The organism is Ruegeria sp. B11, assembly GCF_056539785.1.
In genome coordinates, this window is the sequence record NZ_JBQFVO010000004.1 from 167,988 (window position 1) to 223,583 (window position 55,596).

The following is a 55,596-nucleotide window of genomic DNA, read 5'->3' on the forward strand; positions in this document are numbered from 1 at the left end:
CGGGCCGGAGCAACGGCTTCAGCTTCGTCCGATGTCAAGTCGCTGCGCAGACCCGAGTTGATCGCCTCAACATCCGGCAGCTCATCTTTCTGACCTGCGTCAGCGGCGGTTTCAGTGGCCGAGGGCCGTTTCGGTTTGACCTTGGGCTCTTCAGGCGGATCCAATGCCAGATCAGGTTGGCTTTCCAGATTGCTGCCTTCACGCTCGCGCAGCTCTGCCTCGCGTGCAGCCTCTTCCTTGAGGATGCTGGATACCGCCGGGTCTACGTTTCCAACACTCAATTCCTCGGGCGCATCGGGTTCTGGTGTGTCTTCTGCCTTAACCTTTTCTGGCTCGGCCTTGGCCGTATCGGGTTCTGGCGCATCCTCTGACTTAACATCTTCCGGTTCGGCAAAGGCTGCCTGGATTGCAGTCGCAGATTTCGCTTCCGGCTCTGCTTTGCTGGCGACTGGATACTTTTCCTGAAACCAGGTCTCTTCGCAAGCCGAGCATTGAACTTCGCGCCCGTCCTCGGGGATCACTTCGTCCGGGACTTCGTACTGGGCGCTGCAATTCGGACACGTTAAACGCATTCTGCCTCCTGGCCTTCAAGGCTGGCCTGATAATAGTTTTTTTAGGGATGATATTCCGTTAAGACCCAACAGCAAAGCGTGTTTTCGGTTTCGCGGGCCAAGTGTCGCCAATTGGCCCCGCCCAAGGCATTGAATCCACCGCTGCGCTCGGGCAAGAGGTGAGCAGAATAAAGGGGGCAGGCGTGATCGAGCTGGAGAATATCAGCTATACCTACGGCGGTGGTGAGTTGCTAAGCGATGTTTCGCTGCAATTACAGCCCGGATCGTTCCACTTTCTGACCGGGCCTTCGGGTGCGGGCAAGACCACATTGCTGAAACTCTGTTATGGCGCGTTGTTGCCAACCTCGGGCAGGTTGATGGCCTTTGGCGAGGATATCGCCCGCATGGACCGTGATCAGATGGCGCTGCTGCGCCGCCGAATTGGCGTGGTGCATCAGGATTGCCGATTTTTGGATCACATGACGCTGGCCGAGAATGTCGCGTTGCCGCTGATGGTCTCGGGGCGCTCTGAAAATGGGCAGCAGGACGATCTGACCGAACTGCTGGGCTGGGTCGGGCTTGGCAGCAGGCTTGAGGCGCACCCGCCTGAACTATCGGGGGGCGAACGCCAGCGTGCCGCATTGGCCCGCGCAGTCATCCTATCGCCCGATGTGGTGCTTGCGGATGAACCCACCGGCAATGTGGACTGGGAGATGTCGCAACGACTTCTGCGCCTGTTGGTCGAATTGAACAGGATGGGAAAAACCGTGCTGATCGCCACCCATGACCTAAGCCTGATCCGCGCCGCCAAAAGCCAAGTTCAGGCTCGCGTTCTGCGTATCGCGCAGCGCCGGGTGCAGCTTGCGGGGGCGGATCTATGAGCAAGGGCACGATCCGCAATTTGCTGCGCCGTGACAGCCGCGCCGACCGGGTGGTGCCACCCACGGGCTTTACCGCGCAATTGACCCTGTTCGTGTCTGGTGCAATGGCCTTTCTGGCGGTTTTTGCGCTGGCTCTTTCGTTAGCCTCGGGCCGTGTGGCGGATCGTTGGGCTTCAGAGTTGGCGGGGGCAGCGACCTTGCGGATCAATGCCCCTGCAGATCAACGTGCGGCGCAAACCGAGGCTGCTTTGAATGTCCTCCAGCAAACGCCGGGTGTGGCTTCGGCTCGCGCGTTGACGAGCGAAGAGCAGGCCACACTGCTGTCACCCTGGTTCGGACCGGACTTGCCTCTGGACACTTTACCAATCCCGCAGCTGATAGAGATTATCGAAGGTGAGCCGGGTCTTGATGCGGCTGGCCTGCGGCTGCGGCTAGGGGCGGAGGTGCCGGGCGCAGTGCTGGATGATCACACTCGCTGGCGCGAGCCATTGGTTGATGCGGCCAATTCGCTGCGGCGTCTGGGCTGGATTTCGATCCTGCTGATCGGTGGCGCCACTGCCGCTATGATCACGCTTGCCGCCAACGCCTCGCTTGCCGCCAACGCGCAGATAATCGAGGTTCTGCGTCAGGTCGGCGCGCGGGACCGGTTCATCGCCGGAGCGTTCGTGCGCCGCTTTACGTTCCGGGCGCTGTTTGGGGCAGCGGTTGGCACCTTGCTGGGTATGACGGGTGTATTGTTGCTCCCTGAAGCCTCGGATGCGGGTGGTTTTCTCACTGGCCTTGGGTTTCAGGGTATCGGTTGGATCCTGCCCGTGCTGATCCCGGTATTGGGCGCGGCCGTTGCGTTTCTGGCCACATGGTCAGCCGCGCAGCGCAAGTTGAAGGAGCTTTCGTGATGTTCATGGCTATTCAATGGGTCCGGTCGCTGATCTTTATGATCACCATCTATGCCTGGATGCTGGTGCTGGGGCTTGTCTTTGCCCCCTATGCGCTGTTCGCCAAGCGTGGCGCATTGCGAGCATGCAAAACCTATGCGCGCACAACCAAGTGGTTGGCCCGCTGGATGGTTGGTATTCGCTGCGAAGTGCGCGGGGAAGTCCCACATGGCGAGGTTGTGATCGGCGCCAAGCACCAGTCGTTTCTGGACATCATCATAATCTTCGACGCCATCCCACACGGCAAATTCATCATGAAGCGAGAGCTTCTGTGGACGCCGGTCATCGGAATGTATGCGCGCCGTCTGGGATGTATCCCGGTCAATCGCGGCAAACGCGGGGCGGCGGTTGCGAAGATGGTCAAGGATGTCGCCCGCGAGTTCAGCGAACCCGGTCAGTTGGTGATCTACCCGCAAGGTACGCGCGTCGCGCCTGGGGTGCACAAGCCCTACAAGGTTGGAACGGCGGTTCTGTATGAAGGGCTCGGGTTCCCGTGCGTACCCGTTGCCACAAATGCGGGCGTCTTCTGGCCCAGAACCGGTGTCATGCGCAAGCCCGGCACGGCGATTGTCGATTTCCTTAATCCAATCGAACCCGGCGTTGCGCGGAATGCCTTTCTGGAACGGCTGGAAAACGTGATTGAGACACGGTCCAACGAACTGATGCGAGAAGTGGGGTTTGACCCGGATGGAATTCGTTAAGGATATCACTGCCCTTGAGGCTCTGTATGGCACGCCCGGAGCAGCCTCGATCCGCAAAGTGGCGCGGCGGCTAACACCGCTCTACCGCAAATGGATTATGGCCTCACGCTTGTGTATCCTCAGCACCGTCGGCTCCGAAGGTGTCGATGGCAGCCCGCGTGGAGATGAAGGGCCAGTTGTGTTGGAACTGGACCAAGGCACCCTGGCACTGCCGGATTGGCGGGGAAACAACCGCTTGGATTCCCTGCGAAATATCGTACTCGATCCACGCGTCTCATTGTTGTTCATGGTGCCCGGTTCGAACAATGTGGTTCGGGTAAATGGGAACGCTCAACTGACTGCTGATGAAGCCCTGCGCGCCCGGTTCGAAAAACACGGAAAACGCCCCGCAACCGTAATCGTAATCGAGATATCCGAGATTTACACACAATGCGCGCGCGCCCTGATCCGGGCCAGAACCTGGAGTGGCCACGATGAAAGCGAGGGCCTGCCGACGGCTGGCGAGATATTGTCGGAAATGACGTCAGGAGAGGAAGGCGGCGCGCAATATGATCAGGAATGGGGTGCCCGCGCCGCTAGAACCATGTGGTAGGCAAGGATGGCTCTGATTCAGCCGATCACCTCACCGATCAGCATCTGCGGTTTGACATTGGTGAAGTTTGGCAGATCGGCCAGGACAGGGCCTGCCTTTGACATAGCGTCGTTCATGGCGTCCTGATCTTCAAACATGATCGTTGCGATCGCGTAATGACCTGCTGGCGCTTCAGGGCCTCCCGCAATGCCTTTGGTTACGACCGTACGTTCGATATGTGACCCCATGTGCTCGCCGACAAGCGGAAGATGTGTGTCGACATAATAGCCGAAATCGAAATGTGTTTCTGTACCTATGGGATAGATCACCTGTAAACTGACGCTCATCTGACTTCCTTTCCAAAAGCAATGGAGTCAGTAAACCGCGTCTGATCACCTGCCGCAAATGGTTTTGAGCGACACGGGGTGCCGCTCAAGGAGACTAGGTAGAGGACCTGCTCAGGTTTGGTCAGCTATGAATTGGCCCGTCACCACAGGCGAGCGCCGCCTCGCGCACTGCTTCGGAATAGGTCGGGTGAGCGTGACAGGTCAGGGCCAGATCTTCGGCTGATGCGCCGAATTCCATGGCGACGCAAACCTCGTGGATCAGGTCTCCGGCCGCGGGGCCGATGATATGCGCGCCCAGAATGCGATCGGTTTCTTTGTCTGCCAGAATCTTGACGAACCCGTCGGCTGCGAAATTCGCCTTGGCCCGGCCATTGCCCATGAACATGAACTTGCCGACCTTGTAGGCGCGGCCCTGTTCTTTGAGTGTCGCTTCGGTCTCACCCACATTGGCCACCTCGGGCCAAGTGTAGATGACCCCAGGAATAACACCATAGTTCACATGACCATGCTTGCCTGCAACCTGCTCGGCTGCGGCCATGCCCTCGTCTTCAGCCTTGTGGGCCAGCATCGGGCCTTCGGTCACGTCGCCGATGGCGTAGATGCCCGGCACGTTGGTCTGCCAATCACTGCCGACCTTGATCTGGCCGCGCGGGGTCATCTCGACGCCCAAAGCGTCCAGCCCCAGCCCATCCGAATATGGCTTGCGCCCGGTGGCCACCAGCACAGTATCGGCATCGATGACATGCTCGCTGTCATCCTTGAGCAGCTTGTACGTTACCTTGGCTTTGGTCTTGGTGGCTTCGGTCTTTTGCACCGCAGCGCCCATGACGAACTTCAAACCCTGTTTCTTCAGGATACGCTGGAAAGTCTTCTGAACCTCGGGGTCCATACCCGGCGTGATTTCCTTGAGGAATTCGATCACCGTCACCTCTGCGCCCAAACGGCTGTAGACCGAGCCCAATTCAAGCCCGATCACACCGGCACCGATCACAATCATTTTCTTGGGAACTTTGCCCAGAGACAACGCGCCAGTCGAAGTCACCACGACCTTTTCGTCAACCTCGACGCCAGGCAGTGCCGATGGCTCAGAGCCCGACGCGATAATGATGTTCTTGGTCTCATGGACCTCATCACCAACCTTGACCTTGCCCGCAGCAGGGATTGAGCCCCAACCTTTCAGCCAATCGATCTTGTTCTTCTTGAACAGAAACTCGATGCCCTTGGTGTTGCCATCGATCACCTCGTCCTTGTAGGCCTGCATCTGCTTCCAATCGACCGAAGGTGACTTCCCCTTCAGACCCATCTTTGCAAAGTTGTGTTCGGCTTCGTGCAACTGATGGCTGGCATGCAACAATGCTTTCGAGGGGATGCAGCCCACGTTCAGGCAAGTCCCACCCAGCGTCTCGCGCCCCTCGACAACTGCGGTTTTAAGGCCCAGTTGGGCGCAACGGATGGCGCAGACATAGCCGCCTGGTCCGGCGCCGATTACGATGACGTCATAATTTGCCATTACATTCTCCTAAATCGACCGGCTGATCCGGCAGCGTCCCGATCCGGTATGGCGGGTCGGGTACCTATATTTCAAACGGGTTCCAGCAGCTTGATTGATATATGCGCAATGCCGCCGCGTTCATGGTGCATCGCCAGTTCTTCGGACCCAAAAAAGGCTTTGGCCTTATCCAGATTCATAACCTCGAACATCGCTATCGCATGATCCCGCTGATCTGGATCGCGCCAGACATGCAGGTCGCGGATACCCGCGGCCTTGCGCATCGGTTGATCCTCGCGGAACACCTTCAGCCAGGCATCGAAATCGGCCACATCGGCTTGCCACAGTACATGAGTCGCCATCTTACAGATCCATCAGCAGGCGACGCGGGTCTTCCAGCGCCTCTTTTACGCGGACAAGGAATGTCACAGCACCCTTGCCGTCCACAATACGGTGATCATAGGACAGCGCCAGATACATCATCGGGCGGATTTTGATCTCACCATTGATGACCATGGGACGATCCTGGATCTTGTGCATGCCCAGAATGCCCGATTGCGGCGGGTTCAGGATCGGTGAAGACATCAGCGAGCCGTAGACGCCTCCGTTCGAGATGGTGAAAGTGCCGCCCTGCATTTCCGCCATTGAGAGTTTACCGTCACGGGCGCGCTTGCCCTTTTCGGCGATGGCTTTCTCGATCGCTGCGAAAGACATGGAGTCCGCATCCCGGATGACTGGAACCACCAGCCCTTGCGGCGTACCTGCGGCCACACCCATATGCACGAAGTTCTTGTAGACGATGTCATTGCCGTCGATCTCGGCATTCACTTCGGGCACTTCTTTCAGCGCATGACAGCAGGCCTTGGTGAAAAAGGACATAAACCCCAGACGTACGCCATGCTTCTTCTCGAACTGGTCCTTGTACTGGTTGCGCAAGGCCATCACCTCAGTCATGTCCACCTCGTTATAGGTGGTCAGGATCGCGGCGGTGTTCTGCGCGTCCTTCAGGCGCTTGGCGATGGTCTGGCGCAGACGGGTCATGCGCACGCGCTCTTCGCGGCTCGCATCCTCGGCAGCCACAGGCGCGCGCGGAGCTTGGGCAGCGGGGGCGGGCACAGCCGCCGCAGGCGCTGGGGCCGTAGCTGCTGCAACTGCCTTTGCCACGTCTTCTTTCATGATACGACCATCGCGTCCGGTGCCAGTGACTTGATCCGCAGACAGACCAGCTTCGGCCATCGCTTTCTCAGCCGATGGAGCGTTGGACACGTCTTTACCTGTGCTGGCTGCAGTCGGAGCGGCGACGGCTGCCACCGGAGCCGCTGCCGCACCTGCGGCTGCGCCCGAGATCACCGCCAATTTGGCAGAAGCATCGACCGTGCTGCCTTCAGGCGCAACGATTTCAGCCAGAACGCCTGCCGCCGGGGCAGGGACCTCGACCGAGACCTTGTCGGTTTCCAATTCGCACAGCATTTCATCCTGTGCAACGCTGTCGCCGACCTGTTTGAACCATGTCGAGACTGTAGCCTCGGTGACGGATTCACCCAATGTCGGCACCATCACATCTACACTGCCGCCTGATGCTGCGGGTGCCGCTGCCGCCGGGGCCGGGGCCGGGGCCGGGGCCGCCGCTGCCGGAGCAGGCGCAGCCGCTTCGCCCGCCGCTATCGTGGCAAGCAGGGCATCGACGCCCACGGTCTCACCTTCGGCTGCAACGATCTCACCCATCACGCCAGCAGCGGGTGAGGGCACCTCGACCGTGACCTTGTCGGTCTCAAGTTCACATAGCATCTCATCTACGGCGACTGCATCGCCGGGTTTTTTGAACCAAGTCGCAACGGTGGCTTCGGTGACAGACTCGCCCAGCGTGGGAACACGAACTTCAATCGTCATCGTTTACTTTCCTTCAATGCTCAGCGCTTCGTTCACCAGCGCTTCTTGTTGGGCTTTGTGTTGGCTGGCCAGACCCGTCGCGGGCGAGGCCGAAGTTGCGCGACCGGCATAGACCGGACGGGTGTGTTTTGCGCCAATGCGGGTCAGAACCCATTCGATATTGGGCTCAATAAAGGTCCAGGCCCCCTGGTTCTTGGGTTCTTCCTGACACCAGACCATCTCAGCCCCCTTGAAGCGCTCAAGCTCGTTGATTAGCGAATGCGCAGGGAAAGGATAATACTGTTCGATCCGCATCAGGTAGATGTCGTCGATGCCACGCGCGTCGCGTTCCTCAAGCAGATCAAAATAGACCTTGCCCGAGCACATGACGACCCGCTTGATCTTGTCATCTGCCACCAGTTTAGTGTCCGAGTTGCCCTGTTGAGCATCATCCCACAGCACCCTATGGAAGCTCGAGCCTGTGGTGAATTCCTCGGCCTTGCTGACCGCCAGCTTATGGCGCAGCAGCGACTTCGGCGTCACCAGGATAAGCGGCTTGCGGAAGGTCCGGTGCAATTGACGGCGCAGGATGTGGAAATAGTTCGCAGGCGTTGTGCAGTTCGCCACGATCCAGTTGTCCTGACCGCACATTTGCAGAAACCGCTCAAGCCGTGCAGATGAGTGCTCTGGGCCTTGCCCTTCGAACCCATGCGGCAGCAGCGTGACCAGACCAGACATCCGCAGCCACTTCGATTCACCCGAACTGATGAACTGATCGAACATTATCTGTGCCCCATTGGCGAAATCGCCAAACTGTGCCTCCCAGAGAACAAGCGCGTTGGGCTCGGCCAGTGAATAGCCATATTCGAACCCAAGCACCGCGTATTCGGACAGCATCGAGTCAATCACGTCATAATGTGATTGGCCCTTGCGGATATTGTTCAGCGGGTAATACCGTTCCTCGGTTTCCTGATGGACAAATCCGGAATGGCGTTGGCTGAATGTGCCACGCGTCGCGTCCTGTCCGGCCAAACGTACAGGGTAGCCTTCAGTCAGCAGAGAGCCAAACGCCAGAGCCTCGCCCGTTGCCCAGTCAAAGCCGGTTCCGTTTTCGAACATCTGTTTCTTGTGGTCCAGCAACCGGCCCACGGTTTTGTGCATCGCAAAACCTTCGGGGGCGCTGGTCAGAGCAGTGCCGATCTCGGCCAGCGTCTCTGGTGTAATTGCGGTTTCACCGCGCATGTATTCGTCTTTATGCTTGTCCAGATGCGACCAGCGCCCATCCAGCCAGTCGGCTTTGTTTGGCTTGTAGTCTTTCCCGGCATCGAACTCTTCATTCAGATGTGCCTGAAAGGCCGCCTTCATGTCTTCAATCTCGCCTTCGGGGATAAGCCCGTCCCTGACAAGGCGCTCGGTATACAACGACAACGTGGTCTTATGCGTCTTGATCTTCTTGTACATGATCGGGTTGGTGAACATGGGTTCGTCACCCTCGTTATGACCAAACCGGCGGTAGCAGAAGATATCCAGCACCACGTCCTTGTGGAACTTCTGGCGGAACTCGGTCGCCACCTTGGCGGCATGCACCACCGCCTCGGGGTCGTCGCCATTCACGTGGAAGATGGGAGCTTCAACCATCAGCGCGATATCCGTGGGATAAGGGCTGGAACGGCTGAAATGCGGCGCGGTGGTGAAACCGATCTGGTTGTTCACCACGATATGCATGGTGCCGCCGGTCTTGTGCCCTTTCAGACCCGACAGGCCGAAGCCTTCGGCGACAACACCCTGTCCGGCAAAGGCTGCGTCGCCGTGCAGCAGAATGCCCATCACTTTGGTGCGGTCTTCGTCGTTCAACTGGTCCTGCTTGGCACGTACCTTACCCAGAACCACTGGGTTCACCGCCTCAAGGTGGCTTGGGTTTGCGGTCAGCGACAGGTGCACGCTGTTGCCATCAAACTCGCGGTCGCTGGAGGCGCCGAGGTGATATTTCACGTCGCCTGATCCATCCACGTCCTCAGGCTTGAAGCTGCCGCCCTGAAACTCGTTGAAGATCGCGCGATAGGGCTTGCCCATCACGTTGGCCAGAATGTTCAACCGGCCCCGGTGGGGCATGCCGATCACGATATCGCTGAGGCCCAAGGCGCCGCCGCGCTTGATGATCTGTTCCATCGCAGGGATCAGCGCCTCGCCACCATCCAGACCAAACCGCTTGGTGCCCATGTATTTCACATGCAGGAATTTCTCGAACCCCTCGGCCTCGACCATCTTGTTCAGGATCGCCTTGCGGCCCTCCTTGGTAAAGGCGATTTCCTTGCCAAACCCCTCGATCCGTTCCTTCAGCCACGCGGCCTCTTCCGGGTTCGAGATATGCATGTACTGCAGGGCAAATGTGCCACAATACGTCCGCTTCACGATCTCGACGATTTGGCGCATGCTGGCCATCTGCAGGCCCAGCACGTTGTCGATGAAGATCGGTCGATCCATGTCAGCATCGGTGAACCCGTAAGTCTTCGGGTCCAGCTCGGGATGCGTACTGGCGGCCCGCATGCCCAGAGGGTCCAGATCAGCTGCCAGATGGCCCCGGATACGATAGGCCCTGATCAGCATCAGCGCCCGCAGGCTGTCCAGCACCGCGCGCTTGATCTGGTCATCGCTGACCTCAACACCCTTGGCTTCGGCCTTGCCCTTGATCTTCTTGCCTGCCGCCTTGGCGTCGATCTCGGCCCACTCGCCAGTCAACGCACCGGTCAGATCATCCGCAGGCATCGGAGGCCAATCGCTGCGTGCCCACGAAGGCCCCTCGGCCTCGCGCTGCACATCCGGCGCGTCATCGCCCATGGCCTTGAAGAACTCGACCCAGGCTGCGTCGACCGCACCGGGGTTCTTGGTGTACTGGGCATAAAGCTGCTCCAGATATTCGGCGTTATGCCCCTGCATGAAGCTTGAGGCATGAAAGGCGGTGTTGGGCGAGTGTTCGGTCATTGGGCTACCTCATATGGGTTGGGACCGTATTGGTTGGTGCCTGGTTCGCTGGGGCGGGTCAGCCACCACAGAACCAGGAGGGGCGACACAAACAGGACAAGAAGTGTCGGAATGACAATAAGAAGAGTTGCGCGGGTGAACAGGATATCCAACGTGCCGCCATGGAACTGGCTGGCAAGGCCGATGCCAAAGATCAGGACGGCAAGCGCACCAAGTATCAGCAGGATCGGCAGCAGAGCATAAAGCCCGCTGCGCCCGGTATCATGCATCCGCCGCCATGCAACGGCCAGATGCGGGAAGAAGACAATCAGGCTGACGATGCTTTGGACCGGGCCTGTTGAGGTGGCCGTGACGGATTTGGATGTTTCGGTTTCAGTCACTGCGACCTGAGTGAAGAACTGCCAGTCGATGATCCCGGCAATGATGCTCCAGATCACGATGAACAGGAAAAAAAACCAGTATTCGGGCCGCGAGGCACGGCCCGAAAAGGTGAAAAACTTGGAGAAACAGGTTTTAATGGCTTCGCCGAAAGTCATGTTTACCGCTCCTCCCAAAGCAGTCAAATTCTGGTCAACCGATGGCTTCCAGCACAGCCTCACCCAGCTGCGCCGGGCTTTCGGCCACGACAATACCAGCCGAGCGCATGGCTTCGATCTTGTCCTCGGCGCCGCCTTTGCCGCCGGCGACGATGGCGCCCGCGTGGCCCATGCGGCGGCCAGGAGGGGCCGTGCGGCCCGCGATGAACCCTGCCGTGGGCTTCTTGCGGCCTTTCTTGGCCTCATCCGCCAGGAACTGTGCAGCTTCTTCTTCGGCAGAGCCACCGATCTCACCGATCATGATGATCGACTCGGTTTCGTCATCCGCCAGGAACCATTCCAGCACGTCGATATGCTCGGTGCCTTTGATTGGGTCGCCGCCGATGCCAACGCAGGTGGACTGGCCCAGACCCACATCTGTGGTCTGCTTGACGGCTTCGTAGGTCAGGGTGCCCGAACGCGACACTACACCGACCGAGCCGCGCTTGTGGATGTGGCCGGGCATGATGCCGATCTTGCAGGCATCCGGCGTGATGACACCGGGGCAGTTCGGGCCGATCAGGCGCGATTTTGAACCTTCCAGCGCGCGCTTCACCTTCATCATGTCCAGAACCGGAATGCCTTCGGTGATACAGACGATCACCTCCATCTCGGCATCAATCGCTTCGAGGATCGAGTCAGCCGCAAAGGGTGGCGGAACATAGATCACCGAGGCGTTGGCTTCGGTCACATGCTTGGCCTCGTGGACTGAGTTGAACACTGGTAGACCCAAGTGCTCCATCCCACCTTTGCCCGGGGTCACGCCGCCGACCATCTTGGTGCCATAGGCGATGGCCTGTTCAGAGTGGAATGTGCCCTGCGAGCCGGTAAAGCCCTGACAGATCACTTTGGTATTTTCGTCGATGAGGACTGCCATCTGGCGTTCTCCTTTATACGGCAGGCTTCTGCCCGCCAAAATCTTGGGAAAGGCGGGCTGAAGCCCACCCTACGGGATGACACTCAGCCTTTAACCGCCTTCACGATCTTCTCGGCACCGTCTTTCAGGTTGTCCGCCGCGATCACGTCTAGGCCAGAGGTGTTGATGATCTCTTTGCCTTTCTCGACATTCGTGCCTTCCAGACGCACGACCAGCGGGACCTGCAGCCCGACCTCTTTCACTGCGGCGACAACGCCCTCGGCGATGACGTCACAGCGCATGATGCCGCCAAAGATGTTAACCAGAATGCCTTTGACGTTGGGGTCCGAGGTGATGATCTTGAACGCCTCGGTCACTTTCTCTTTGGTCGCGCCACCGCCCACATCCAGGAAGTTGGCAGGCTCGGCACCGTAAAGCTTGATGATGTCCATCGTCGCCATCGCCAGACCGGCACCGTTGACCATGCAGCCGATCTCACCGTCCAGCGCGATGTAGTTCAGGTCGTATTTGGACGCTTCCAGTTCCTTGGGGTCTTCCTCGGTCGTGTCGCGCAACTCGGCAATATCCGGGTGGCGGTATACCGCGTTACCATCAAAGCCGACTTTTGCGTCCAGTACTTTCAGGTCGCCCTTGTCCGAGACGATCAGCGGGTTGATCTCCAGCATCTCCATGTCCTTCTCGACGAAGGCATTGTAGAGCTGGTTCATCAGCTTGACGCATTGTTTGACCTGCGCGCCTTCCAGTCCCAACGAGAACGCGATGCGGCGGCCGTGATAGGGCTGATAACCAGTGGCGGGATCAACCGAGAAGGACAGGATTTTCTCAGGCGTCGCAGCGGCCACCTCTTCGATGTCCATGCCGCCTTCGGTCGAGCATACGAATGAGATACGGCTGGTCTGGCGGTCCACCAGCAGGGCCAGGTAAAGTTCACGTTCGATGCCCGAACCGGCTTCGATGTAGATGCGGTTCACCTGCTTGCCTGCAGGGCCGGTCTGATGGGTGACCAGCGTGCGGCCCAGCATCTTTTTGGCTTCTTCGGCGGCTTCTTCCACCGATTTGGTCAGACGGACACCGCCTTTTTCACCGGCGTCGGCCTCTTTAAAGGAACCCTTGCCGCGACCACCCGCGTGGATTTGCGCCTTGACGACCCAAAGCGGCCCGTCCAATTCACCGGCTGCGGTTTTGGCTTCCTCGGCGCGCAGAACTGCGCGACCATCGGAGACCGGAGCGCCATAGCTGCGAAGAAGCGCTTTGGCTTGATATTCGTGAATGTTCATCCAAATTGTCCCGTCTGACTACGATTACACCGTTATAGGGGTGTCTAAGCGCCAAAATTAAAGAGTTTTTTGACCGGTCACGGGAAATTGTCGAAGATTTTCAGTATTTGTGATCACAGTTTTTTGGGGTGTGATCACAAAAATTGCGGGGCGTGGAAATTGATTCGATGATCCGGGATCATGCCCACAAAACACATTCATAGATGAGTTTTGCGACGTTTGCGCGAACATCTTTTAGCCAGCTTGGCACCGTGTAAAAGAAAACCGGCCCTTGAAGAGGGCCGGTTCATTGGTTCTAGGGTTCGTGACTTAGGCCAGCGAGCTGTCGATGCCCTTGCATGCTTCGATCAGGCCCTTAACGGCATTGACCGAATTGTCGAAACCGGCCTGTTCTTCTTCGTTCAGCTTGATGTCGACGACGCGCTCGATGCCACCTGCACCGATTACGGTAGGCACGCCGACATACATGCCGTCGACACCCAGTTCGCCGTTGCAATAGGCAGCACAGGGCAGAACGCGTTTCTGGTCTTTCAGGTAGGCTTCGGCCATTTCGATCGCCGAAGTCGCCGGTGCATAGAAAGCCGAGCCGGTCTTCAGCAGGCCAACGATTTCTGCGCCGCCGTCACGGGTGCGCTGAACGATGGCGTCCAGTTTTTCCTGCGTGGTCCAGCCCATCTCTACCAGATCGGGCAACGGGATACCGGCAACGGTCGAGTAGCGCACCGAAGGCACCATTGTGTCGCCATGGCCTCCCAGAACAAAGGCGGTGACGTCGCGCATGGACACATTGAACTCTTCCGACAAGAAGTGTGCGAAACGGCCCGAGTCCAGAACGCCCGCCATGCCGCAGACTTTGTTATGCGGCAGGCCCGAGAATTCACGCAGCGCCCAAACCATCGCGTCCAGCGGGTTGGTGATGCAGATGACGAACGCATCCGGAGCGTTTGCGGCGATGCCTTCACCGACCGATTTCATGACCTTCAGGTTGATGCCCAGCAAGTCGTCGCGGCTCATGCCCGGCTTGCGCGGGACGCCAGCGGTGACGATGCAGACGTCGGCACCGGCGATATCCTCATAGGACTGGGTGCCCTTCAGTTTGGCGTCGAAGCCTTCCGAGGGGCCGGATTCGGCGATGTCCAGCGCCTTTCCTTCCGGGGTGCCTTCGGCGATGTCGAACAGCACGACGTCACCAAGTTCTTTCATTGCAGCGAGGTGGGCGAGCGTGCCGCCGATCTGACCTGCGCCGATCAGCGCGATCTTGGGTCTGGCCATTTGGAATATCTCCGGTCGGTTTTGAAATCGCGGTTGTGCTAGTCGCAAAAGCGGCGTCACGCAAGCCTTCTGCGGCGCGGCATGCCACCGCATACCGTTTGCACACACCCCGCCGATTGCGCTAAACCGCCTGTGAATCATGCATATTTCCGGGGTGCCTGATGTTCGACATGAACCTGATGTTTTTTGCAGTGGCGATCCCGGCGGTGATCTTCGCGGGCATCTCGAAAGGTGGGTTCGGCTCGGGAGTGGCGTTTGCATCTTCGTCGATTCTGGCTCTGATACTGACGCCAGGACAGGCGCTAGCGCTAATGCTGCCGATCCTGATGGTGATCGATCTGGCGACGTTAAAGCCGTATTGGAAACGCTGGAGCTGGCCGGATTCGCGCCTTCTGATGCTGGGCGCAGTACCCGGTATCGCGCTGGGCGCGTGGCTTTATCGTGCGACGGATGACGATCTGCTACGTCTGTTGATTGGCGGAATATCGGTCGGTTTCGTGATCTGGCACGTTGCCCAGACCAGAGGCTGGGTGCGGGGCTTTGCCAACCGGTTGCCTCCATCGGCGGGCCTGTTTGCCGGGCTGATCGCTGGATTCACCAGCTTTGTCAGCCATGCGGGTGGCCCACCCGCCGCCGTGTACCTGCTGTCACAACGCCTGACGAAAACCGAATTTCAAGCCTCGACCGTGCTGGTCTTCTGGGTGATCAACGCCGTCAAATTCGTGCCCTTCGCCTATCTGGGCCTCTTCACCTGGCACACAGCCTTGGCAGACCTCTTGCTGACCCCGTTTGCGATCCTCGGGGCCTGGCTGGGCGTCCGGGCGCATTTCATGCTCTCCGAACGATTGTTTTTCAACATTGCCTACGTCTTGCTGACCCTGACGGGAAGCAAACTGATCTGGGATGCGCTGGTTTAGGTGTTGGGCGGCAGCGTTTCGGCCAGTGGTTCATAAGACTGGCCCGAGGCGATCAGGCAGGTCACGCCCTCAGGCAAGGTCACAACAATGGTCCAGCTGCCGGTTTGGTCCGAGGCATACACCTCCATCACCGCTCCCTGACGCACAATACCGATGCCTCGTCGGGTTTCGCCATAGGACTTTGCCAATCGCTTGATCACGTCCTCGCGTGGCGTACAATTCTGTGCGCTGACTTGTTGCGCTGCCAGTACCATGATGCCCAAGCCAATCGTCATTTTCAGCATAATCGTTTTCATTGGTCACCCCTTTCAAGCTCTTCCTCAAAGCAGCGTGCCGTAGGCAAAAGGACATCGCGTTAAGGCAACGCACGTTGCGCAGCGCAGGAAATGCTGCGCTGCGGCGATTTTGTTCTTGAACTTTCCGTCAAAAAATGCCCCATTCCGCGCAACATTATTTCAATGGGAGAGTCCAGTGGACCCGCGCCAACGCCCCTATCGCTCGGTACTATACATCCCCGGCTCGCGTGAACGCGCGCTTGATAAGGCCCGCACATTGCCGGTGGACGCCATCATCTTTGACCTTGAAGACGCGGTTGCGGCTGATGAGAAAGAGAACGCGCGCGAGACCCTCAAGGCGGCTTTGGCCGCCGGAGGCTATGGTGCTCGGGTCAAGATTGTGCGGATCAACGGCCTTGATACCGAATGGGGGCGCGCGGATGCCGAAGCCGTGCGCGAGATGGATGCAGATGCCGTTCTGTTGCCAAAGGTGAGTTCTGCTGCGGATGTGGATGCGCTGACCTCAATCACCGGAGACCTGCCGATCTGGGCGATGATGGAGACGCCGCGCGGGATGCTGAACGCAGCCGAAATTGCCGCACATCCGCTGATGGCAGGCTTTGTCATGGGGACCAACGATCTTGCGAAAGAGCTGCAGACGCGCTTCCGCCCCGACCGTTTGCCGATGATGACCTCGCTTGGCCTGTGCCTGCTGGCGGCCAAGGCCGAGGGGCTGATCATCGTCGATGGCGTCTACAATGCCTTCAAGGACACCGACGGTCTGGCCGCCGAGTGTGCCCAGGGCCGCGACATGGGCTTTGATGGCAAAACCCTGATCCACCCGGCCCAGGTCGACATCGCAAACTCCGCCTTTGCCCCTTCCGAGGATGAGATTGATCTGGCTCGCCGTCAGATTGCCGCTTTCGAGGAAACCGAGTCGCAGGGGCAGGGGGTCGCAGTTGTCGATGGCAAGATTGTTGAAAACCTACACGTTGTAACTGCCCGCGAAACTCTGGCAAAAGCAGAGGCGATAGTAGCTTTGCAAGCGGGGTAAGCCAGTATGGGCTTTGTTCTTCTGATCCTTGGTGTGGCACTTTGGTGGGCCGCACATCTTTTTAAGCGCGCGATGCCGGAACGACGTGCCGCCATGGGCGACGCGGGCAAGGGCGCCGTGGCGCTCGCCTTGGTGGCCTCGGTATTGTTGATGATCTTCGGTTATCGCATGACCGATTTCATATATGTCTGGGCGCCGCCAACCTTTCTGATTCACGTCAACAACCTGCTGGTGTTGATCGCGTTCTATCTGGCCAGCCCTGCGGGAACCAAAGGTCGCCTGTTGAACAAGGTCCGTCACCCCATGCTGGGTGGCTTTAAACTCTGGGCCTTTGCGCACCTGTTGGTGAACGGTGATCTGGCCTCGATCATCCTGTTTGGTGGCTTACTGGCCTGGGCGATTGTCGAAGTGATCGTGATCAACAAATCCGAACCAGACTGGGCGCCGGGCGAACCCGGCACATACGGCAAAGATGCCATGTTCTTTGTGGGCTCCATCGTGCTGCTGGGCGTTGTGGGCTATATTCACGGGCTGGTTGGTCCGTCTCCGTTTGGTGGATAAGGGGCCTAATCAATGGCGAAACTTTATCGTTTGTTGACCGAGGAAGACACATCAGCCTTCTGCCACAAGGTCTCGGACGCGTTGGCAAAGGGATGGGAGCTTTATGGCGACCCGTCCTATGCCTTTGACGCCGCAAATAACGTGATGCGTTGCGCGCAGGCTGTGACCAAAGAGGTTGCCGCTGATTACGCCCCCGACATGAAACTGGGACAGCAATAATGGCAAAAACCAATCCGGGTAACTTTTTCGAGGATTATTCAGTCGGGCAGATCCTGCATCACGCCGTGCCGCGCACGGTGACAGATGGCGAGCGCGCGCTTTATCACGCGCTCTATCCCGCGCGACACGCACTCTATTCCTCGGATGAGTTCGCCCGGAATTGTGGCCTGCCGCAAAGTCCGATTGACGATCTGGCGGCCTTCCATGTGGTGTTCGGTAAAACGGTTCCCGATATCTCGCTGAATGCAGTCGCCAATCTGGGTTATGCCGAAGGGCGCTGGCTGCAACCGATCTACCCCGGTGATACGCTGCGCGCTGAATCTGAGGTGATCGGCCTCAAGCAGAACTCGAACGGCAAAACAGGTGTCGTCTGGGTCCGCACTCGCGGGCTGAACCAGCGCGACGAAGTGGTGATCGAGTATGTTCGCTGGGTCATGGTGCGCAAATCAAACCTCGATGCGCCTGCACCAGAGACGGTGGTGCCCAATCTGAAAAAGGCGCTTGATGTCAGCGATCTGGCGGTACCGCAGGGGCTCGATTTCTCGAAATATAATTTTGTACAATCCGGCGAAAACCACCGCTGGGATGCGTACAACACGGAAGAAACGATCGATCACGTCGATGGCGTGACCGTCGAAGAGGCCGAGCACATGCTGGCCACCCGCCTGTGGCAGAACACCGCCAAAGTGCATTTCGACCTCACCTTCCGTCCAGAGGGACGGTTGATCTATGGCGGCCACGTTATCTCAATGGCGCGTGCCTTGTCGTTTAATGGCCTGGCGAATGCGCAGATGATCGTTGGCCTGAACGGCGGTGCCCATGCCAACCCTTGTTTCTCGGGCGATACGATCAAAGCCTGGTCCGAGGTTTTGGACAAGGCCGAGACCGGAACTCCCGGAATCGGTGCCATCCGCTTGCGCCTTGTTGCGACCAAAAACGGCGAGCCCTTCGTTCTGCGCAATGACGAGGGGAGATATCTTCCTAACGTTCTGCTAGATTTGGATTATTGGGCTCTTATGCCGATGTAGCCAATGCCTTCTGGCGGCTGACATTCAAGTGATCACGGTCCGCGAAATCCATGCTACGCTTGGCGCATGATGATGTTTCGTGCGCTCGCCGCCAGCCTGTATCTGGCATCTCAGGCCTATGCTTGTGATTTGGCTCTGGCCTTGGCCGTAGACGTTTCAGGCTCGGTTGATTCCGAGGAATATCGTATCCAAATGGACGGTCTTGCCGCAGGTCTGCGGGACCCGATCGTATCCGAGGCCTTGGTGCGCGGACAGGCTCGGCTGATGCTTGTGCAATGGACTGGCAGTTCTCGCCAGAGGATCACGATCCCCTGGACCCGGATCGATAGTTTTAACACCTTGGACAGTTTTGCTGATCAGGTCGCAGCTGATCCTCGTGTCTGGCGTAACTTCTCAACTGCGATAGGTGAGGCGCTCGATATGACGGTTGCCAGCTTTGACGACGTGCCCGAATGCGAAAGGCATCTTATTGATCTTTCGGGCGACGGAATTTCGAATGAAGGAATCGAGCCATCGACAATCCACGCCAAACTGCGGGATCGCGGCATCACGGTGAACGCGATCGCGATTGAAGAAAGTGAACCCGATCTGACAGCCTATTTCTTCGAGAACGTCATCGTTGGCGAGGGGGCCTTTGTCGTCTCTGCAGCAGGCTTCGCGGATTATCCCGAACGTATTCGCAAGAAGCTTTTACGCGAGGTGACACAGCAGACTGCAGGGCTGACGCCGCTCCAATAATAGATTCGTGATCACATTGCTTTTTCATTGAAAACGCTAACATTGGCGGTATCGAATGTGATTTGTGATCACGAGAATATTTTGTGTGATCACAAACACGGCTTATCAGCGATTTTGCGTTAAATTTACTGGATTTTGCACCTGCAGCGCGTGACAGAGTCGTAAAAAACAGTAAAACGTTCGGTAGCCAACCGAAAAGGAGCCAACATGGCCGATGTAAATCGAGGCAACCGCCCGCTTTCTCCACATTTGACGATCTATCGTCCACAGATGACGTCCATATCTTCGATTATGGTGCGCATCACGGGTCTTGCGTCTTTTGGTTTGGCTTTGTTGGTCGTCTGGTGGTTACTTGCTGCGGCCACATCGGAAAGCGCCTTTGAGCTGATCAATGGATTGATGACCAGTTTCCTGGGTGATCTGATCATGTTCGGCGCGGCTTGGGCCATTTTCTATCACATGCTGGGCCGTTTGCGGCACGTCATCTGGGATCTGGGATATTGCGTGAATGTTGAAGTGTCCGAGAAGATGGGCATTGGCATGTTCGTGCTGGCAACTGTTCTGGCTCTGATCACAGCCGTAGCGCTTTAAGGGGAGGTTCGCGATGCAGTTTCTCACAGACCGTAAACGCGCGCAGGGCATGGGGGCCGGACGTGCAGGTACACATCACCACTGGCAAATGATGCTCAGCTCGGCGGCATTGGTCATCCTTGTTCCGCTGTTTGTATTTACCTTCGGGCACGCCCTAGGTGGAACCTACGAAGAGGCTCTGGCCTATTACAGCCGCCCGTTCCCGGCGATTATCATGGGTCTGACACTGGTTGTTGTCGTCCCGCATTTGTTGCGCGAAGCCCAGGAAGCGATTGAGGACTACGTGCATGGCGTCGCGGAAAAGCTGGCGCTGATGGCAGCGCAGGCTTTTGCATACACACTGATTGCTGCGGGTCTCTTTGCGCTCGCGCGTCTGGCTCTCGGATATGCGCAGTAAGGAACAAGAACAATGACAGCAGCATATGAATACGAAACCCACGAATATGACGTGGTGGTTGTCGGTGCCGGTGGCGCGGGTCTGCGTGCAACATTGGGCATGGCCGAGCAGGGTTTGCGCACCGCTTGCGTGACGAAGGTATTCCCGACCCGGTCACACACAGTGGCCGCCCAAGGCGGCATTGCGGCGTCCTTGTCGAATATGGGGCCAGACCATTGGCAGTGGCACATGTATGACACCGTCAAGGGCTCGGACTGGCTGGGTGACACCGATGCGATGGAATACCTCGCGCGTGAAGCACCCAAAGCTGTATATGAGCTAGAACATTACGGAGTGCCATTCAGCCGGACCGAAGAAGGCAAGATCTATCAGCGCCCATTTGGTGGCCACACCACCGAATTTGGCGAAGGCCCCGCTGTGCAGCGGACCTGTGCCGCCGCCGACCGGACCGGTCATGCGATCCTGCACACGCTGTATGGTCAGTCGCTGAAGAACAACGCTGAGTTCTACATCGAGTATTTCGCCATTGATCTGATAATGTCTGAGGACGGACAGTGTCAGGGTGTCGTGTGCTGGAAGTTGGACGACGGCACGATGCACGTCTTCAACGCCAAGATGGTTGTTCTGGCGACCGGCGGCTATGGCCGCGCCTATTTCAGTGCAACCTCGGCACATACCTGCACCGGCGACGGTGGCGGTATGGTGGCCCGCGCGGGTCTCGCACTGCAGGATATGGAATTTGTTCAGTTCCACCCAACCGGCATCTACGGATCGGGCTGCCTGATCACCGAAGGTGCGCGTGGTGAAGGCGGATACCTGACCAACTCGGAAGGCGAGCGGTTCATGGAGCGCTATGCGCCTCAGTACAAAGACCTCGCGCCGCGCGACTACGTTAGCCGTTCAATGACCATGGAAATTCGCGAAGGGCGCGGACATGGTGACAACGGCGACCACATCCACCTGAACCTCAGCCATTTGCCAGCCGAAGCTTTGGCGGAACGCCTACCGGGCATTTCAGAATCTGCGCGCGTCTTTGCAGGGGTTGATGTTACCAAGGAACCGATCCCGGTTCTGCCGACCGTGCACTACAACATGGGCGGTATCCCGACGAACTATTGGGGTGAAGTTCTGAACCCGACAGCCGACAACCCGACCGCCGTGGTCCCTGGTCTGATGGCTGTGGGCGAGGCCGGGTGTGCCTCGGTTCACGGGGCAAACCGTCTTGGTTCAAACTCGCTGATCGACCTCGTGGTCTTTGGCCGCGCTGCGGCGATCCGAGCGGGCAAAGTTGTGGATGCCGACGCGTCGAACCCGGTTCTGAACCAGGCCTCTGTCGATAAGGCGTTTGACAGGTTCGATGCGGCGCGCAACGCCAGCGGCGCAATTCCAACCGCAGATCTGCGGCTTGAGATGCAGCGCACCATGCAAGAGGACGCGGCGGTTTTCCGCACCTCGAAGACCATGGCTGAGGGCGTCGAGAAGATGACCGCGATCGCTGCCAAGATGGACGACCTGAAGGTTTCTGACAGATCGTTGGTCTGGAACAGCGATCTGATGGAGACGCTCGAGCTTACCAACCTGATGCCAAGCGCGCTCGCCACCATCGTTGGTGCCGAAGCGCGTAAGGAATCCCGCGGTGCACACGCCCATGAAGATTTCACCGAGCGTGACGATGAGAACTGGCGCGTCCACACGGTCAGCCGTGTCGATGGCAATAAAGTAGAGCTTAGCTACCGTCCGGTTATCGTTGATCCGCTGACGACCGAAGACGAGGGCGGCATCAGCATGAAAAGAATCGCGCCCAAGGCGCGGACGTTCTAAGGAGAGGAACCCATGGTACAACTGACCCTCCCCAAGAATTCCCGGATCACCACCGGTAAAACCTGGCCCAAGCCCGACGGCGCGACCAATGTGCGCAAATTCCAGATCTATCGCTGGAACCCGGATGATGGCCAGAACCCGCGCGTCGATACTTATTTCGTCGATATGGATACTTGCGGCCCGATGGTTCTGGACGCTCTGATCAAGATCAAGAATGAGATCGATCCGACTCTGACCTTCCGCCGTTCGTGCCGCGAAGGTATCTGCGGGTCCTGCGCGATGAACATCGACGGGATTAACACGCTGGCCTGTATCTATGGGATGGATGAGATCAAGGGCGACGTGAAGATCTACCCGCTGCCCCATATGCCGGTGGTCAAGGACCTGATCCCTGATCTGACTCATTTCTACGCCCAACACGCCTCGATCATGCCGTGGTTGGAGACTAAGACCAATCGTCCGGCAAAAGAGTGGAAGCAATCCATCGAAGACCGCAAGAAATTGGATGGTCTCTATGAATGTGTGATGTGTGCCAGTTGCTCGACCTCGTGCCCCAGCTACTGGTGGAACGGCGACCGCTATCTCGGCCCTGCCGCGCTGTTGCATGCTTACCGCTGGATCATCGACAGTCGGGATGAGGCCACCGGTGAGCGCTTGGACGAGCTGGAAGATCCGTTCAAGCTGTATCGCTGCCACACCATCATGAACTGCGCCAAGACCTGCCCCAAGGGTCTGAATCCGGCCAAAGCGATTGCAGAAATCAAGAAGATGATGGTGGACCGCGCGGTCTGATCACGCGCCAAAACAAAGCACTTGCCGGGTTGCGGCAAGTGCATGCCGCCTCTGCAAAACTATGCGATGCGCTTGTACGAGCGCGGATCTAAAGTTGGCGCAGGGAGGAGTGATGAGTTCGAAAAGAGGTCACTCCGATGAACATGCAAAACCAAAAACACGACGCGACCAAAGCGCTGGAATTTCTGGAGCAAGCCTGGGCCTACTATACGCCCGAGCCCAAAGTTCCGGCCAAAGACGAAACACCAGAATTGTTTGAATATGCGAACGCGGCCTGACCGTGTCGCGCGGGCTTGAAAATTACGACACTATAGGCAATGCAGAGCTATGCCCGTTCTATTGCTTCTGCTCGCCGCTGGCGTATTTGCCTATTTTTTCTGGCGGTCCCGCACGTCGTCTCTGACGCGCGACTGCAGGTGGCGGCAACATCGAAGCGAGGGCCAGTGGCGCTGTGCTTACTGTGGCGCGGTGTCAAAATCTGATGTTGAGCCCACGCAGTGTCTGAAAGGGCAATAGCTGCTGTTGGGGGTTTCCCACCGGGCCGAACTGCGCCACTCTCGGCCCATGTCAGAATCTCGGAATACTCCCCGCCCACCCATGGATGCAGATGCGCGCCGCGCGATTGCGCCCGTTATTTGCTACCCGAATGAAGGGCTACCAAAACCCGATCTAGGGCTCTATCAAACTGGGCGTGATACAGCGCACAAAACGGGTGAGGTGTTGGTGCCACCGCGAGATGCGCGATGCTTTGAGGTGCCTGCAGGGCATTTCTTTAGGATCACTTCTGTTGAAGGATCGCAAGTTGGCGATCTAAACCTGTGGAACCTCAACGACCTTTCCGAGCGGTTCTATTCCGGCAAGACGCGCGCGTTGCATGGCACACATATCACCCTGGGTGAGCGCATGTGGTCGAGCTTTCCACATATGCGACCGATGGCGACAATCATTGCAGATACGCTGGGGTGGTACGGAATCGATGATTTCGGCGGGTCGGTGCACGATGTGATCGGGACCCGATGTGATCCCTATACCGGTAATTTGCTAGCTGGATCCCAGTACCATCACTGTTGCCATTCGAATCTGACACGCGCGCTGGCGGATCATTTGGGCGTCTCTTTGGCCGAAGCCGAGCCTGCGGTACATGATGTATTGAACGTGTTCATGTGCACCGGTTTCACGCGTGATACCGGGCAGTATTTCATGAAAGCCTCACCTGTCCGTCCGGGAGACTATCTTGAGTTTTTCGCCGAGATTGACCTGCTGGGAAATCTAAGCGCGTGCCCGGGCGGTGATTGCTCGTCCGAGCATTCATCGGATACCGCAGCCTGTTATCCCCTGCTGGTAGAAACCTTTGCCCCGGCTGAAGGTGCGCTTGAGGGATGGCGCAGCCCCGCGCGCAACGGATATGACCGCACGCACGGGCGCTAGATATCGCGCAATTCAGCTGTCCGGGAACGCCGCCTGCAGCGCGATTTCGACCATGTCGCCAAAACTGCTTTCTCGGTCCGATGAGGGCAGGGCTTCGCCGGTCAGCAGGTGGTCCGAGACTGTCAGTACCGCCAATGCGCGGCATTTGTGACGCGCGGCAAGGATGTAAAGCTCTGCCGCTTCCATCTCGACACCCAAAATACCGTGCCGAACCATTTGTTCGTTCAGGTCCGGGCGTTCGTCATAAAAGACATCGGATGAATAGATGCCGCCAACATGGGTTGGCGTACCTTTGGCTTGTGCAGCCAATGCTGCAGACTGCAAAAGACCCCAATCCGCGCAAGGGGCGAAGTTTATTTCTCTCATGATCCCGCGCGAAGGGGTGCTGAGTGTGGTCGACGTCATCGCCAAAATAACATCACGCACATTCACACTGTCTTGCATCCCGCCACATGACCCGATCCGGATCAGAGTTTTGGCGCCGTAGTCACGGATCAATTCGTTCACGTAGATCGACAGAGACGGCATCCCCATGCCACTACCCTGAATGGTAACACGATTTCCTTTCCAGGTGCCGGTGAACCCCAGCATGCCACGCACTTCGTTTACCAGCTTTACGTCTTCAAGAAACGTTTCGGCCGCCCATTTTGCGCGATACGGGTCGCCGGGCAAAAGAACGGTTTCGGCAATCTCGCCTTTTTGGGCTCCAATATGGATAGTCATTTTGCCACTTTCCCCCGATCAGATTTCCAGATCAGTAATATCGGTACCGGCTTTGATTGCGTCATGAACCCACTGCGGTTTGCGGCCCCGCCCGGTCCAGGTTTGCGACGGATTGTTCGGATTTTGATATTTCGCTTTAGATGATTTTGCCGATTTAGCGCTGTCTCCTGACAATTCAGACAACGAAAACCCATATTCCGCCGCCGCCTTTTCGGCAGCTTTCAACGCTTCTTTTCGCTCACGCACTTCGGCGGTTTTTAGCGCCTTTTCGACCCGATTGCGCAATTCGAGCAGTTCTTTGCGCGACATTTTTTCAAGATCGATCGCCATAATCTTCTCCATTTCGGCTATTCCCCTACTTATTGCAGGGGAAATTGAATAAACCCGAACCTATCTATTCCCATTTTACCGGAAATAGAAATGGAGATTTCTGTAATATGCTTTTCTATTCAGCCGCAATTTCCGTTGGGTCAACCAATGTGACGATATCGCCCATGATTGCATTCAATTCGAAATTTTTCGGCGTATAGATTTTCGATACACCCATGGAACGCAATTGATCCGCGTCCTCATCGGGGATGATCCCACCTACAATGACGGGAATATCGCTTAGCCCTGCTGCTTTCAGCCGCGTCATCACGTCCTTCACCAAAGGCAGGTGGCTGCCAGAGAGGATCGATAGACCAATCACATGCGCTTTGTCTTCTTGTGCCGCAGTTACGATTTCTTCGGGCGTAAGACGAATACCTTCGTAACTGATATCCATGCCACAGTCGCGTGCGCGGAAGGCGATCTGTTCGGCTCCGTTCGAGTGTCCGTCCAGACCAGGTTTGCCAACAAGAAACTTCAGCCTGCGCCCCAGACGGTCGCTTACCGCATCTACGGCTGCGCGCAAGTCTTCCAGACCTTCGGTTTTGTTCGAAACAGATCCCGAGACGCCGGTTGGTCCACGATATGTACCGTAGGCCTTGCGCATTTCCTCGGCCCATTCGCCAGTTGTGATACCGGCCTTGGCCGCAGCGATTGAAGGTGCCATCACGTTGGCACCGGATCGCGCTGCTTCGCGCAATGCTTGCAGCGCCGCGGCCACTGCTGCGTCATCCCGATCCGCACGCCAGTCGTTCAAGCGCCCGATTTGTTCCTGTTCAACCGCCGGGTCGACGACCATGATGCCGCCATCCTCGGTCTGCAAAGGTGAGGCTTCGCCCTCGGTCCATTTGTTTACGCCAACGACAACGGTTTCATTGCGTTCAATACGGTTCAGGCGCTCGGCATTGGACTCGACCAGCCGCGATTTCATGTATTCGATCGAGGCTACCGCGCCGCCCATCGATTCGAGATTAGCCAATTCGGCCCGTGCGCCATTTTTAAGTTCTTCGACTTTGGCGTCGACAACCGGATTGCCGTCGAACAAATCGCCATATTCCAGCAGATCGGTTTCATAGGCGAGGATTTGTTGCATCCGCATCGACCATTGCTGATCCCAGGGACGAGGCAGGCCGAGCGCTTCGTTCCATGCAGGCAACTGCACCGCACGTGCGCGGGCATGTTTGGATAGCGTCACCGCAAGCATTTCAATCAGTATGCGATAAACGTTGTTTTCCGGCTGCTGTTCGGTCAGCCCCAGCGAGTTTACCTGAACGCCATAACGGAATCGGCGGAACTTGGGGTCTTCAATGCCATAGCGCTGCTGCAGAATTTCGTCCCAAAGATCCACAAAGGCGCGCATTTTGCACATTTCGGTGACAAACCGGATGCCCGCATTCACAAAAAACGAAATCCGCCCGCAGAGTGCCGGGAAGTCTTCAGCCGGAACGCGCGGGCGAAGTTCGTCCAGCACTGCAATGGCAGTCGCCAGAGCATAGGCCAGCTCTTGCTCGGGCGTCGCGCCTGCCTCTTGCAGGTGGTACGAACACACATTCATCGGGTTCCATTTGGGCACGTTATCGTAGCAATATTCGGCCACGTCCGCGATCATCTTCAGCGATGGCTTGGGTGGGCACACATAAGTGCCGCGGCTCAGGTATTCCTTGATCAGGTCGTTCTGGACGGTCCCCTGCAATTTCGAGACATCCGCGCCCTGTTCCTCGGCAACTGCGATGTATAGCGCCAAAAGCCAAGGAGCAGTCGCATTGATCGTCATCGAGGTATTCATCTGTTCCAGCGGAATTTGATCGAACAGAACCCGCATGTCCCCCAGATGGCAGATCGGAACCCCAACTTTTCCAACTTCGCCGCGCGCCAAAGTGTGATCGCTGTCATACCCTGTTTGGGTTGGCAGATCGAAGGCCACGGACAGGCCGGTCTGACCTTTGGCTAGGTTCGCACGATAAAGCGCATTTGACGCTTTGGCCGTTGAGTGACCGGCATATGTACGGATGAGCCAGGGGCGATCTTTCTGCAACTGCGTCATGGGTCGGGCCTCGCGGATCGGTGGGTAACAAAATTACGTTCTATGGTGGTAAATAGTAATTTTCAGTACATGTCAATTCGCTGCGTTGCGGCATCGACGGTTTCTGCAGATTGTGGGTGGTCGCGTTTGATGGCACTGTGCCCGAATGATGCAGACTGTGGAAATCCCGCTTTGGCTGTTTGTGCTGATCGTGCTGTTTGCCGCGGTCACATTTGCCTCGCATTTTTTGTTTCCGTCGGTGCGCTGGTTTTTCCGCCGTCGCCTTGAGCGCGCCGTCGCACGGTTGAACAAGCGACTGCAGCGTCCGATCCAACCGTTCAAGTTGGCGGGGCGGCATGACATGATTCAACGGCTTATCTATGACCCGCAAGTAAGCCGGGCGGTGCAGCAGCATGCCAAAGAAGAAGGTGTGCCTGACGCTGTTGCCTCAGAATTGGCACGGCGTTATGCGCGCGAGATTGCGCCCTCATTCTCGACAGTGGCGTATTTCAGCATCGCGATCCGTTTTGCCCGCATGCTGAGCAACGCCTTTTACAAGGTGCAGTTGGGTTACGAGGACAAAGCCGCGCTGGACAGTATCGATCCCGATGCGACGGTCGTTTATGTCATGAACCACCGCAGCAATATGGATTACGTGCTGGTCACCTATCTGGCGGCAGACCATTCGACCTTATCCTATGCTGTGGGCGAGTGGGCCCGTGTCTGGCCTCTAAGTCGATTGATTCGCGCGATGGGGGCCTATTTCATTCGCCGCAAGTCGGGTAGCGACCTATATCGACAGGTCCTTGCAAGCTATGTAAGGCACGCGACCGAAGCGGGCGTGACGCAGGCCATGTTCCCTGAGGGCGGGCTGAGTCTGACTGGCAAACTGGGGCGCCCCAAGCTGGGATTGTTGAAGTATATCCTTGACGGAGTCGAACCGCAGGGGCGGGATGTGGTGTTTGTTCCGGTTGCTTTGAACTATGATCGGGTGCTTGAAGATACCGTATTAACAGCGGCAGCGAAGGATAGTGAACGCCGCTTCCGCGCGCGGATCGGGGTTATCACCCGCTGGTCGCTCAAGCAGATTTGGCGCAAGCTTGTCGGGCGCTACAAGAGATTCGGGATTGCCTCGGTGCGGTATGCGACTCCGATTTCTCTGAAAGAATTTCGAGTCGCGCACGAACGGGACCTGACGACCGATCTGGCCCGCGAGTTGATGCGCAGGATCGGCGCCGCAATTCCTTTTGTTCCAGTGCCTGCTGCGTGTCGGCTGGTTCAGGAAGAAGGTGAGATGTCAGAGCAGGATTTGAAGGCGCGTTTGCTGACGTTGGGCGGCGACGCGGTTGCCCAGGATGATGGAGAGGCTGTTGACGATGCCATCAATCAGTTGGTCGAGCGACGGATTCTGCGTCGCGAGGCTGGAGTGTTGCGCCCATCAGGCGAGCGATCAGAGCTGCTTGCTTATTACGCGGCAGCATCAGAACCCGTTGTTCGGGCTGAGAATGATGCAAGTGCAGAAAGTATTTCTGCAACTGCTGGGTCATAAAATTACAAAATAGATACCAAAAACGGTTGCAATATTACTCAGAGGCTAATATTTCGTCTTTGGAAAGCCGCGATTCTGCGGCGCGGCAACAGTTGGAAAAAAGGAGGCCAGCATGGCTTTGGATGTCGACAGCGGTATCGCGTCGTATGAGGCGCCGGAAAAGGACCTCTACGAGATGGGTGAAATCCCCCCGATGGGGTATGTTCCCAAGCAAATGTATGCCTGGGCCATCCGGAAAGAGCGCCACGGTGAGCCAGACACAGCGATGCAGTTGGAAGTCGTTGATGTCCCGAAGCTGGACAGCCACGAAGTGCTGGTTCTCGTTATGGCGGCGGGTGTGAACTACAACGGCGTCTGGGCATCGCTTGGCAAGCCGATCAGCCCGTTTGATGGCCACGGCCAACCCTTTCACATCGCAGGTTCAGATGCGTCGGGCATCGTCTGGGCGGTTGGTGACAAAGTGAAGCGCTGGAAAGTCGGCGATGAAGTCGTGATTCACTGCAACCAGGACGATGGCGATGACGAACACTGCAACGGTGGTGATCCGATGTATTCGCCCAGCCAGCGCATCTGGGGATATGAGACACCTGATGGCTCGTTCGCGCAGTTTACAAATGTTCAGGCACAGCAGCTGATGCCGCGTCCCAAGCACCTGACCTGGGAAGAAAGCGCCTGCTACACGCTGACCTTGGCAACAGCCTATCGGATGCTTTTTGGGCACGAGCCGCACGATCTGAAGCCGGGCCAGAACGTCCTGGTTTGGGGTGCATCGGGCGGTCTGGGCTCTTACGCGATACAGTTGATCAACACTGCGGGTGCCAATGCGATCGGCGTGATATCGGATGAAAGCAAGCGTGAGTTTGTGATGGACCTTGGCGCCAAAGGCGTCATCAACCGCAAGGATTTCAACTGCTGGGGCCAGCTGCCCACGGTGAATACTCCGGAATATGCTGAATGGTTCAAAGAAGCCCGCAAGTTTGGCAAGGCCATCTGGGATATTACCGGCAAAGGTGTGAACGTCGACATGGTGTTCGAGCACCCCGGCGAAAGCACGTTCCCGGTGTCCACTTTTGTCGTGAAAAAGGGAGGTATGGTTGTGATCTGCGCCGGGACCACTGGCTACAACCTGACCTTCGACGTGCGTTACATGTGGATGCACCAGAAACGCTTGCAGGGCTCGCATTTTGCGCATCTCAAACAGGCCTCGGCTGCAAACCAGCTAATGGTCGAGCGCCGCTTGGATCCGTGCATGTCCGAAGTGTTCACTTGGCAGGATCTGCCTGAGGCGCACATGAAGATGATGCGCAACGAACACAAGCCGGGCAACATGTCGGTGCTGGTTCAGGCTCCGCATACAGGCATGCGCACCCTTGAAGAAGTATTGGCTGCCCGCGACTAACGGTCTCAGGCGAACAGCAGCTGCAACACCCGCAGGGCGCACACACGCCTTGCGGGTGTTCATCGTTTCTATCGATGATTATGCATTTTCAATGCTTTAAGAAATCGCCCCCCGCTATTTCTGGGGAGTAGAAAGCAGCGAGTAGGCCGAATTAGTCTGCACATGTTATGGTTGTGTTAACCCTTCGTTAACTATTTCGGGGACACCCTGATGGCGCAAAATGAGTGGATTTTGGACGTTCTGTCGGACCTCAACGCCTTTGCTGTGGCGAATGGGTTGAGCGCGCTGGCCGAGCAGCTTGACGACACAAGACTGATCGCCGCGGCCGAGATTGCGTCCTCAAAGGATGAGGCTTGCGCGCCCGCGAATGGGAAGAAAATTCGATTTGAGCCAGATCCTAGGGGATTTGGAAAGCACCAGCACGCTTGACGAGCTGACCAGCGTAGCAGTCCAGTTGCGGGACAAGCTGCAAATTGACCACATGACATATCATTGGGTTGATGGGGCCGGGGATCAATACGGGTTCACGACTTATTCGGATGCCTGGGATGAACGGTATCGAGACAGGAATTATCATCGTATTGATCCGGTTATTCTAGGTTGTTTTCAGCGATTTCACGCTGTGGACTGGAAACAGCTGAATTGGTCGGGCAAAGCAGTAAAGGCCTTCCTGCAGGACGCGCAGGAACATGGCGTCGGCAATCAGGGCTATTCGATCCCGCTGCGGGGGCCAGGCGGGCAATTCGCGCTGTTTACGGTCAACAACAGCTGCGATGACATCGCATGGCAGGCATTTGTCGAAACGTATGGCCGCGATCTCATATTGGTGGCGCATTTCCTCAATCGAAAAGCGCTGGAATTTGCAAAAGAACGGCAGCCGGACAACATGCGGGGGCTCTCGCCCCGCGAAATCGATGCAATGACATTGCTGGCGCTGGGGTATAGCCGAGCGCAGGTGGCGCACTCGCTTTCCATTTCTGAGCATACGCTCAGGGCCTATATCGAAAGCGCACGCTCAAAACTCGGTGCGCAAAATACGACTCATGCAATCGCCACTGCACTCAGTAGAGGATTAATAGTCGTTTAACGACCGTACGGTGGTCTCACTTTAAATTAACTACGTGTTCGTACCCCCTTTGTTCCAACTGTGGACGATAAGGGGAGCACGTCATGTTGCGTTATTTGTATGCCGATGAGCTGCATAAATTTCCGGAATTGGCCAGGGGGATGTTCAGGGATCGCGCGGATCAGTTCAAAACCCGCCTTGGCTGGGATGTTAAGGTTAATGAAAAGGGGGAAGAGCGGGATCAGTACGATGACCTGAACCCGCTCTATGTGATTTGGGAAGAGGCAGATGGCAGCCATGGCGGGTCCATGCGGATCCTACCGACGACCGGTCCGGTCATGGTGAACGACATATTCGGACATCTCACCGGGGGCAGTCCGATCCGAAGCCCACTAATCTGGGAGGTCACTCGCTTTTGCCTCTCGCGCAACGCCAGCGCTCATACCGCCGGGGCCATCATGCTGAGCGGCGGTGAGGTGATGGAAGGGTTTGGCCTGACCCACATAGCGGGCGTTTTTGATGCCCGCATGATCCGGATCTACCGTATGATCGGATCGTCTCCGGTGGTTTTGGGCACCGAAGGGAAAGGGCGCGATCAGATCTCGGTCGGCCTGTGGCCTTATTCAGCGGATGATTGCAACCGTGTAGCAGCCCGCGCAGGCATCCCGCGAGAGTTGTCGCGCCTGTGGTTCAAGACAGCATTTGGCCATGGCGCACAGCACCGGTTCGCTTTGTCGGCATAAGCATACGGAAAAACCAATCGGCATCTGGCAGCGCGCGGCGCGTCCCTGTAGGGTCGCGCCATGTCCTTGCCCCAAGTCACATTTTCCGAAGATCAGGCTGCCGCTTTTGACAACATTGCCGAGATGTTGCGAGGTGCCGGAGTAGACCTTGAAGACGACGCTCTGCTGAAACTGCCCGGCAACGGAAAGTCTGGTGTGATGGCTGTTATTGGCAAGGCTGGATCGGGCAAAACCCTGTTGCTGGCAGAGCTTTACAAAGCTTTGGCCGAGACGGGGGTCAACCTGATCTCGGGTGATTTCGAAAGCCGCAAATCCCGCGACAAGCGCAGCCTTGCGATCCTCGCGCCGACGAACAAGGCCGCCAGCGTATTGCGGCTGCGTGGGGTGCCCGCGACCACGATCCACCGTATCCTCTATACGCCTGTTTACGACCCTGAATACGAGCGGATCGCCGAATGGCTAGCGGGCAATGACGAACGGCCCGAGATCGAAGGGCTGACAGACGAAGCGCTGGACCGCGCAGCCGCGTTCTATGCCAACAACAAATCCATCCCCGGTGCGCTGGCCGCTGCTGGGTTGCGCGGTTCGGATTTCATCACCGGCTGGAAACGTCGGGAAGAGCCGCTGGATATCGGTTTTGTGGACGAAGCCTCGATGCTAGACGACCGGCAATTCGAGGATCTAAAGGAAATCTTTCCAACCTTGTTGCTATTTGGTGACCCGGCGCAGTTGGCGCCGGTCAATCAATCGGGCTCGATGGTGTTCGACGGGTTGCCAGAGCCGCGCAAACAAATCCTGCATCGAGTGCATCGGCAAACTGCGGACAACCCGATCCTAGACCTCGCCCATGCTCTGTCCGATCCGGCCATGGGGTTTGAGGATTTCGAACGTCTGATCGAGGACACTGCCCGAAAGGATGACCGCGTTGTCTGGGGACAGCGGGTCGAGGTCGATCTGATGGCGCGCAGCCCGGTTCTTGTCTGGCGCAATGCGACCCGAATCCGGCTGATTCAGGCGTTCCGCACCGTACATGGCGCGCCGCAAACTGAACTACTGGAAGGGGAACCGTTGATTTGTGACGGCATTGAGCTGCCGTTGAAGCACCGCAAAAAGCGGCTGGACCTTGAGGCGCGCGGGCTGATCAAAGGCGCACAGGTCATCTATCTTGGCCCTGGTCGCAAGCCGGGTTTTTCGCGTTTGCATGTGATGGGGGCCGAAGACCCTCAGGTCTCGGCGGCGTCGATCGTGCAGATTGAAAAGCCCGATGAGGAGGAGCCGTTCATTCCCTATGCTGCCCGTATGGGTGCAACGTTCCTGCATGGTGCCGCGGTGACGATCCATAAGGCGCAAGGGTCGCAATGGGACACGGTTCAGGTCTTTGCGCCAGACATCTACGCAGCCGCCCGCATGGGCCGTACTGAGGCCGGGCAACCTTTGTGGAAGCGCTTAGCTTATGTCGCCATAACCCGCGCACAGGAGAGGCTAATCTGGGTAGTGCGGAACCGCTTGTCGAAACCGACCCACCCGTTGCGTGTGGATGACCTGCGTGCGGTTGCGGCACCATCCCTGACATTGGAGGCGGAAGAGACATGAAGACGATCATCGTGACCGGTGCAAGCTCGGGCATAGGCCGCGCCACCGCCGAGCTGTTTCTGTTAGAAGGATGGACTGTCGGGCTTCTGGCCCGCAGCGCTGACAAACTTCATGCTATGGCACAGCATAACGCCTCGGCGATCCCGCTGGTCGCCGATGTGACTGACCCGGATGCCGTTGCAAACGCCTTTACTGCATTCACCCGACAGACCGGGCGATTGGACGTGCTGTTCAACAATGCCGGGATTTTTTCCCCTGGTGGCACCATCGACCAGATCGCGCTTGAGGATTGGTACGGCTCGGTCAATGTGAACCTGAACGGCATGTTCCTGTGTGCACGGGCTGCATTTGCTGCGATGCGGGCTCAGGCGCCGCAGGGGGGGCGTATCATAAACAACGGTTCAATCGCTGCTCATGTGCCGCGCCCGAACTCGGTACATTATTCTGCGACGAAACACGCGATTACCGGTCTGACGCGCAGCCTGTCTCTGGACGGGCGGAGTTTTGGAATTGCCTGTGGACAGATCGACATCGGAAATGCGCGCACCCCGATGGTGCAAGGGCTGGTCGATGAGGCACTTGCCGAAGGCCGCGACCCTGATCCCACCATGGATGTCGGGGATGCCGCCCGCTCGGTACTGCATATGGCCGAACTGCCGCTTGAGGCGAATGTGCAGTTCATGACCGTTATGGCCACGACCATGCCCTATATCGGTCGCGGGTGACGATCAGTTCTCGCGCAGTAGGCGGAAGGCTGTCGAAGCGCCCCAACCGGCGGCAATCGCGATGGCCAGTGACATAAGCCCGTACCAAATGGGTTGTTCACGCGACATCGCGTACAAGAAACGCTCAAGCCCGACTTTGCGTACTCCTATCGAGGTTTCAAAGGTCGAGACCACCTTTCCGTCTCGTGTCAGGAAGATACGGGCGCTGTAGTCGCCTTCGGTCAGGTCCGACGGCATGTCGATTGATGTGCGGAACAACGTCTGTTCGTCCACAGCCACTGTGTTTTCCCGGATCGAGTACAGCCCTTCATCTTCGCGGATGCGGATGACCGCCTCGGAAAAATCCTGTGCGCCTTGAATGCTCATGTCCGCACCGACCGACCGGATGGCACGCTCGATCGAAACCTTATAGCGTAGGTCTTCGGTCTGGGTCAGAACCTCGGAAAACGGGGCGCTGGTGGCAACGGCGTAGAAGCTTGGTGCCAGATCAACAACAAGGCTGTCGGTGTTCACCCAGATACCGAACCGTTTCTCTTTGCGGCGTACGGTGACTGGTTCGGATGGGCCGACCACCGATACGATGACCTCAAGCGGTGGACCGTCCGGGATTGGAGCTTCGCGCTTTACCGCGCCGAAAACCAGTATTTCGGACCCGTCAAAATTGGCGGTAATCGACACCCGATCCTGACTTAGGCCCAGAACAACCTGTTCTTCGGCTGCGTAGGCTGGCAGACAGATCAGACAAAGAAGAGCAATCAGACGCAGCATCTTAATGCCCTCCTGCATCGCCAAGCGAATACAACTCGGCGGGTTGAAGCAGAAGATCAAGCGCCAGCTTGCCGCAGACAACAAGTACCAGAGCCGCCAACAAAACACGCAGTTGTTCAGCCGGCATTCGGGCACCGATGACTGTTCCGATTTGGGCACCAACTACGCCACCGACGAGCAGAAGAACCGCCAACACGACATCAACGGTATAGTTGGTGGTGGCGTGCAGCATAGTGGTAAAGGCGGTTACAAAGATGATCTGAAACAGCGAAGTTCCGACAACAACCTTGGTCGGCATGCCCAATAGGTAGATCATCGCGGGCACCATGATAAACCCGCCGCCGACACCCATGATAGCAGACAGGACACCGACAAACAGGCCTACGACAAGCGGTGGAATGACCGAGATGTACAGGCCCGACGTCCGAAACCGCATCTTGAACGGCATGGCGTGCACCCAACCGCGCTGGCGTCGTTTCGGAGGCGGCGTGCCGCCTTTCCGCGTTTTTCTAATCGCGTTCAGGCTTTCGACAAACATCAGACTGCCGATGATGCCCAGAAATACGACATAGCAAAGTTTGACCAGCAGATCGACCTGTCCGAGGCTCTTGAGATAGTTGAAGACAACAACACCCAACGCAGCGCCTGTCAGCCCTCCGACCAAAAGGACTGTACCCATTTTAAGGTCCACGGTTCGGCGCCTGAAATGCGCCAGCACCCCAGAAAATGATGAAGCAACAATCTGGTTTGCCTCGGTTGCAACCGCCACTGCAGGCGGAATGCCGATGAAGAACAACAGTGGAGTCATCAAAAACCCACCGCCAACGCCAAACATTCCAGACAGAATGCCCACCATTCCACCCAGTCCAAACAGTAGAAACGCGTTTACGGATACTTCGGCAATCGGGAGGTAAATCTGCATGGCTTCTTCTAGACAGGAGAGGCCGTACCACGCGGTGTGGCAAAGCCATTGGTAACATAAATCTCAACAGACGAAGCGCGCGTGCCAGGTAGGGCCATCTAGTTGTTTCCGTGGCTCAACCTGAAAATAGTCGATAGCATGGCTGCGGAACTGATGCGGGACACGTCCATACCCCCTTAGAGCGGTTGCGGCATACAAAATCAACTCTGTATGCCGCTTTGCAGCAAACAGGACTGAGGGGCAGTCCTGAACTGGCTCTATCAGCGTTCCTTTACATATGGTTCGCCGCCTGCGCGTGGCGGTATGGCCTTGCCGACGAACCCGGCAAGAATCACCACGGTCAGGATATAGGGCAGGGCGTCCATGACCTGCACCGGGATCACGACCCCGCCCAAATCGATGTTCTGGAAACGCAAGGCAATGGCCTGCAACAGCCCGAACAACAGGCATGCCCACATCGCGTGCCACGGACGCCATTTTGCAAAGATCAAAGCAGCCAGTGCGATAAATCCGCGCCCGGCGGTCATCTCTTTCACAAAGCCTGCTTGCAGCGCGGTGGCCAGGTAGGCACCTGCGATGCCGCAAAGTACGCCGCAAATCGCAACCGCTGCGTAGCGGAGACCTACAACCGAAACTCCAGCAGTATCCACCGCCGCAGGATTCTCTCCGACCGCGCGCAGACGCAGCCCGAACCGGGTGCGGAACAGAATCCACCAAGTCAGTGGCACCATAAGGAAAGCCACGTACACCAGAATGGAATGGCCAGACAGGAGCTCGGAATAGGCCATATGCAGGGGATTGGTTTCAGACATCAGCTCGGAAACCGGACGGCCTGTCAGTTCGGCGTCAGCCGGACCGATCGCATAAGGGAATTCTGCAGATTCAAACCGCCCTTCACCGAACAATGATGGCGTACGACCACCCTGCTTGAACCAGCTTTGGGCGACAAGAACGGTCATACCTGAGGCAAGAAAGTTGATCGCAACCCCCGAGATCAGCTGATTGCCCCGGAACGTGATCGACGCAAACCCGTGTAGCGCCGAAAGGACCAGAGATGCTGCGATCCCGGCCAGCAATCCCAGCCACACCGAACCGGTTACGGCGGCGACGGCAGCCGAGAAGAATGCTGACATCAGCATCTTGCCTTCAAGGCCGATGTCGAAGATGCCCGCGCGCTCGGAGTATAGACCGGCCAGACAGGCAAGCAGCAAAGGCGTAGCCAGTCGGATGGTCGAATCCAGAACCTGGATGAGTGTCAGGAAGAAATCCATCAGGCCGACCCCTTCCGAAGCGCCATGAACAGCTTTTCAAGCGGCATGCGCACCATGTTGTCCAGTGCTCCGGTAAACAGAATGACCAGCGCTTGGATGACCACGATCAGTTCGCGCGGAATCGATGTCCAAAGCGCCAGTTCGGCCCCGCCCTGATACAGAAACCCAAACAGAATAGCGGCTAGAAATACCCCGAATGGATGCGACCGACCCATCAATGCCACGGCAATTCCAATGAAACCCGCGCCTTCGGTTGCGTTCAGCACCAACCGCTCGGCTTCGCCCATCACGTTGTTGACTGCCATCAGGCCCGCCAGAGCGCCCGAGATCAGCATGGCAATAATCGTGATGCGTACAGGCGAGATACCGGCGTAGACGGCACCGGTTTCCGAATGGCCGTAGGCGCGGATTTCATAGCCCAACCGAGTTCGCCAGATCAGCGCCCAGACAACAAAACACGCAAGGATTGCGACGAAGAACGAGATGTTGGCAGGCGCACCTCGGAAAACGATGTTTTCGGCGCTCGAGAACATCGACTGGAAAGTCGGGAGATGCACTGCCTCGGGGAAACGAGCCGTTGCTGGGTCTTGCGACCCTTGCGGGCGCATGACGTTGACCAGCATGTAATTCAGGAAAGCGGCAGCGATGAAATTGAACATGATCGTGGTGATCACGATATGGCTGCCCCGCTTCGCCTGCAGATAGGCCGGGATCGCGGCCCAGGCTGCACCGAAGATCATCGAAGCAGCACAGGCGGCCAGCAAAGCTATTGTCCAATGCGGCCAAGGGACCGATAGACAGACGATGGCAACGCCCAGTCCGCCCAGCATGGCCTGACCCTCGCCGCCGATGTTGAACAAGCGCGCGTGAAAGGCAACTGCAACCGCGAGCCCGGTGAAGATGAAGTTCGTTGCGTAATAAAGTGTATAGCCCCAGCCGTAGGTTGACCCTAGGGCCCCAGTGACCATCAGATTTACCGCCTCAAGCGGATCTTCCCCGATGGCAAGGATGACGATTGCCGAAAGGATTGTGGCCAGAAGCAGACTGATTAGCGGGATCAGCACCACATCGGCCCATTTGGGCATTTTTTCCATGGTTCAGGCGGCCTCTCCTGCAACACCGGCCATCAGCAGGCCCAGTTCTTTTTCATCCGTCTCGGCGGGCAGACGCTCGCCCATGATATGTCCGTCAAACATAACCGCGATCCGGTCCGAGAGTGAGAAGATCTCTTCCAGCTCGACCGAGACCAGCAAGATTGCTTTGCCCTGATCCCTCAAGGCGACGATCTGTTTGTGAATGAACTCGATGGCACCGATATCCACGCCGCGTGTGGGCTGGCCCACCAGCAGCAGATCGGGATTGCGCTCGATTTCTCGTGCAACGACGATTTTCTGTTGATTGCCGCCCGAGAAGCTTTTTGCCGTCAGCCAGCCATTGGGCGGGCGCACATCGAACTTCTCGATCTTGGCTTCGGTGTCGGCACGCAGGGCAGCGTTGTCCATGAACAGCCCGCGTTTGTAAGCAGGGTCGCGGTGGTAGCCGAACGCCACATTCTCCCACGCGTGAAAATCCATGATCAGGCCTTCGCGCTGCCGATCCTCGGGGACATGAGCGATATGTCGGGCGCGCCGCGCTTGCCCGTCCGATCCGGGGCCGTGCAACGCCAGAGGCTCGCCGTTCAGTTTGATCGAGCCTACCCCGGGTCGCATACCGCCCAAAACTTCAAGCAGCTCGGACTGCCCGTTGCCAGCAACGCCCGCGATGCCAACGATCTCACCCGCGCGAACGGTTAGGTCGATGCCTTTGACACGCTCGACACCGGCCGAATCGGTGACACTGAGGTTTTCGATTTCCAGAACCGGTTTGCCCGGCTGTGCAGGCACCTTATCAACCTGTAGCAAGACCTTGCGGCCAACCATCAATTCGGCCAGGGCCTGCGGATTGGTATCAGCTGTTTTGACGGTGGCGGTCATCTCACCACGGCGCATAACCGAAACCGTATCGGTGTTCTCCATGATTTCGCGCAGCTTGTGCGTGATCACGATGATTGTTTTACCCTCGGACCGCAGCCGGTCGAGAATGCGAAACAGCTGGTCCGCCTCGGCAGGGGTAAGAACGCCCGTGGGTTCGTCCAGAATCAGAATTTCGGCCTTGCGGTAGAGCGCCTTGAGAATCTCAACCCGCTGCTGCATGCCCACACCGATCTCATCGATGCGTTTGTCCGGGTCGACGAACAGTTCGTATTCTTCCTCTAGGTCTTTCAGCTCTTTCCGGGCTTTCGCGAGCGACGGAGCCAACAGCCCACCGTCCTCCGCACCCAGAACGATGTTTTCCAGAACGGTGAAATTCTCGACCAGTTTGAAATGCTGAAACACCATCCCGATGCCCGAGGCGATCGCCGCCTGGCTGTCAGGGATGTCGGTCTTGGTGCCGTTGATCCAGATTTCGCCTTTGTCGGCTTTGTAAAATCCGTAGAGGATGCTCATCAGCGTGGATTTGCCCGCTCCGTTTTCACCAATGATCCCGTGGATCGCTCCGCGGGCGACGCTGATGGAAATATCTTTATTAGCCTGAACCGGCCCAAAGGCTTTGGAAATCCCTTTGAGTTCAATGGCGGGGACGGTCATATCTTGTCCTTGGGTTGCCGAAAGGGCCGCATGCGGCAGAGTGGTGCAGGGCGGAGGCCATGGCCCCCGCCCCCAGTTACATCAGAACTGCAGTGCAGGGCAGCTGTCGTTCTCGTAGTAGCTGACAACGCTTACGTTGCCATCGATGATGTCGCGACGGGCACTTTCAATGGCCGAGCTCATTTCTTCGCTCACCAGTTCCGCGTTGTTTTCATCCATCGCAACGCCAACGCCATCTTGTGCAAGACCCATGGTGTAAACACCGGTCTGGACGTCTTCGCCAGCTTTCATGGCGTCATATACAGCAACGTCCACACGCTTGAGCATCGAGGTCAGGACCTTGCCCGGGTGCAGGTGGTTCTGGTTGCTATCGACACCGATTGACAGGATGCCTTCGTCGGCTGCGGTTTGCAGAACGCCAACACCGGTACCGCCCGCAGCGGCGTAAATCACGTCAGCACCCTGGCTGATCTGTGCTTTGGTCAACTCCGAGCCCTTCACCGGGTCGTTCCATGCTGCAGGGGTGGTGCCTGTCATATTGGCAACAACGTTGATGTCCGGGTTCACGGACTTCGCGCCTTGTGCATAACCACAACCAAAGTGGCGGATCAGAGGGATATCCATGCCACCGATAAAGCCCACTGTGCCGGATTGGGACGCCATCGCCGCCATCATGCCGACCAGGTATGATCCTTCATGTTCGGCAAATCCGATCTGGCGAATGTTCGGGGCTTCCAGCCAGGTCACGTCGACCGCAACGAATTTGGTATCCGGATAGTCACCTGCCACTGCAGCCAATGGATCGGCCATGGCGAAGCCCATTGTGATAATCGGGTTTGCGCCCGCTTCGGCAAAGCGGCGAAGCGCTTGTTCGCGCTGCGCTTCCGACTGAAGCTCGATCTCGCGATAGCTTTTGCCGGTCTGTTCCGCCCAACGCTGAGCGCCATTATGCGCGGCTTCGTTGAACGATTTGTCGAACTTGCCACCCAGATCAAAGATAAGGGCCGGTTCTGCCATAGCAGCACCTGCTGTTAGTGCAACCGCAGCGGCTGCGCCCATCAAGGATTTCATAAATGTCATTTGTTACTCCCGTTGGCTGTTATCGGTCCGGGGCTTAATCCCCCGGTACCCACTCAGAGCGAGCATACCTGTTGTGATGGCGGGAATTGAAGCTGTTTGCAACAGCTTCGGTCAACACATTTTTGACCATATGGTCTAAAAAAGCGAATATTTTTCGCTCAAGGGGCGTTCCATGACGATCGCATCGGCGTTTGGGCCACTTTTGCGATGATAATAGGCTGCGCGATTGCCGCATGCCGTGTATCCGCTGGTTTGGTACAGAGAGATCGCCGAATGGTTATCTGAGGCAACGTCCAGAAATGCACGGATTGCACCGAGTTCTCGTGCCTTGGCGTGCCAGTCTGCCATGATGCGCCGCGCCAGCCCGCGTCTTTGATAGTCTGGACGTGTCGCGATCGTGAGCAGCTCGGCCTCTTCGCCGATCACTTGAATGAGGGCGAAAGACCGTTTGTCGCCAACAACATGGGTAAAGCGATTGGCAATCAGATTGCTGAATTCTTCCGCGCTCCACGGGCGTGACTGTGTGAAGGCTGCGGCGTGGGTTTCTGCCATGTCCTGTGGTGTCATTCGTCCAAAAGCACCGGTGGGACATCGCTTGAAGGGGCCGCATCTGCAGGGCGGACATAAAGCGGAGCGGGTGGCGCTTGAACTGTCGTCCAACGACCAGCGGCCACCTGGGCGATCGCACGGGCCTGCTGTTCTGGGTCCTCGCAGAAATACAAGGGACCAATATCGTCAGCGGCATGACGTGAGGTCAGGTAAGGCGCGCGCCCCTTAGGTTGCACATAAACCTGATCGCGCGGTGCAGCTATCGCCGGGAGATGCCCGCCGGGCGCAATTTCCGCAACTGCATCAAACCCCGACACCCCAACCGCCGGCACACCAAGCCCAAGCGCCAACCCGCGCGCGGCGGATACCGAGATACGGATGCCGGTGAAATTGCCGGGGCCGATTCCGACGGCGATCGCATCAAGGTGCCGCCATGTGCAATTGTTCCGGGTCAGGATTTCTTCAAGCAAGGGCATCAACCGTTCCGCCTGCCCACGAGTCATCGCCTCGGCGTGCGATGCGATAATCTTACCCTCTCGCAGCAAAGCGGCCGCGCAATGCGCGGCCGATGTATCGAATGCCAAAATCGTCGGTTCAGACGGCAACAGGGCGAACCTCGGTCACTTCGGGGATGTAGTGACGCAACAGGTTCTCGATCCCCATTTTCAGCGTTAGGGTCGAGGACGGACAGCCCGCGCAGGCTCCCTGCATGTGCAGATAAACAACGCCGCGGTCGAAGCCGTGGAAGGTGATGTCACCGCCGTCCTGAGCCACAGCAGGACGCACGCGGCTATCCAGCAGATCTTTGATCTGGTTGACAATCTCTGCATCTTCGCCGGTGTGTTCAGCGTGGCCCGAGGCGGTCTCTGCACCTGCGCCCATAACCGGTTGGCCGGACTGGTAATGCTCCATCACAGCGCCGAGAATTGCGGGCTTGATGTGATCCCACTGCACGTCATCAGATTTGGTTACCGTGACAAAATCGTTGCCGAAGAACACGCCTGTTACGCCGTTTACACCGAATATGCGTTTGGCGAGCGGTGATTTTTCTGCAGCGTCGGCGCTTGGAAAATCAGCGGTGCCTGCTTCCAGAACCGTCTGGCCGGGTAGGAATTTTAGTGTGGCCGGGTTGGGTGTGGATTCGGTTTGAATGAACATGGCGCGGCTCCGTCTAAGATGCACCTGATATGCGCGTCCGTGCGGGGGAAGTCAAGATTTGGAACCGTTCTAAATTGTGACGGCGTAAGAAATCGCATCATCCAGACGATCATCACCCCAGAACAGCTCGTCCCCAATAACGAAACTCGGCGCACCAAAGATGTGTTTAGCCTTGGCCTGAGTAACTTGCTCGAACAAGGCAGCCTTGATCGCGGGGTCGCTTATCCGATCCATCAGATCAGTCGAAACGCCAGATTTGGTAAGGCACTCAACCAGAACCGCCGGATTCGATATATCACGACCGGAACCAAACTGCGCAGAATAGACAGTGCGTACAAAGGCTGCCCGTTGATCAGCTGGTTCGATCGCCAGCGCTAGCCTTGCTGCTTTCAGGCTGTTTTGCGGAAATGGCTCAGGCCGCCGAAAAGGTAAATCGCGCGCGGCGCAAAGCCGTTCCATGTCCCGCCACATGTACCGACCTTTTGCAGGGTAGAGGTTGAACGGCGAGTTTTTCCATCCCTGTTCAGCAAAGATCGGCCCCAGAAGGAATGGGTGCCATTCTACGGCAACTCCATATTCCGAAGCCGCCTGCTGGATACGCATCGCGCTGAGATAAGAATAGGTCGATGCGAAGTCGAACCAGAACTGCAGCTTCGCGGACATAAATTCACCTCAGGTGATGGCTTCCAGCTTCTCTTTGCTCAGATCGCCGGGCACGATAGTAATAGGAATGGGCAAACTTCCAGAGTTCCGGGTCAGTTGTGTCACCAACGGTCCGGGGCCTTTTTTGTCAGTACCTGCACCCAGAACCAATACGCCGATCTCGGGATCGGATTGGACATGTTCAATGATTTCGGCCACCGGATCGCCTTCACGGATTGCCAATTCGGGCTCGACACCCTGTTTGTCGCGCATCCATTTGGCGAACACCTCGAAATGGGCGTGAATACGTTCACGCGCTTCTTCGCGCATCACCTCGGCAACACCGATCCAGTGGTTGAATTCGTCCGGTGGAATTACCGAAAGAACCGTAACCCCGCCGCCAGTATGTGCCGCACGCATAGCGGCAAAGCGCATGGCGTTCAGGCATTCACGGCTGTCGTCCAGAACGACTAGGAACTTGCGCATGTTTGTCCTCGTTTGTTTTCGGGATCATGCCTCACAGGGTAAGCAGTGGCAACTGAAACAGAAAAGGAGCAGATCAGCAATTGCTTGCAGCCCAATCCCAGTACATCTCGCGTGTGCGACGGGCGATTGGGCCCACCTGATACTGGGTGTCATCCAGCGCGGTGATTGGCGTCACTTTGCTCATGTTACCGCTCATGAACACTTCGTCCGCGTCGTGAAAGTCATCGAAACTCAGCACGGTTTCATGCACGGTTACCCCGTCGGCGCGCAGGTTTTTAATATGCCGCGCGCGTGTAATCCCGGCCAAGAATGTCCCATTGGGGATTGGAGTAAAAACCTCACCATCGCGCGCCATGAAGATATTTGCGGTCGCAGTCTCGGCCACATGCCCCATCGCGTCGGCCACAAGGGCGTTTGAAAAGCCCTTGTTGCGTGCCTCCTGCAACATCCGGGCATTGTTCGGATACAGGCACCCTGCCTTTGCGTTGACCACAGCGGATTCCAGAACAGGGCGGCGGAAACGAGTGGTTGTCAGCGTCGCCGAGGCGGTTTTGGGTGCCATTGGGATTTCTTCAAGACAGATGGCAAAGCCAGTGCTGTTTTCCTGAGGGACGATGGCGGTGTGATCCCCGTCGATGCCCCAATACATGGGGCGAATGTAAACGGCGGTGTCAGGTGCGTAACTTTGCAACCCTTCGTGAACCAGATCGACCATCTGTTCGGTTGTTACAGAAGGTGTCAGCATCAGCGCCTCGGCTGAACGGTTCACGCGGGCACAATGGGCATCCAGATCCGGGGTTATACCATCAAAGTACCGGGCTCCGTCAAACACCGATGAGCCCAGCCATGCGCCATGGTCAGCAGCGCGCATGATCGGTGCGTCCCCGTCATGCCATTGGCCGTTGAAATAGGTGCGGATGTTTTTGCCGACTGCCATTGCGCCCTCCCTCAAGCTCCGGGGAAACCTAGGTTGGGGCTGACGCAAGGTCCAGCAGATTATCCATGGTGCTGAGGCAGCGCTTCGCGTTTGACCATGGTGCGCAAAGCGAAGTTTGATCGTAGGTTTCGAATGCCCGAAATTTTCATAAGCTGGTTTTCCAGAAATGCATCAAACGCATTGAGGTCTTTGGCAACCACGCGCAGCAGAATGTCGCGTGATCCGGTCATAAGGTAGCATTCCATCACCTCGTCGCAGCGACGAATCGCCTTTTCGAAGGAATCGATGGCGTTGCGATCCTGTTTCTCCAACTCGACAGACACAAAGATTGTAACGCCGAATCCAAGCCGCTCGGGGTCGACCTGTGCGGCGTAGCCGGTGATAATCCCGTCCCGTTGCAGCCGATCCAAACGCCGTGCGCAGGGTGTCGGGGACAGCCCGACATGCTCCGCCAAATCGATGACAGTCATACGGCCATCGTTTTGAAGGGCGCGGATTATCTTGGAATCGATATCATCCATGGCGAAAAACTCCACAAAAGTTTTCAATTTTAGACGTTAGCACCAAAAATTTCCCTGATATAGTGACAAAAGGGTGAAAATCACTCGACGATAGGTGGCAAACTCTCGGAAGCACTCCGGAGGAGAAGAATGGACATCACCATCGTAGACGCGCCAGAGCACGAGCGCGTGGTCGAATTCAAAGATAACTCACTTGGTCTATTGGGCTACATCGCGATCCACTCAACGCAACGTGGCCCCGCTGCGGGCGGTGTGCGTATGCGCCCTTACGGCCACCCAGCCGAGGCCCTGGACGATGCTTTGCGACTGGCAAGGGGCATGACGTTCAAGAACGCCGCGGCTGATCTGCCGCTCGGGGGAGGCAAGGCTGTCATTATCGGGGATCCTCATGAGGATAAATCACCTGAACTTTTGCAGGCCTTTGGGCGCGTGATTCAAGGTTTGAACGGTCTGTACTGGACGGCAGAAGATATGGGTATGACGCCTGCAGATATGGCGCATATCGGATCTGAAACCGAATTTGTGGCTGGGCTGGCGGAAGGTGAGTTCGCCAGCGGTGATCCGTCTCCGATAACGGCGCGCGGGATATTCAATGCTATCCGGGTGACAGCGCAGCACCGGTTTGGATTTTCTGGCCTGAAAGGCCTGACTGTATCGGTTCAGGGGCTTGGCCATGTAGGCGAGCATTTGTGCCAGTTGTTGCACGATTCTGGTGCGCAGTTAATCGTAACTGACATCGACACCCGGCAAGCGGCCCGCGTGGCCGAACGGTTTGCGGCACGGGTCGTTGCACCCGATGCGATCTACGGCGTTGAAGCGGATATCTTTGCGCCTTGTGCGATCGGCGGCATCCTGAACGAAACGAGTATTCCATTACTGAAAGTCGGCGCTGTGGCCGGAGGGGCAAATAATCAGTTGTCCAGCGATCGGGACGCGCAGTTGCTCCACGAGCGTGGCATTCTTTACGCCCCTGACTTCGTCGCCAATGGCGGTGGTATCGTGAATGTGGCGACGGAAATCCTGCGTGTCGCAGAGCGTGAAGCTTGGGTCGCCGGTAGGTTGCAGGCGCTGGAGCAGACGATGGATCGCATCCTGACACGGGCCAAAGCCGAAGCGGTCAGCCCGCACGAAGTTGCGGAATCCATCGTGCACGAGATGCTGAGCCTGCAGGCGGCATAAGAGCCGACGGAACGAAAAACGCCGCCCGAGAAAGGGCGGCGTTCTTTTTTGGATTGCGATCGCGTGGTCAGGACTTGCCCGCGCCGACCATCCCTACAATCTCGTAGGTCTGCTGCAGAATCGGGGCCGCGATTGCACGTGCCCGTTCAGCACCTCGGGCGAGAATCTGATCAATCTCGGCCTCTTCGCCCATCAGGCGCGCCATTTCGGTTGAAATGGGTGAGAGTTTCGAGACCGCAAGTTCTGCCAACATTGGCTTGAACTCACCGAATTGCTTCCCGCCAACCTCAGCCAGCACTTGTGCGGCCGTCTGGTCGCTAAGCGCGGCATAGATATTCACCAGATTGCGCGCCTCGGGACGGTCTTCAAGGCCATCGACCTCCGACGGCAAAGCGTCCGGATCGGTCTTGGCTTTACGGATCTTCTTGGCGATGGCATCGGCATCATCGGTCATGTTGATCCGCGTCATATCAGACGGGTCTGACGACGACATCTTCCGGGACCCGTCACGCAGGTTCATCACGCGGGGCGCAGGCCCACCGATGACCGGTTCGGTCACCGGAAAGAAATCGACGCCATAGTCATGGTTGAACTTGATTGCGATGTCGCGCGTCAGTTCCAGATGTTGCTTCTGGTCTTCACCAACAGGCACATGGGTCGCGTGATAGACCAGAATGTCTGCCGCCATCAGGGCAGGATAGGCGAACAGACCCAAAGAGGCGTTCTGCGCATTCTTACCGGCCTTGTCCTTGAACTGTGTCATTCGCTGCATCCAGCCGATACGGGCGATGCAGTTGAAGATCCAGGCCAGCTGTGTGTGCTCGGGCACCTGGCTTTGATTGAACAGGATGGATTTCTCGGGATCCAGACCAGCGGCAATGAACCCCGCGCAAACTTCGCGGGTCTTTTCACGCAGACGATCCGGATCTTGCCAGACAGTAATCGCGTGGAGGTCGACCATGCAGTAGACGGTCTCGTATTCCGGCCCCTGCATATCCACGAAACGTTTAAGTGCACCCAGGTAATTACCCAAGTGCAGGTTTCCTGAAGGCTGGATGCCGGAAAACACGCGCGGCGTGAATTGGGTCTCGGTCATCGAAGGAAACTCCTGTCTGGAAAAATCAGCCCCCGTCGCTTACCCATGAGGCCAAGGGACGTCAACAGCCGCGAAAGGCCAGCCCAATGAGCAGTGAGCATTATACACCGCCCGTGAACCCTCTGCCGCCGGTCGTGGTGGCGCTGGTTCTGTTCATAATCGGGATTGAACTGATCTTCTTGCTTGGCAGCAGGGGCTTGGTCGGAGGGCCGACTGCTGTTGGTTGGCGCTTGGATGCGTTGCAGCAATATACGTTTTCGCCCGATATATTCGATTGGATGGTCCAGAACGGGCGCTGGCCGTTCGAACATGTGATCCGCTTTGTCACATATCCCTTTGTTCAGGCCAATTTCACACAAGCTGTGTTTGTCTGCGTGTTTGTTCTGGCGATGGGGAAGATGGTGGCCGAGGTCTTTGGCAGCGTCGCCATGCTGATCATATTCGTCTTGTCCGGTGTCGGCGGAGCGTTGGCCTATGCGGTGCTGTTGAACCCGCCATATCCACTGGTTGGTGGGTTTCCTCCGGTCTACGGGCTAATCGGTGCGTTCACGTGGTTGCTATGGCGCAAGCTTTCTCTGGTGGGTGAAAACCAATCGCGCGCATTCAGCCTGATCGCGGTTCTTATGGGCATTCAGTTGCTGTTCGGTCTGATCTTCGGTGGGACCTCGGATTGGGTCGCCGATCTGGGCGGTTTTGCCACCGGGTTTGGTTTGTCTTTCTTTCTGGCTCCGGGTGGATGGGCGCGTATCCTTAGCAAAACCCGGCGGGATTGATGCGCCTTAGCTACGGCGCAGCGCTGTTCGGAATTCCGAAATCCTGAAGGCCCCCAAGATGTGCCCCAAAAGGAAGTAGGCCACCGCCGCAGTTACAATGAGCACGATCAGCGCAAGGTAACGCCAGCCTGGTACGCCGAACGTCCAGCCGAAGAGGTTAATGGCCGTAAACAACACCACCCCCATGCCAGCCGATGCCGCCACGACCCGCCAGGTCCGCTGTCTGAACCGGTCATCAAATCGGGCTTCGTCGCCCATTCTGCGCGCGCCGATTGCAAGCAGCGCAACCATGGCCCAGCCAGCAGTCGACGCTGCGATTGCGGGCGCAATCCACCCGACAATGGGGTAAAGCCCAAAGGCAAGTCCGGCATTCACCACCATCGCAACCACTGCGTATCGAAACGGTGATTTGGTATCTTCGCGGGCGAAGAACAAAGGTTGCAGTAGCTTCTGCAGCATGAATGCGGGTAGCCCGATACCATAGATGGCCACGGCCAAGGCGGTCGCCGCTGTATCTTCGGCGCTGAACTGGCCACGTTGGAACAGGACCGAGACCAACGGGCCGGGGATGATCATAAAGGCAACTGTCGAAGGCAAGGTCAGCAGCAGAGTAAACTCTCCGGCCCGTGAAAAGGCATTGCGTGCTCCATCTTTGTCGTCTGCGCGCAGGCGGCGTGACAGGTCGGGTAACAGCACGATGCCGACGGCAATGCCAACCACTCCGAGCGGCAGTTGATACAAACGATCTGCGGCAAACAACCAACTGACTGCCTTTTCGGTTTTTGATGCCACAAGCTGTCCGACTACAAGATTGACTTGCGTTACGCCCATGGCCAACGCCGCAGGAACCGCGATCCGCACCATGCGGCGCATTTCCGGGCTGAGCTTTGGCCAACCGGGCCGAATGCGAATTCCCGCGCGTTCGGTCGCAATCCAGACAAGCGCCAATTGCGCGATGCCTGCGACTGGGATGACCGCGATGAGCCAGCGTATGATTTCTCCACCAGATATCGCGCCAAAGATTAACGCGGAGCAGGCGAATATGTTCAGCAGCACAGGAGCGGCGGCTGCAGCGGCGAAGCGCCCGGTTGCGTTCAATACTCCGGAAAACAGCGCAGCGAGGGACATAAACAGGATGTAGGGGAACACGACGTACCCATAATCCACCGCCAGATCGAAGCGTTCATCACCATAGAATCCTTCGGCGGTTATCCAAACCAACGCGGGCATGAAGACCATCGCCAGACCGACTAGCGCCAGCACCGCCACTGCCAACAGGTTAAACGCATCCTGTGCGAAACCTTCGGCGTCTTCGCCGCCTTCAAGGCGTTTTGAGAACATTGGAACAAAGGCTGCGTTGAATGCGCCCTCGGCAAAGAAGCGGCGGAACATATTAGGCAGTCGGAAGGCTGCGACGAAAGCATCCATCACGGGTCCGGGCCCGATATAAGCGGTCAGCAGGATTTCCCGCAAAAAGCCCAGAATGCGGCTTGCCAAGGTCCAGAACCCAACGGTGAAAAAGCCCGAAATCAGGCGGATCGGCTTCATGATGCGGCCCGCTCGGCACCTTCGGTGATGGCCGCGCGCAGCTTGGCTTCCAACCCGCGTTGCTTGGCCTCAGAGTGGTATTTCAGGCCGAACATATCCTTGACATAGAACGTGTCGACCACCTGTTCTCCATAGGTGGCGATCACTGCGTTCGCGATATAGACATTGGCGGCTGCCATCGTGCGCGTCAAATCATATAGCAGTCCGGGCCGGTCGCGGGTGTCGACTTCGATGATCGTGTAAATCTCTGAACCTTCGTTGTCGAAGGTGATATGGGTCGGGACGTTGAAGGCGCGTTCGCGCTTCTTGATCTTGTCGCGGGATTTCAATGCGTCCCGTGCGACAACCTCACCCCTGAGTGTCTTGTGAATCATCTGGGTCAGCCGAGGCAGGCGCGTAGCCTCGAAGGGATGGCCCTCGGCGTCCTGAACCCAGAACGCATCAGTTACATATCCGTCTTTCGTCGTATAGCTGCGGGCATCAACCACATTGGCTCCTACAAGGGCAAGTGCCCCCGCTATGCGAGAAAAAATACCCGGATGATCACCCATGGCAAAACACGCGCGGGTGGCGTCGCGATCCTCATCCGGATGCAGACGGATTTCTACGGCACCCGGATCGCCGCTGTCCTCCAGCGATTTCAACATTTCCGCGAATTCGACATGTGTCGAAAGGTTCAGTCCCTGCCAATACGGATCATAATGCCGCCCGGTTTCGGTTTTCAGATCAGATTTGGACCAGTTTTCCAATTCGGCCCGCAACCGCTTTTTCGCCCCATCTCCACGATTGGCTCGGTTAAGCGCCTCCATCCCGGATTCCAGTGCGTGTTTGGTGTCAGCATGCAAAGCGCGCAGCAATGTAGCCTTCCAGTTGTTCCAGGTCGTTGGTCCGACACCGCGGATGTCACAGACTGTCAGCACCGTCAGCAAGTCCAGCCGTTTGACGGTTGCAACAGCTTTCGCGAAATCGCGGATTGTGCGCGGGTCTGAGATGTCGCGTTTTTGCGCCATATCGGACATCAGCAAGTGATAGCGTACAAGCCATTCGACGGTTTCCGAATCCGCCTTGCTCAGCCCTAATCGTGGTGCCACTTTGCGCGCGATTTGCGCACCCAGAATCGAATGATCTTCGGGGCGTCCTTTGCCGATGTCGTGCAGCAACAGAGCCACGTATAGAACCTTTCGGCTAACACCACCCTCCAGGATGGATGACGCCAAGGGCAGTTCCTCGATTAACTCTCCTCGCTCGATCTGCGCCAAATTGACGATGCACTGGATCGTATGCTCGTCCACCGTATAGCTGTGATACATATTGAACTGCATCATCGCCACGATGTGCTCAAACTCGGGCAAAAAGGCTGACAGAACCCCCAACTCGTTCATGCGTCGCAGGGCACGTTCGGGGTTGCCGTGTTTCAGCATCAGATCAAGAAAGATGCGCCGCGCCTCTTTGTCGTTGCGCATCTCATCGTCGATCAGGTTCAGGTTGGCCGTTACCAACCGCATTGCGTCGGGATGGATCAGCATACCCGTGCGCAAACCCTCTTCGAACAACCGTAACAGGTTGACCTTGTCTGACAGGAACGTGTCAGGGTCCGCGATATCCAGACGGCCATGGACCACGCGGTAACCGGCCTTGACGCGGGGGCGACGGCGGAAAATACGTTCCAGCAAGGCCGCGCCCTTCATGTGCGAGGCTTCCAGTTTGGTCAGGAAAATCCGTGTCAATTCGCCCACACGGGTGGCTTCGCGGAAATAGCGTTGCATGAACACCTCGACGGCGCGCCGACCGGCGCGGTCTTGATATCCCATACGATCGGCCACCTCGACCTGCAGATCGAAGGTCAGTTGTTCCGTCGCGCGGCCCGTCACCAGATGCAAATGAGACCTGACGGCCCAGAGGAATTCTTCGGCTTGCGCGAACTCGTCAAACTCTTCGGGCGTAAAGAGGCCCATAGGGACCAGTTCGGCCACGTCCGTTACGCCATAGATGTATTTTGCGATCCAGTAGAGCGATTGCAGGTCGCGTAAGCCGCCCTTGCCCTCTTTGACGTTGGGTTCGACCATATAGCGTTCACCCTGCTTCAGGTGCCGCTCATCGCGCTCCTTCAGCTTGGCTTCGATAAATTCCCGCTCGGTGCCTTTGAAAAGATCGGTCTTCAGGCGCGCTTCAAGTTCTTGCGCAAGGGGCTGATCCCCGACGAGATACCGTTGTTCCAGCATGGCGGTACGGATGGTGAAATCATCGGTCCCCAGACGCAGGCAATCTTTGATCGTGCGTGAAGAGTGACCGACCTTCAGCCGCAGATCCCAGAGAATATAGAGCATGGATTCGATCACGCTCTCGGCCCAGGCGGTGATTTTGTACGGCGTCAGAAAAAGCAGATCTACATCGGATGACGGGGCCATCTCACCCCGGCCATAACCTCCCACTGCCAGCACAGCGATTTTCTCGCCTTGCGTGGGATTTGCCAGCGGATGCAGATGCTCGCTGGCGATGCGCATTGCTGTGCCGACCATCTGGTCCGTCAGATAGGTATAGGAATGCGTCAGCGGCGGTGCATCAAATGGGCGCTCGGCAAAGGCGTCCGCAATCGCCTTGCGGCCTGTCTTTTGCGCCTCTCGCAGTATGCGCACCGTCTCGGCGCGCAAGGCTGCGTTGTCCGAACTGTTTTCAACAGCGGCGGACAGGTTGGCATTGACCTCGGCGTTGTTAAAAATCTCGTCAGCCGCGCAGATCAGATTGACATCGGGCGCAGAGCCCTGCGCCGGTCGATTAGAATCCGGCGCCAGAGAAGCTTTGTGGGGCAGGGTCAATCACAACCACCTGTTTGTTCTGGATCGTGGCAACAGCCAGACCGCGTTCGTTCGTACCGTTCGGCCGCAGGCGGAAAATACCGCCGACACCCTGAAAACCGGCGTTCTGGGTTAATGCTGCACCTGTCAACGCGTTCGATTTGCCCTGGCTAACCAAGGCTCCGATCGCAGCGATTCCGTCATAGGCAAGCCCGCTGATCGGGTGTGGTGCCTCACCGTAGGTGTTGTTGTAACGCTGGCGATACGCCTGTGCCTTTGCCGGATCGGGAAGTGCGAACCAGCCACCTTGTACGCCAGGCAATTCCAGCGTTTGGGCTGGAATGTCCCAACGTGTCAGGCCGATATACTGAGTTGTCGCAGGCGACACACCAGCCTCGGGCAACAACTGGCTGTAAAGCGGCAGCGCGCCTGCGGTTGTCGCGGTCAGGAAAATCGAATCTGCGCCGGTCGAATCGACCGTTGCTTTAATCGCCGAAACAGAATCGATCACGCCCTGCTGAGACCGGTCATATCCAACTGTGCCCGCATTGTTGACGCGGCTGTTGCTGAGCGCGGCAGCGATGGCAGACTGGCCTAGCTGGCCCGCTGAGTCATTGCTGTGCACAATGACAGTACTGTTTTTACCCTGCTGTCCGGCGTAGTTCACCAGCCTGTTGGCCGTGTTCTGGAAAGTGGGGCCAAGCACATAGACATTGCCGCCCGCAATGCTGGTGTTGTTCGAGAAGGACAGCACGTTCACATTGTTGTTTAGCACCGCAAGTCCTGCCGCGTTTGCGGCTTGTGCGTACACTGGCCCAAGAATGATCTTGGCCCCGTCCGCTACAGCTTGCTGTGCAACCGCCGAGGCCGTTCCGGCATTGCCGGCCGTGTCGTAGACGCGCAGATCAATCTTGACGTTCGGCAAATCCGCTATAGCCAGCCGCGCTGCGTTCTCAAGGCTACGGGCAAGGGCCGCATCGCCAGACTGAGGTGATCCGCTTGGGACCAACAGGGCCACCGGAACCGGGTCAGAGGTGTCGATCGAGGGGCCTCCGCTGATGCCGCCGACTTCACAGGCGGCCAGAAAAGCGGCCGAGGCCAGTACAATGGCGGATTTCGCCAGTTTGCGTGCGGGCTTGCAAACGGTAAACATCTAAAAGAAAACTCCCTGATCCGGCGTCTGAGGGCACCTTGGTCTATTGAACCGCGATAATAAACGTCACGCTGTGAGGGTCCAGCTTTGAATTTCCAAAAGATCAGATTGGCCGCTGGGCTGTACTTTATTGCCACCCCAATCGGGGCGGCACGCGATATTACGCTCAGGGCGCTCGATGTTTTGGCCTCGGCAGACATGATTGCTGCCGAAGATACACGCAGCTTGCGACGTTTGATGGAAATCCATGGCGTGCCGCTCGAAGGGCGCCGCATATTGGCCTACCACGATCACAGCGGCGCGGGCGCGCGGGGAAAAATACTTGAGGCGCTGGAACAAGGGCAATCGGTGGCTTACGCGTCCGAGGCGGGAATGCCGCTGATCGCCGATCCCGGCTATGATTTGGGCCGTCAGGCGGCTGAGGCTGGGCACAACGTGACATGTGCTCCGGGACCGTCTGCTGTTTTGACGGCGCTGACATTGGCGGGGCTTCCCACGGATGCATTTTTCTTTGCCGGGTTCTTGCCCAATGCCTCTGGCGCACGGCGTTCACGAATCGAATCCCTGCGCAGCGTCCCCGGAACGCTTGTCTTCTATGAATCGCCGAAGCGCGTGGCTGCCTGCCTCTCTGATCTCGCGGATATTTTGGGTGGAGACCGACAGGCGGCCCTGTGCCGTGAACTCACCAAAAAGTTTGAAGAAACTCGCCGAGGGACGCTCGCTGATCTGGCAACAGAGTACGAGGGCTTATCGGTTAAGGGCGAGGTGGTTCTGCTTGTGGATCGCGCCCATTCGCAATCTGTTAAGGACTCTGACGTAGAAGAGGCATTGATAAAAGCATTGCAAACGCATTCGGTGCGTGATGCGGCAGATCTGGTGTCAGAGATGTTCAGCCTGCCGCGCCGTCCGATCTATCAGATGGCTCTGAAGCTGGGAAAGGGATGATATGGCACAGAGATCCGTTCGGGGTTCTGTATCTTATCACGCTGGACAATCCGCCGAACTTTGCGTGGCCGCCGAATACGTGCGACGGGGTTATTCAATCGCAAGACGCAGGTGGTGCGGTGCTGGCGGTGAAATAGATCTGATCGCGCGCAACGCAGATGGGTTGGTCTTCATTGAGGTTAAGAAAAGCCGTAGTTTTGACCGTGCAGCCGCTCGGATTAGTCGCCGACAGATGGATCGAATTTGCGCATCCGCTGCCCAGTTTCTTGAACAGGAGCCTGCTGGTCAGCTGACGAATACTCGGTTTGATGCGGCACTGGTTGATGACACTGGAACTGTTCAAATCATCGAAAACGCCTTTGGTTTGGACTGACCCCCATTGAACCCGTCAAGCCTCTGCGCCATGTATCGAGCGTGGAATTGAGGGATACACCATGAAGATCGCCTTTCAGATGGACCCAATCGGGGCCGTGGATATCAACGCCGACAGCTCTTTCCGTCTGGCAGAAGAGGCTCAGGTGCGCGGCCACCAGCTGTTTTTTTATGGCCCGGATCAACTGGCTTACCAGGAAGGCAAGATCACGGCGCGCGGCCATGACATGACGGTGCAACGAGTCGCTGGCAACCCGGCAGTGTTGGGCCCTGAGCGTGAAGTGGACCTTGCTGAATTTGATGTCGTCTGGCTGCGCCAAGACCCCCCGTTTGACATGCACTACATCACCTCGACCCATTTGCTTGACCGGCTAAAGGGGCAGGCCCTGGTGGTTAACGATCCGTTTTGGGTGCGAAACTATCCCGAAAAGCTGCT

At 57.3% G+C, this 55,596-nt stretch carries 58 protein-coding genes (2 of these 58 running past the window's edge); 27 read left to right on the forward strand and 31 right to left on the reverse strand.

Annotated features, from left to right (window positions below):
* Positions 1-572, reverse strand: the 5' portion of a protein-coding gene (locus ACR0I1_RS15275; RefSeq protein WP_170597269.1) for a zinc-ribbon domain-containing protein. Its footprint begins 196 nt before the window's first position; only the first 572 of its 768 coding nucleotides appear in the window; the start codon lies at positions 570-572; its stop codon lies beyond the left edge, outside the window.
* A gap of 182 nt (positions 573-754) precedes the next feature.
* Between ACR0I1_RS15275 and ACR0I1_RS15280 the strand changes: the two genes are divergently transcribed.
* Genes ACR0I1_RS15280 through ACR0I1_RS15295 form a run of 4 tightly spaced genes read left to right on the forward strand, consistent with a single transcriptional unit; the run spans position 755 to position 3,660 of the window.
* Entirely contained in the window at positions 755-1,432 is a 678-nt protein-coding gene (locus ACR0I1_RS15280) for a cell division ATP-binding protein FtsE (RefSeq protein ID WP_170423929.1), read from the forward strand.
* Positions 1,429-2,328: an FtsX-like permease family protein gene (locus ACR0I1_RS15285; RefSeq protein ID WP_170408348.1), complete on the forward strand. Its 900-nt coding sequence runs from the start codon at positions 1,429-1,431 to the stop codon at positions 2,326-2,328. The genes ACR0I1_RS15280 and ACR0I1_RS15285 overlap by 4 nt, the downstream gene beginning before the upstream one ends.
* Complete coding sequence (locus tag ACR0I1_RS15290) at positions 2,328-3,068, forward strand: lysophospholipid acyltransferase family protein (protein WP_480571499.1); 741 nt, start codon at positions 2,328-2,330, stop codon at positions 3,066-3,068. Before ACR0I1_RS15285 ends, ACR0I1_RS15290 begins: the two co-directional genes overlap by 1 nt.
* On the forward strand, positions 3,055-3,660 hold the full coding sequence (locus ACR0I1_RS15295; protein WP_170395774.1) for a pyridoxamine 5'-phosphate oxidase family protein: 606 nt from the start codon (positions 3,055-3,057) through the stop codon (positions 3,658-3,660). The genes ACR0I1_RS15290 and ACR0I1_RS15295 overlap by 14 nt, the downstream gene beginning before the upstream one ends.
* A 17-nt stretch (positions 3,661-3,677) precedes the next feature.
* On the opposite strand, the gene ACR0I1_RS15300 is transcribed toward ACR0I1_RS15295, so the two are convergent.
* The 9 genes from ACR0I1_RS15300 to mdh all read right to left on the reverse strand — a co-directional run bounded on the left by ACR0I1_RS15300 (position 3,678) and on the right by mdh (position 14,327).
* Positions 3,678-3,986, reverse strand: coding sequence for an EthD family reductase (locus ACR0I1_RS15300; protein ID WP_480707109.1), 309 nt, complete (start codon positions 3,984-3,986; stop codon positions 3,678-3,680).
* Between the two features lie 121 nt (positions 3,987-4,107).
* On the reverse strand, positions 4,108-5,496 hold the full coding sequence (gene lpdA, locus ACR0I1_RS15305) for a dihydrolipoyl dehydrogenase (RefSeq protein WP_170465907.1): 1,389 nt from the start codon (positions 5,494-5,496) through the stop codon (positions 4,108-4,110).
* A gap of 71 nt (positions 5,497-5,567) precedes the next feature.
* Positions 5,568-5,837, reverse strand: a complete 270-nt coding sequence (locus tag ACR0I1_RS15310; protein ID WP_170395780.1) for a hypothetical protein — start codon at positions 5,835-5,837, stop codon at positions 5,568-5,570.
* A gap of 1 nt (position 5,838) precedes the next feature.
* A complete protein-coding gene (gene odhB, locus ACR0I1_RS15315; protein ID WP_480707111.1) occupies positions 5,839-7,365 on the reverse strand; it encodes a 2-oxoglutarate dehydrogenase complex dihydrolipoyllysine-residue succinyltransferase in 1,527 nt (508 codons plus the stop codon).
* A 3-nt stretch (positions 7,366-7,368) separates the two neighbouring features.
* Positions 7,369-10,326 (reverse strand): 2-oxoglutarate dehydrogenase E1 component, encoded by a 2,958-nt coding sequence (locus ACR0I1_RS15320; protein ID WP_170408342.1) that lies wholly within the window; start codon positions 10,324-10,326, stop codon positions 7,369-7,371.
* Positions 10,323-10,862, reverse strand: coding sequence for a DUF805 domain-containing protein (locus ACR0I1_RS15325; protein ID WP_170408341.1), 540 nt, complete (start codon positions 10,860-10,862; stop codon positions 10,323-10,325). Before ACR0I1_RS15325 ends, ACR0I1_RS15320 begins: the two co-directional genes overlap by 4 nt.
* Positions 10,863-10,896: 34 nt before the next feature.
* Positions 10,897-11,778: a succinate--CoA ligase subunit alpha gene (sucD, locus tag ACR0I1_RS15330; protein WP_152456828.1), complete on the reverse strand. Its 882-nt coding sequence runs from the start codon at positions 11,776-11,778 to the stop codon at positions 10,897-10,899.
* Between the two features lie 83 nt (positions 11,779-11,861).
* Positions 11,862-13,055, reverse strand: a complete 1,194-nt coding sequence (sucC, locus tag ACR0I1_RS15335; protein WP_170395786.1) for an ADP-forming succinate--CoA ligase subunit beta — start codon at positions 13,053-13,055, stop codon at positions 11,862-11,864.
* A 309-nt stretch (positions 13,056-13,364) separates the two neighbouring features.
* A complete protein-coding gene (mdh, locus tag ACR0I1_RS15340) occupies positions 13,365-14,327 on the reverse strand; it encodes a malate dehydrogenase (protein WP_170353522.1) in 963 nt (320 codons plus the stop codon).
* 161 nt (positions 14,328-14,488) lie between these two features.
* On the opposite strand from mdh, the gene ACR0I1_RS15345 reads away from it, so the two are divergent.
* Positions 14,489-15,244 (forward strand): sulfite exporter TauE/SafE family protein, encoded by a 756-nt coding sequence (locus ACR0I1_RS15345; RefSeq protein ID WP_480707112.1) that lies wholly within the window; start codon positions 14,489-14,491, stop codon positions 15,242-15,244.
* On the opposite strand, the gene ACR0I1_RS15350 is transcribed toward ACR0I1_RS15345, so the two are convergent.
* The gene (locus tag ACR0I1_RS15350) at positions 15,241-15,540 is read right to left on the reverse strand and encodes a hypothetical protein (protein ID WP_480707114.1); all 300 of its coding nucleotides are present in this window, start codon (positions 15,538-15,540) and stop codon (positions 15,241-15,243) included. The two genes, ACR0I1_RS15345 and ACR0I1_RS15350, sit on opposite strands and share 4 nt — an antisense overlap.
* Positions 15,541-15,715: 175 nt before the next feature.
* Between ACR0I1_RS15350 and ACR0I1_RS15355 the strand changes: the two genes are divergently transcribed.
* The 11 genes from ACR0I1_RS15355 (at position 15,716) to ACR0I1_RS15405 (ending at position 24,148) form a co-directional block, all read left to right on the forward strand.
* Positions 15,716-16,573, forward strand: coding sequence for an HpcH/HpaI aldolase/citrate lyase family protein (locus ACR0I1_RS15355; protein ID WP_170395792.1), 858 nt, complete (start codon positions 15,716-15,718; stop codon positions 16,571-16,573).
* 6 nt (positions 16,574-16,579) lie between these two features.
* The gene (locus ACR0I1_RS15360) at positions 16,580-17,134 is read left to right on the forward strand and encodes an NnrU family protein (protein WP_480707116.1); all 555 of its coding nucleotides are present in this window, start codon (positions 16,580-16,582) and stop codon (positions 17,132-17,134) included.
* A 12-nt stretch (positions 17,135-17,146) separates the two neighbouring features.
* The gene (locus ACR0I1_RS15365) at positions 17,147-17,353 is read left to right on the forward strand and encodes a DUF1737 domain-containing protein (RefSeq protein ID WP_480707118.1); all 207 of its coding nucleotides are present in this window, start codon (positions 17,147-17,149) and stop codon (positions 17,351-17,353) included.
* Positions 17,353-18,381 (forward strand): MaoC family dehydratase, encoded by a 1,029-nt coding sequence (locus ACR0I1_RS15370; RefSeq protein ID WP_480707120.1) that lies wholly within the window; start codon positions 17,353-17,355, stop codon positions 18,379-18,381. Before ACR0I1_RS15365 ends, ACR0I1_RS15370 begins: the two co-directional genes overlap by 1 nt.
* A gap of 66 nt (positions 18,382-18,447) precedes the next feature.
* Positions 18,448-19,119: a DUF1194 domain-containing protein gene (locus ACR0I1_RS15375; protein ID WP_370644346.1), complete on the forward strand. Its 672-nt coding sequence runs from the start codon at positions 18,448-18,450 to the stop codon at positions 19,117-19,119.
* Between the two features lie 207 nt (positions 19,120-19,326).
* Complete coding sequence (sdhC, locus tag ACR0I1_RS15380) at positions 19,327-19,710, forward strand: succinate dehydrogenase, cytochrome b556 subunit (protein WP_170395798.1); 384 nt, start codon at positions 19,327-19,329, stop codon at positions 19,708-19,710.
* Between the two features lie 13 nt (positions 19,711-19,723).
* Positions 19,724-20,107, forward strand: coding sequence for a succinate dehydrogenase, hydrophobic membrane anchor protein (locus ACR0I1_RS15385; protein ID WP_170395800.1), 384 nt, complete (start codon positions 19,724-19,726; stop codon positions 20,105-20,107).
* Between the two features lie 12 nt (positions 20,108-20,119).
* Positions 20,120-21,928 carry a succinate dehydrogenase flavoprotein subunit gene (gene sdhA, locus ACR0I1_RS15390; protein WP_170395802.1) on the forward strand — a complete coding sequence of 603 codons (1,809 nt, stop codon included), beginning with the start codon at positions 20,120-20,122 and terminating at the stop codon, positions 21,926-21,928.
* A gap of 12 nt (positions 21,929-21,940) precedes the next feature.
* Positions 21,941-22,720, forward strand: coding sequence for a succinate dehydrogenase iron-sulfur subunit (locus ACR0I1_RS15395; protein WP_170408332.1), 780 nt, complete (start codon positions 21,941-21,943; stop codon positions 22,718-22,720).
* Positions 22,721-22,857: 137 nt separating this feature from the next.
* Complete coding sequence (locus ACR0I1_RS15400; protein ID WP_170408331.1) at positions 22,858-22,998, forward strand: hypothetical protein; 141 nt, start codon at positions 22,858-22,860, stop codon at positions 22,996-22,998.
* A 286-nt stretch (positions 22,999-23,284) separates the two neighbouring features.
* Positions 23,285-24,148, forward strand: coding sequence for a DUF1989 domain-containing protein (locus ACR0I1_RS15405; RefSeq protein WP_170408330.1), 864 nt, complete (start codon positions 23,285-23,287; stop codon positions 24,146-24,148).
* 12 nt (positions 24,149-24,160) lie between these two features.
* Here ACR0I1_RS15405 and deoD read toward each other — a convergent pair whose 3' ends face one another.
* The 3 genes from deoD to ACR0I1_RS15420 form a co-directional block, all read right to left on the reverse strand.
* Entirely contained in the window at positions 24,161-24,871 is a 711-nt protein-coding gene (gene deoD / locus ACR0I1_RS15410; RefSeq protein ID WP_170408329.1) for a purine-nucleoside phosphorylase, read from the reverse strand.
* Positions 24,872-24,889: 18 nt separating this feature from the next.
* A complete protein-coding gene (locus ACR0I1_RS15415) occupies positions 24,890-25,201 on the reverse strand; it encodes an H-NS histone family protein (protein ID WP_170408328.1) in 312 nt (103 codons plus the stop codon).
* A gap of 115 nt (positions 25,202-25,316) precedes the next feature.
* Entirely contained in the window at positions 25,317-27,284 is a 1,968-nt protein-coding gene (locus ACR0I1_RS15420; protein WP_480707122.1) for a methylmalonyl-CoA mutase family protein, read from the reverse strand.
* Positions 27,285-27,429: 145 nt separating this feature from the next.
* Between ACR0I1_RS15420 and ACR0I1_RS15425 the strand changes: the two genes are divergently transcribed.
* The 6 genes from ACR0I1_RS15425 to ACR0I1_RS15450 all read left to right on the forward strand — a co-directional run bounded on the left by ACR0I1_RS15425 (position 27,430) and on the right by ACR0I1_RS15450 (position 34,338).
* Positions 27,430-28,812 (forward strand): 1-acyl-sn-glycerol-3-phosphate acyltransferase, encoded by a 1,383-nt coding sequence (locus tag ACR0I1_RS15425; RefSeq protein ID WP_480707124.1) that lies wholly within the window; start codon positions 27,430-27,432, stop codon positions 28,810-28,812.
* A 112-nt stretch (positions 28,813-28,924) separates the two neighbouring features.
* The gene (gene ccrA, locus ACR0I1_RS15430) at positions 28,925-30,211 is read left to right on the forward strand and encodes a crotonyl-CoA carboxylase/reductase (protein ID WP_170395824.1); all 1,287 of its coding nucleotides are present in this window, start codon (positions 28,925-28,927) and stop codon (positions 30,209-30,211) included.
* Positions 30,212-30,578: 367 nt separating this feature from the next.
* Positions 30,579-31,298: a helix-turn-helix transcriptional regulator gene (locus tag ACR0I1_RS15435; protein WP_170395826.1), complete on the forward strand. Its 720-nt coding sequence runs from the start codon at positions 30,579-30,581 to the stop codon at positions 31,296-31,298.
* 83 nt (positions 31,299-31,381) lie between these two features.
* The gene (locus tag ACR0I1_RS15440; protein WP_170647111.1) at positions 31,382-32,020 is read left to right on the forward strand and encodes an acyl-homoserine-lactone synthase; all 639 of its coding nucleotides are present in this window, start codon (positions 31,382-31,384) and stop codon (positions 32,018-32,020) included.
* A gap of 60 nt (positions 32,021-32,080) precedes the next feature.
* Positions 32,081-33,613, forward strand: coding sequence for an ATP-dependent DNA helicase (locus tag ACR0I1_RS15445; protein WP_480707126.1), 1,533 nt, complete (start codon positions 32,081-32,083; stop codon positions 33,611-33,613).
* Positions 33,610-34,338, forward strand: coding sequence for an SDR family oxidoreductase (locus ACR0I1_RS15450; RefSeq protein WP_480707128.1), 729 nt, complete (start codon positions 33,610-33,612; stop codon positions 34,336-34,338). The genes ACR0I1_RS15445 and ACR0I1_RS15450 overlap by 4 nt, the downstream gene beginning before the upstream one ends.
* 3 nt (positions 34,339-34,341) lie before the next feature.
* Here the strand turns inward: ACR0I1_RS15450 and ACR0I1_RS15455 are convergent, their stop codons facing one another.
* The 13 genes from ACR0I1_RS15455 to ACR0I1_RS15515 form a co-directional block, all read right to left on the reverse strand.
* Complete coding sequence (locus tag ACR0I1_RS15455; RefSeq protein ID WP_170395832.1) at positions 34,342-35,106, reverse strand: TIGR02186 family protein; 765 nt, start codon at positions 35,104-35,106, stop codon at positions 34,342-34,344.
* A gap of 1 nt (position 35,107) precedes the next feature.
* Positions 35,108-36,028, reverse strand: a complete 921-nt coding sequence (locus tag ACR0I1_RS15460; protein ID WP_170395834.1) for a sulfite exporter TauE/SafE family protein — start codon at positions 36,026-36,028, stop codon at positions 35,108-35,110.
* 260 nt (positions 36,029-36,288) lie between these two features.
* Positions 36,289-37,299: an ABC transporter permease gene (locus ACR0I1_RS15465; protein WP_170408321.1), complete on the reverse strand. Its 1,011-nt coding sequence runs from the start codon at positions 37,297-37,299 to the stop codon at positions 36,289-36,291.
* Complete coding sequence (locus ACR0I1_RS15470) at positions 37,299-38,393, reverse strand: ABC transporter permease (RefSeq protein ID WP_170513031.1); 1,095 nt, start codon at positions 38,391-38,393, stop codon at positions 37,299-37,301. The genes ACR0I1_RS15465 and ACR0I1_RS15470 overlap by 1 nt, the downstream gene beginning before the upstream one ends.
* A gap of 3 nt (positions 38,394-38,396) precedes the next feature.
* Positions 38,397-39,926 carry an ABC transporter ATP-binding protein gene (locus ACR0I1_RS15475; protein ID WP_170395839.1) on the reverse strand — a complete coding sequence of 510 codons (1,530 nt, stop codon included), beginning with the start codon at positions 39,924-39,926 and terminating at the stop codon, positions 38,397-38,399.
* Positions 39,927-40,007: 81 nt separating this feature from the next.
* Positions 40,008-41,006, reverse strand: a complete 999-nt coding sequence (locus ACR0I1_RS15480) for a BMP family lipoprotein (RefSeq protein ID WP_170395841.1) — start codon at positions 41,004-41,006, stop codon at positions 40,008-40,010.
* A 135-nt stretch (positions 41,007-41,141) separates the two neighbouring features.
* Positions 41,142-41,558 carry a GNAT family N-acetyltransferase gene (locus tag ACR0I1_RS15485; protein ID WP_480707131.1) on the reverse strand — a complete coding sequence of 139 codons (417 nt, stop codon included), beginning with the start codon at positions 41,556-41,558 and terminating at the stop codon, positions 41,142-41,144.
* 11 nt (positions 41,559-41,569) lie between these two features.
* Positions 41,570-42,160: a tRNA (adenosine(37)-N6)-threonylcarbamoyltransferase complex dimerization subunit type 1 TsaB gene (tsaB, locus tag ACR0I1_RS15490; protein ID WP_170597283.1), complete on the reverse strand. Its 591-nt coding sequence runs from the start codon at positions 42,158-42,160 to the stop codon at positions 41,570-41,572.
* Complete coding sequence (locus tag ACR0I1_RS15495) at positions 42,150-42,713, reverse strand: NifU family protein (RefSeq protein WP_170395847.1); 564 nt, start codon at positions 42,711-42,713, stop codon at positions 42,150-42,152. Before ACR0I1_RS15495 ends, tsaB begins: the two co-directional genes overlap by 11 nt.
* 69 nt (positions 42,714-42,782) lie before the next feature.
* Entirely contained in the window at positions 42,783-43,376 is a 594-nt protein-coding gene (locus ACR0I1_RS15500; RefSeq protein ID WP_170597285.1) for a 2-hydroxychromene-2-carboxylate isomerase, read from the reverse strand.
* 9 nt (positions 43,377-43,385) lie between these two features.
* Positions 43,386-43,841, reverse strand: a complete 456-nt coding sequence (locus ACR0I1_RS15505; RefSeq protein ID WP_074736907.1) for a universal stress protein — start codon at positions 43,839-43,841, stop codon at positions 43,386-43,388.
* A gap of 73 nt (positions 43,842-43,914) precedes the next feature.
* Positions 43,915-44,778, reverse strand: coding sequence for a branched-chain amino acid aminotransferase (locus ACR0I1_RS15510; protein ID WP_480707133.1), 864 nt, complete (start codon positions 44,776-44,778; stop codon positions 43,915-43,917).
* Between the two features lie 59 nt (positions 44,779-44,837).
* Positions 44,838-45,299 carry an Lrp/AsnC family transcriptional regulator gene (locus tag ACR0I1_RS15515; RefSeq protein ID WP_480707135.1) on the reverse strand — a complete coding sequence of 154 codons (462 nt, stop codon included), beginning with the start codon at positions 45,297-45,299 and terminating at the stop codon, positions 44,838-44,840.
* A 129-nt stretch (positions 45,300-45,428) separates the two neighbouring features.
* On the opposite strand from ACR0I1_RS15515, the gene ACR0I1_RS15520 reads away from it, so the two are divergent.
* Positions 45,429-46,478 carry a Glu/Leu/Phe/Val dehydrogenase gene (locus ACR0I1_RS15520; protein WP_170513963.1) on the forward strand — a complete coding sequence of 350 codons (1,050 nt, stop codon included), beginning with the start codon at positions 45,429-45,431 and terminating at the stop codon, positions 46,476-46,478.
* A gap of 67 nt (positions 46,479-46,545) precedes the next feature.
* Here the strand turns inward: ACR0I1_RS15520 and trpS are convergent, their stop codons facing one another.
* A complete protein-coding gene (gene trpS, locus ACR0I1_RS15525; RefSeq protein WP_170423755.1) occupies positions 46,546-47,574 on the reverse strand; it encodes a tryptophan--tRNA ligase in 1,029 nt (342 codons plus the stop codon).
* Positions 47,575-47,660: 86 nt separating this feature from the next.
* Here trpS and ACR0I1_RS15530 point away from each other — a divergent pair, with 86 nt between their 5' ends.
* The gene (locus tag ACR0I1_RS15530; protein WP_170423757.1) at positions 47,661-48,347 is read left to right on the forward strand and encodes a rhomboid family intramembrane serine protease; all 687 of its coding nucleotides are present in this window, start codon (positions 47,661-47,663) and stop codon (positions 48,345-48,347) included.
* Positions 48,348-48,353: 6 nt separating this feature from the next.
* On the opposite strand, the gene murJ is transcribed toward ACR0I1_RS15530, so the two are convergent.
* Genes murJ through ACR0I1_RS15545 form a run of 3 tightly spaced genes read right to left on the reverse strand, consistent with a single transcriptional unit; the run spans position 48,354 to position 53,843 of the window.
* Positions 48,354-49,895 carry a murein biosynthesis integral membrane protein MurJ gene (gene murJ, locus ACR0I1_RS15535; protein WP_480707137.1) on the reverse strand — a complete coding sequence of 514 codons (1,542 nt, stop codon included), beginning with the start codon at positions 49,893-49,895 and terminating at the stop codon, positions 48,354-48,356.
* On the reverse strand, positions 49,892-52,711 hold the full coding sequence (locus ACR0I1_RS15540) for a [protein-PII] uridylyltransferase (protein ID WP_480707139.1): 2,820 nt from the start codon (positions 52,709-52,711) through the stop codon (positions 49,892-49,894). The genes murJ and ACR0I1_RS15540 overlap by 4 nt, the downstream gene beginning before the upstream one ends.
* Positions 52,671-53,843: a penicillin-binding protein activator gene (locus ACR0I1_RS15545; RefSeq protein WP_170612915.1), complete on the reverse strand. Its 1,173-nt coding sequence runs from the start codon at positions 53,841-53,843 to the stop codon at positions 52,671-52,673. The genes ACR0I1_RS15540 and ACR0I1_RS15545 overlap by 41 nt, the downstream gene beginning before the upstream one ends.
* A gap of 87 nt (positions 53,844-53,930) precedes the next feature.
* Here ACR0I1_RS15545 and rsmI point away from each other — a divergent pair, with 87 nt between their 5' ends.
* The 3 genes from rsmI to gshB all read left to right on the forward strand — a co-directional run.
* Positions 53,931-54,788, forward strand: a complete 858-nt coding sequence (gene rsmI / locus ACR0I1_RS15550) for a 16S rRNA (cytidine(1402)-2'-O)-methyltransferase (protein ID WP_480707141.1) — start codon at positions 53,931-53,933, stop codon at positions 54,786-54,788.
* A gap of 1 nt (position 54,789) precedes the next feature.
* Positions 54,790-55,161, forward strand: coding sequence for a YraN family protein (locus ACR0I1_RS15555; RefSeq protein WP_223117558.1), 372 nt, complete (start codon positions 54,790-54,792; stop codon positions 55,159-55,161).
* 61 nt (positions 55,162-55,222) lie between these two features.
* Positions 55,223-55,596 carry the 5' end (the start) of a glutathione synthase gene (gene gshB / locus ACR0I1_RS15560; RefSeq protein ID WP_480707143.1) on the forward strand. The gene runs 559 nt beyond the window's last position, so only the first 374 of its 933 coding nucleotides appear in the window; it begins with the start codon at positions 55,223-55,225; its stop codon lies beyond the right edge, outside the window.

Excerpts from the sequence above, each read along its gene's own strand:
- ACR0I1_RS15285 (WP_170408348.1), top strand. The coding sequence starts at position 1,429 with ATGAGCAAGGGCACGATCCGCAATTTGCTGCGCCGTGACAGCCGCGCC.
- ACR0I1_RS15290 (WP_480571499.1), top strand. The coding sequence starts at position 2,328 with ATGTTCATGGCTATTCAATGGGTCCGGTCGCTGATCTTTATGATCACC.
- ACR0I1_RS15295 (WP_170395774.1), top strand. The coding sequence starts at position 3,055 with ATGGAATTCGTTAAGGATATCACTGCCCTTGAGGCTCTGTATGGCACG.
- ACR0I1_RS15300 (WP_480707109.1), bottom strand. The coding sequence starts at position 3,986 with ATGAGCGTCAGTTTACAGGTGATCTATCCCATAGGTACAGAAACACAT.
- lpdA (WP_170465907.1), bottom strand. The coding sequence starts at position 5,496 with ATGGCAAATTATGACGTCATCGTAATCGGCGCCGGACCAGGCGGCTAT.
- ACR0I1_RS15310 (WP_170395780.1), bottom strand. The coding sequence starts at position 5,837 with ATGGCGACTCATGTACTGTGGCAAGCCGATGTGGCCGATTTCGATGCC.
- odhB (WP_480707111.1), bottom strand. The coding sequence starts at position 7,365 with ATGACGATTGAAGTTCGTGTTCCCACGCTGGGCGAGTCTGTCACCGAA.
- ACR0I1_RS15320 (WP_170408342.1), bottom strand. The coding sequence starts at position 10,326 with ATGACCGAACACTCGCCCAACACCGCCTTTCATGCCTCAAGCTTCATG.
- ACR0I1_RS15325 (WP_170408341.1), bottom strand. The coding sequence starts at position 10,862 with ATGACTTTCGGCGAAGCCATTAAAACCTGTTTCTCCAAGTTTTTCACC.
- sucD (WP_152456828.1), bottom strand. The coding sequence starts at position 11,778 with ATGGCAGTCCTCATCGACGAAAATACCAAAGTGATCTGTCAGGGCTTT.
- sucC (WP_170395786.1), bottom strand. The coding sequence starts at position 13,055 with ATGAACATTCACGAATATCAAGCCAAAGCGCTTCTTCGCAGCTATGGC.
- mdh (WP_170353522.1), bottom strand. The coding sequence starts at position 14,327 with ATGGCCAGACCCAAGATCGCGCTGATCGGCGCAGGTCAGATCGGCGGC.
- ACR0I1_RS15345 (WP_480707112.1), top strand. The coding sequence starts at position 14,489 with ATGTTCGACATGAACCTGATGTTTTTTGCAGTGGCGATCCCGGCGGTG.
- ACR0I1_RS15350 (WP_480707114.1), bottom strand. The coding sequence starts at position 15,540 with ATGAAAACGATTATGCTGAAAATGACGATTGGCTTGGGCATCATGGTA.
- ACR0I1_RS15360 (WP_480707116.1), top strand. The coding sequence starts at position 16,580 with ATGGGCTTTGTTCTTCTGATCCTTGGTGTGGCACTTTGGTGGGCCGCA.
- ACR0I1_RS15365 (WP_480707118.1), top strand. The coding sequence starts at position 17,147 with ATGGCGAAACTTTATCGTTTGTTGACCGAGGAAGACACATCAGCCTTC.
- ACR0I1_RS15370 (WP_480707120.1), top strand. The coding sequence starts at position 17,353 with ATGGCAAAAACCAATCCGGGTAACTTTTTCGAGGATTATTCAGTCGGG.
- ACR0I1_RS15375 (WP_370644346.1), top strand. The coding sequence starts at position 18,448 with ATGATGATGTTTCGTGCGCTCGCCGCCAGCCTGTATCTGGCATCTCAG.
- sdhC (WP_170395798.1), top strand. The coding sequence starts at position 19,327 with ATGGCCGATGTAAATCGAGGCAACCGCCCGCTTTCTCCACATTTGACG.
- ACR0I1_RS15385 (WP_170395800.1), top strand. The coding sequence starts at position 19,724 with ATGCAGTTTCTCACAGACCGTAAACGCGCGCAGGGCATGGGGGCCGGA.
- sdhA (WP_170395802.1), top strand. The coding sequence starts at position 20,120 with ATGACAGCAGCATATGAATACGAAACCCACGAATATGACGTGGTGGTT.
- ACR0I1_RS15395 (WP_170408332.1), top strand. The coding sequence starts at position 21,941 with ATGGTACAACTGACCCTCCCCAAGAATTCCCGGATCACCACCGGTAAA.
- ACR0I1_RS15400 (WP_170408331.1), top strand. The coding sequence starts at position 22,858 with ATGAACATGCAAAACCAAAAACACGACGCGACCAAAGCGCTGGAATTT.
- ACR0I1_RS15405 (WP_170408330.1), top strand. The coding sequence starts at position 23,285 with ATGTCAGAATCTCGGAATACTCCCCGCCCACCCATGGATGCAGATGCG.
- deoD (WP_170408329.1), bottom strand. The coding sequence starts at position 24,871 with ATGACTATCCATATTGGAGCCCAAAAAGGCGAGATTGCCGAAACCGTT.
- ACR0I1_RS15415 (WP_170408328.1), bottom strand. The coding sequence starts at position 25,201 with ATGGCGATCGATCTTGAAAAAATGTCGCGCAAAGAACTGCTCGAATTG.
- ACR0I1_RS15420 (WP_480707122.1), bottom strand. The coding sequence starts at position 27,284 with ATGACGCAGTTGCAGAAAGATCGCCCCTGGCTCATCCGTACATATGCC.
- ACR0I1_RS15425 (WP_480707124.1), top strand. The coding sequence starts at position 27,430 with ATGATGCAGACTGTGGAAATCCCGCTTTGGCTGTTTGTGCTGATCGTG.
- ccrA (WP_170395824.1), top strand. The coding sequence starts at position 28,925 with ATGGCTTTGGATGTCGACAGCGGTATCGCGTCGTATGAGGCGCCGGAA.
- ACR0I1_RS15435 (WP_170395826.1), top strand. The coding sequence starts at position 30,579 with ATGGGAAGAAAATTCGATTTGAGCCAGATCCTAGGGGATTTGGAAAGC.
- ACR0I1_RS15440 (WP_170647111.1), top strand. The coding sequence starts at position 31,382 with ATGTTGCGTTATTTGTATGCCGATGAGCTGCATAAATTTCCGGAATTG.
- ACR0I1_RS15445 (WP_480707126.1), top strand. The coding sequence starts at position 32,081 with ATGTCCTTGCCCCAAGTCACATTTTCCGAAGATCAGGCTGCCGCTTTT.
- ACR0I1_RS15450 (WP_480707128.1), top strand. The coding sequence starts at position 33,610 with ATGAAGACGATCATCGTGACCGGTGCAAGCTCGGGCATAGGCCGCGCC.
- ACR0I1_RS15455 (WP_170395832.1), bottom strand. The coding sequence starts at position 35,106 with ATGCTGCGTCTGATTGCTCTTCTTTGTCTGATCTGTCTGCCAGCCTAC.
- ACR0I1_RS15460 (WP_170395834.1), bottom strand. The coding sequence starts at position 36,028 with ATGCAGATTTACCTCCCGATTGCCGAAGTATCCGTAAACGCGTTTCTA.
- ACR0I1_RS15465 (WP_170408321.1), bottom strand. The coding sequence starts at position 37,299 with ATGGATTTCTTCCTGACACTCATCCAGGTTCTGGATTCGACCATCCGA.
- ACR0I1_RS15470 (WP_170513031.1), bottom strand. The coding sequence starts at position 38,393 with ATGGAAAAAATGCCCAAATGGGCCGATGTGGTGCTGATCCCGCTAATC.
- ACR0I1_RS15475 (WP_170395839.1), bottom strand. The coding sequence starts at position 39,926 with ATGACCGTCCCCGCCATTGAACTCAAAGGGATTTCCAAAGCCTTTGGG.
- ACR0I1_RS15480 (WP_170395841.1), bottom strand. The coding sequence starts at position 41,006 with ATGACATTTATGAAATCCTTGATGGGCGCAGCCGCTGCGGTTGCACTA.
- ACR0I1_RS15485 (WP_480707131.1), bottom strand. The coding sequence starts at position 41,558 with ATGGCAGAAACCCACGCCGCAGCCTTCACACAGTCACGCCCGTGGAGC.
- ACR0I1_RS15495 (WP_170395847.1), bottom strand. The coding sequence starts at position 42,713 with ATGTTCATTCAAACCGAATCCACACCCAACCCGGCCACACTAAAATTC.
- ACR0I1_RS15500 (WP_170597285.1), bottom strand. The coding sequence starts at position 43,376 with ATGTCCGCGAAGCTGCAGTTCTGGTTCGACTTCGCATCGACCTATTCT.
- ACR0I1_RS15505 (WP_074736907.1), bottom strand. The coding sequence starts at position 43,841 with ATGCGCAAGTTCCTAGTCGTTCTGGACGACAGCCGTGAATGCCTGAAC.
- ACR0I1_RS15510 (WP_480707133.1), bottom strand. The coding sequence starts at position 44,778 with ATGGCAGTCGGCAAAAACATCCGCACCTATTTCAACGGCCAATGGCAT.
- ACR0I1_RS15515 (WP_480707135.1), bottom strand. The coding sequence starts at position 45,299 with ATGGATGATATCGATTCCAAGATAATCCGCGCCCTTCAAAACGATGGC.
- ACR0I1_RS15520 (WP_170513963.1), top strand. The coding sequence starts at position 45,429 with ATGGACATCACCATCGTAGACGCGCCAGAGCACGAGCGCGTGGTCGAA.
- trpS (WP_170423755.1), bottom strand. The coding sequence starts at position 47,574 with ATGACCGAGACCCAATTCACGCCGCGCGTGTTTTCCGGCATCCAGCCT.
- ACR0I1_RS15530 (WP_170423757.1), top strand. The coding sequence starts at position 47,661 with ATGAGCAGTGAGCATTATACACCGCCCGTGAACCCTCTGCCGCCGGTC.
- murJ (WP_480707137.1), bottom strand. The coding sequence starts at position 49,895 with ATGAAGCCGATCCGCCTGATTTCGGGCTTTTTCACCGTTGGGTTCTGG.
- ACR0I1_RS15545 (WP_170612915.1), bottom strand. The coding sequence starts at position 53,843 with ATGTTTACCGTTTGCAAGCCCGCACGCAAACTGGCGAAATCCGCCATT.
- ACR0I1_RS15555 (WP_223117558.1), top strand. The coding sequence starts at position 54,790 with ATGGCACAGAGATCCGTTCGGGGTTCTGTATCTTATCACGCTGGACAA.